45 protein-coding genes (1 of these 45 running past the window's edge) are annotated in these 57,671 nt (G+C 72.7%); 33 read left to right on the plus strand and 12 right to left on the minus strand.

Translation table 11 applies throughout. The annotated features are described in order from the left end of the window. Nucleotides 1–513 precede the first annotated feature (513 nt). Entirely contained in the window at nt 514–1,044 is a 531-nt protein-coding gene (locus O4J56_RS07525; protein WP_270684727.1) for a flavin reductase family protein, read from the minus strand. A 204-nt stretch (nt 1,045–1,248) separates the two neighbouring features. On the opposite strand from O4J56_RS07525, the gene O4J56_RS07530 reads away from it, so the two are divergent. Together O4J56_RS07530 and O4J56_RS07535 are read left to right on the plus strand one after the other, a co-directional pair. Next, complete coding sequence (locus tag O4J56_RS07530) at nt 1,249–2,430, plus strand: thiolase C-terminal domain-containing protein (protein ID WP_270684634.1); 1,182 nt, start codon at nt 1,249–1,251, stop codon at nt 2,428–2,430. A gap of 56 nt (nt 2,431–2,486) precedes the next feature. Continuing rightward, the gene (locus O4J56_RS07535) at nt 2,487–2,999 is read left to right on the plus strand and encodes a Zn-ribbon domain-containing OB-fold protein (protein ID WP_270684636.1); all 513 of its coding nucleotides are present in this window, start codon (nt 2,487–2,489) and stop codon (nt 2,997–2,999) included. A 326-nt stretch (nt 3,000–3,325) separates the two neighbouring features. Here the strand turns inward: O4J56_RS07535 and O4J56_RS07540 are convergent, their stop codons facing one another. From O4J56_RS07540 to O4J56_RS07550, 3 genes are all read right to left on the minus strand, one after another. Beyond that, nucleotides 3,326–4,936, minus strand: a complete 1,611-nt coding sequence (locus tag O4J56_RS07540; RefSeq protein WP_270684638.1) for an AMP-binding protein — start codon at nt 4,934–4,936, stop codon at nt 3,326–3,328. A 151-nt stretch (nt 4,937–5,087) separates the two neighbouring features. Continuing rightward, nucleotides 5,088–6,194: a phenylacetate--CoA ligase family protein gene (locus tag O4J56_RS07545; RefSeq protein ID WP_270684640.1), complete on the minus strand. Its 1,107-nt coding sequence runs from the start codon at nt 6,192–6,194 to the stop codon at nt 5,088–5,090. Further along, nucleotides 6,191–7,261, minus strand: a complete 1,071-nt coding sequence (locus tag O4J56_RS07550; RefSeq protein WP_270684729.1) for an LLM class flavin-dependent oxidoreductase — start codon at nt 7,259–7,261, stop codon at nt 6,191–6,193. The genes O4J56_RS07545 and O4J56_RS07550 overlap by 4 nt, the downstream gene beginning before the upstream one ends. 273 nt (nt 7,262–7,534) lie before the next feature. Here O4J56_RS07550 and O4J56_RS07555 point away from each other — a divergent pair, with 273 nt between their 5' ends. Continuing rightward, a complete protein-coding gene (locus O4J56_RS07555) occupies nt 7,535–9,052 on the plus strand; it encodes an endonuclease/exonuclease/phosphatase family protein (RefSeq protein WP_270684642.1) in 1,518 nt (505 codons plus the stop codon). A gap of 443 nt (nt 9,053–9,495) precedes the next feature. Next, a complete protein-coding gene (locus tag O4J56_RS07560; protein WP_270684644.1) occupies nt 9,496–11,247 on the plus strand; it encodes a proline--tRNA ligase in 1,752 nt (583 codons plus the stop codon). Between the two features lie 92 nt (nt 11,248–11,339). Here O4J56_RS07560 and O4J56_RS07565 read toward each other — a convergent pair whose 3' ends face one another. Next, nucleotides 11,340–11,810 carry a ferritin-like domain-containing protein gene (locus tag O4J56_RS07565; protein ID WP_270684645.1) on the minus strand — a complete coding sequence of 157 codons (471 nt, stop codon included), beginning with the start codon at nt 11,808–11,810 and terminating at the stop codon, nt 11,340–11,342. Next, entirely contained in the window at nt 11,807–12,322 is a 516-nt protein-coding gene (locus tag O4J56_RS07570; RefSeq protein WP_270684647.1) for a hypothetical protein, read from the minus strand. Before O4J56_RS07570 ends, O4J56_RS07565 begins: the two co-directional genes overlap by 4 nt. Before the next feature lie 299 nt (nt 12,323–12,621). Here O4J56_RS07570 and rimP point away from each other — a divergent pair, with 299 nt between their 5' ends. The 11 genes from rimP (at nt 12,622) to O4J56_RS07625 (ending at nt 25,102) form a co-directional block, all read left to right on the plus strand. Next, the gene (gene rimP, locus O4J56_RS07575) at nt 12,622–13,107 is read left to right on the plus strand and encodes a ribosome maturation factor RimP (RefSeq protein WP_270684649.1); all 486 of its coding nucleotides are present in this window, start codon (nt 12,622–12,624) and stop codon (nt 13,105–13,107) included. A 24-nt stretch (nt 13,108–13,131) separates the two neighbouring features. Next, nucleotides 13,132–14,175 carry a transcription termination factor NusA gene (nusA, locus tag O4J56_RS07580; protein ID WP_270684731.1) on the plus strand — a complete coding sequence of 348 codons (1,044 nt, stop codon included), beginning with the start codon at nt 13,132–13,134 and terminating at the stop codon, nt 14,173–14,175. Continuing rightward, entirely contained in the window at nt 14,159–14,473 is a 315-nt protein-coding gene (locus O4J56_RS07585; protein WP_270684651.1) for a YlxR family protein, read from the plus strand. Before nusA ends, O4J56_RS07585 begins: the two co-directional genes overlap by 17 nt. 213 nt (nt 14,474–14,686) lie before the next feature. Further along, entirely contained in the window at nt 14,687–17,656 is a 2,970-nt protein-coding gene (infB, locus tag O4J56_RS07590) for a translation initiation factor IF-2 (protein WP_270684652.1), read from the plus strand. A gap of 89 nt (nt 17,657–17,745) precedes the next feature. Further along, a complete protein-coding gene (locus O4J56_RS07595) occupies nt 17,746–18,087 on the plus strand; it encodes a DUF503 domain-containing protein (RefSeq protein ID WP_270684654.1) in 342 nt (113 codons plus the stop codon). A gap of 5 nt (nt 18,088–18,092) precedes the next feature. Continuing rightward, nucleotides 18,093–18,536 (plus strand): 30S ribosome-binding factor RbfA, encoded by a 444-nt coding sequence (gene rbfA, locus O4J56_RS07600; RefSeq protein WP_270684733.1) that lies wholly within the window; start codon nt 18,093–18,095, stop codon nt 18,534–18,536. 68 nt (nt 18,537–18,604) lie between these two features. Further along, nucleotides 18,605–19,480, plus strand: coding sequence for a tRNA pseudouridine(55) synthase TruB (gene truB / locus O4J56_RS07605; RefSeq protein ID WP_270684655.1), 876 nt, complete (start codon nt 18,605–18,607; stop codon nt 19,478–19,480). A 52-nt stretch (nt 19,481–19,532) separates the two neighbouring features. Further along, the gene (locus tag O4J56_RS07610; protein WP_270684656.1) at nt 19,533–20,027 is read left to right on the plus strand and encodes a riboflavin kinase; all 495 of its coding nucleotides are present in this window, start codon (nt 19,533–19,535) and stop codon (nt 20,025–20,027) included. Between the two features lie 679 nt (nt 20,028–20,706). Continuing rightward, nucleotides 20,707–20,976 (plus strand): 30S ribosomal protein S15, encoded by a 270-nt coding sequence (gene rpsO / locus O4J56_RS07615; RefSeq protein ID WP_270684657.1) that lies wholly within the window; start codon nt 20,707–20,709, stop codon nt 20,974–20,976. 384 nt (nt 20,977–21,360) lie between these two features. Then, a complete protein-coding gene (locus tag O4J56_RS07620) occupies nt 21,361–23,664 on the plus strand; it encodes a polyribonucleotide nucleotidyltransferase (RefSeq protein WP_270684659.1) in 2,304 nt (767 codons plus the stop codon). A gap of 103 nt (nt 23,665–23,767) precedes the next feature. Next, a complete protein-coding gene (locus O4J56_RS07625; protein ID WP_270684661.1) occupies nt 23,768–25,102 on the plus strand; it encodes a M16 family metallopeptidase in 1,335 nt (444 codons plus the stop codon). Between the two features lie 109 nt (nt 25,103–25,211). On the opposite strand, the gene O4J56_RS07630 is transcribed toward O4J56_RS07625, so the two are convergent. The 3 genes from O4J56_RS07630 to O4J56_RS07640 all read right to left on the minus strand — a co-directional run bounded on the left by O4J56_RS07630 (nt 25,212) and on the right by O4J56_RS07640 (nt 28,714). Next, nucleotides 25,212–25,679, minus strand: a complete 468-nt coding sequence (locus tag O4J56_RS07630; RefSeq protein ID WP_270684662.1) for an Hsp20/alpha crystallin family protein — start codon at nt 25,677–25,679, stop codon at nt 25,212–25,214. Between the two features lie 13 nt (nt 25,680–25,692). Then, nucleotides 25,693–27,345: a BCCT family transporter gene (locus O4J56_RS07635; RefSeq protein ID WP_270684663.1), complete on the minus strand. Its 1,653-nt coding sequence runs from the start codon at nt 27,343–27,345 to the stop codon at nt 25,693–25,695. A 529-nt stretch (nt 27,346–27,874) separates the two neighbouring features. Continuing rightward, nucleotides 27,875–28,714, minus strand: coding sequence for a FadR/GntR family transcriptional regulator (locus O4J56_RS07640; protein WP_270684664.1), 840 nt, complete (start codon nt 28,712–28,714; stop codon nt 27,875–27,877). 216 nt (nt 28,715–28,930) lie between these two features. Between O4J56_RS07640 and O4J56_RS07645 the strand changes: the two genes are divergently transcribed. The 7 genes from O4J56_RS07645 to O4J56_RS07675 all read left to right on the plus strand — a co-directional run bounded on the left by O4J56_RS07645 (nt 28,931) and on the right by O4J56_RS07675 (nt 40,387). Continuing rightward, a complete protein-coding gene (locus O4J56_RS07645) occupies nt 28,931–30,103 on the plus strand; it encodes a trans-sulfuration enzyme family protein (RefSeq protein ID WP_270684666.1) in 1,173 nt (390 codons plus the stop codon). Between the two features lie 48 nt (nt 30,104–30,151). Further along, nucleotides 30,152–31,732, plus strand: coding sequence for a Na+/H+ antiporter NhaC (gene nhaC, locus O4J56_RS07650; RefSeq protein WP_270684667.1), 1,581 nt, complete (start codon nt 30,152–30,154; stop codon nt 31,730–31,732). 294 nt (nt 31,733–32,026) lie between these two features. Next, nucleotides 32,027–33,616, plus strand: a complete 1,590-nt coding sequence (locus O4J56_RS07655; RefSeq protein ID WP_270684669.1) for an OmpA family protein — start codon at nt 32,027–32,029, stop codon at nt 33,614–33,616. Nucleotides 33,617–33,708: 92 nt separating this feature from the next. Continuing rightward, nucleotides 33,709–35,037 carry an MFS transporter gene (locus tag O4J56_RS07660; RefSeq protein WP_270684670.1) on the plus strand — a complete coding sequence of 443 codons (1,329 nt, stop codon included), beginning with the start codon at nt 33,709–33,711 and terminating at the stop codon, nt 35,035–35,037. Nucleotides 35,038–35,618: 581 nt separating this feature from the next. Then, the gene (locus tag O4J56_RS07665) at nt 35,619–36,179 is read left to right on the plus strand and encodes an Imm21 family immunity protein (RefSeq protein ID WP_270684671.1); all 561 of its coding nucleotides are present in this window, start codon (nt 35,619–35,621) and stop codon (nt 36,177–36,179) included. Between the two features lie 222 nt (nt 36,180–36,401). Then, the gene (gene rph, locus O4J56_RS07670) at nt 36,402–39,044 is read left to right on the plus strand and encodes a rifamycin-inactivating phosphotransferase (protein WP_270684672.1); all 2,643 of its coding nucleotides are present in this window, start codon (nt 36,402–36,404) and stop codon (nt 39,042–39,044) included. Nucleotides 39,045–39,436: 392 nt separating this feature from the next. Beyond that, a complete protein-coding gene (locus O4J56_RS07675; RefSeq protein WP_270684673.1) occupies nt 39,437–40,387 on the plus strand; it encodes an NmrA/HSCARG family protein in 951 nt (316 codons plus the stop codon). A 72-nt stretch (nt 40,388–40,459) separates the two neighbouring features. Here the strand turns inward: O4J56_RS07675 and O4J56_RS07680 are convergent, their stop codons facing one another. The 3 genes from O4J56_RS07680 to O4J56_RS07690 form a co-directional block, all read right to left on the minus strand. Further along, nucleotides 40,460–40,948, minus strand: a complete 489-nt coding sequence (locus O4J56_RS07680; protein WP_270684674.1) for a MarR family winged helix-turn-helix transcriptional regulator — start codon at nt 40,946–40,948, stop codon at nt 40,460–40,462. Between the two features lie 191 nt (nt 40,949–41,139). After that, a complete protein-coding gene (locus O4J56_RS07685) occupies nt 41,140–42,633 on the minus strand; it encodes a carboxylesterase/lipase family protein (protein WP_270684676.1) in 1,494 nt (497 codons plus the stop codon). Nucleotides 42,634–42,674: 41 nt separating this feature from the next. Then, nucleotides 42,675–43,589 carry an MBL fold metallo-hydrolase gene (locus O4J56_RS07690; protein ID WP_270684677.1) on the minus strand — a complete coding sequence of 305 codons (915 nt, stop codon included), beginning with the start codon at nt 43,587–43,589 and terminating at the stop codon, nt 42,675–42,677. 331 nt (nt 43,590–43,920) lie between these two features. On the opposite strand from O4J56_RS07690, the gene O4J56_RS07695 reads away from it, so the two are divergent. The 11 genes from O4J56_RS07695 to O4J56_RS07745 all read left to right on the plus strand — a co-directional run. Then, nucleotides 43,921–46,641 carry a helix-turn-helix transcriptional regulator gene (locus tag O4J56_RS07695; protein WP_408639095.1) on the plus strand — a complete coding sequence of 907 codons (2,721 nt, stop codon included), beginning with the start codon at nt 43,921–43,923 and terminating at the stop codon, nt 46,639–46,641. Nucleotides 46,642–46,866: 225 nt separating this feature from the next. Further along, on the plus strand, nt 46,867–47,259 hold the full coding sequence (locus O4J56_RS07700) for a hypothetical protein (protein WP_270684680.1): 393 nt from the start codon (nt 46,867–46,869) through the stop codon (nt 47,257–47,259). A 275-nt stretch (nt 47,260–47,534) separates the two neighbouring features. Further along, nucleotides 47,535–48,197 (plus strand): hypothetical protein, encoded by a 663-nt coding sequence (locus O4J56_RS07705; protein WP_270684681.1) that lies wholly within the window; start codon nt 47,535–47,537, stop codon nt 48,195–48,197. Nucleotides 48,198–49,110: 913 nt separating this feature from the next. Beyond that, nucleotides 49,111–49,734 carry a CRISPR system precrRNA processing endoribonuclease RAMP protein Cas6 gene (gene cas6 / locus O4J56_RS07710; RefSeq protein ID WP_270684683.1) on the plus strand — a complete coding sequence of 208 codons (624 nt, stop codon included), beginning with the start codon at nt 49,111–49,113 and terminating at the stop codon, nt 49,732–49,734. Next, complete coding sequence (locus O4J56_RS07715) at nt 49,731–51,623, plus strand: Cas10/Cmr2 second palm domain-containing protein (protein WP_270684684.1); 1,893 nt, start codon at nt 49,731–49,733, stop codon at nt 51,621–51,623. Before cas6 ends, O4J56_RS07715 begins: the two co-directional genes overlap by 4 nt. Then, nucleotides 51,620–52,804 (plus strand): type III-B CRISPR module-associated Cmr3 family protein, encoded by a 1,185-nt coding sequence (locus O4J56_RS07720; protein ID WP_270684685.1) that lies wholly within the window; start codon nt 51,620–51,622, stop codon nt 52,802–52,804. The genes O4J56_RS07715 and O4J56_RS07720 overlap by 4 nt, the downstream gene beginning before the upstream one ends. Next, on the plus strand, nt 52,801–53,766 hold the full coding sequence (gene cmr4, locus O4J56_RS07725; RefSeq protein WP_270684687.1) for a type III-B CRISPR module RAMP protein Cmr4: 966 nt from the start codon (nt 52,801–52,803) through the stop codon (nt 53,764–53,766). Before O4J56_RS07720 ends, cmr4 begins: the two co-directional genes overlap by 4 nt. Then, nucleotides 53,759–54,259, plus strand: a complete 501-nt coding sequence (cmr5, locus tag O4J56_RS07730; protein ID WP_270684689.1) for a type III-B CRISPR module-associated protein Cmr5 — start codon at nt 53,759–53,761, stop codon at nt 54,257–54,259. Before cmr4 ends, cmr5 begins: the two co-directional genes overlap by 8 nt. Next, nucleotides 54,256–55,299 (plus strand): type III-B CRISPR module RAMP protein Cmr6, encoded by a 1,044-nt coding sequence (cmr6, locus tag O4J56_RS07735; RefSeq protein ID WP_270684691.1) that lies wholly within the window; start codon nt 54,256–54,258, stop codon nt 55,297–55,299. The genes cmr5 and cmr6 overlap by 4 nt, the downstream gene beginning before the upstream one ends. Then, nucleotides 55,296–56,354, plus strand: coding sequence for a hypothetical protein (locus O4J56_RS07740; RefSeq protein WP_270684692.1), 1,059 nt, complete (start codon nt 55,296–55,298; stop codon nt 56,352–56,354). The genes cmr6 and O4J56_RS07740 overlap by 4 nt, the downstream gene beginning before the upstream one ends. Further along, on the plus strand, nt 56,351–57,671 hold the 5' portion of the coding sequence (locus O4J56_RS07745; RefSeq protein WP_270684694.1) for a hypothetical protein. Its footprint extends 266 nt past the window's final position; only the first 1,321 of its 1,587 coding nucleotides appear in the window; it begins with the start codon at nt 56,351–56,353; its stop codon lies off the right edge, out of view. The genes O4J56_RS07740 and O4J56_RS07745 overlap by 4 nt, the downstream gene beginning before the upstream one ends.

The following is a 57,671-nucleotide window of genomic DNA, read 5'->3' on the forward strand; positions in this document are numbered from 1 at the left end:
TCGGCCTGTCGCCCGGCCGGGACCCTCAAGTGGGGTACCTGCTCAGCCGCCTGCTGGCCCGGACCGAGAGGGGCCTCGCGCCCGGCAGTCAGGGTCGGGGAATCGCCCCGTTTTGGCCGTCGCTGCCATCACGGTGGCCACGCACGCGCGCGGCGTCCGACAGCGCTGCCGCAAGGGCCGCTGACCTTTCCTCGTTGCTGCATTCCACCCCACGCCCCGTCGGCCTGTCGCCCGGCCGGGACCCTCAAGTGGGGTACCTGCTCAGCCGCCTGCTCACCCGGACCGAGAGGGGCCTCGCGCCCGGCAGGCAGGGCCGGGGAACCGCCCCGTGCTGGCCGTCGCCGCCATCACGGTGACCATGCACGCGCGCGGCGCCCGACAGCGCTGCCGAAAGGGCCGCGGACCTCTGTCGTCGTCGCCCTCTACACCACACCCCGCAGCCCAGGCGCCCGGCCGGGGCGTGAGCGGGGTGATCGTCGACGGTGGTCCGGTCTCGGCGTCCGCGCCTCGTACCTACTGCTCCAGTGCCCGGTACTCGCCCCTGTAGTACAGCAAAGGCGCCGTTCCGCCCCGGTCGGTCAGGTGGTGCACTCTCGCCACCACGATGAGGTGGTCTCCTGCGGGGTGTTCGGCCTCGACCTCGCATTCCAGCCACGCCTGCGACCCTTCGACCACCGGGGCCCCGGACGGGGACTCGTGCCAGGCGATGCCGGAGAACTTGTCACCGCCCTTGGCGGCCAGGCGCCGGGACGCCTCCTGCTGGTCCGCGCCCAGGATGCTCACCGCCAGGCGGGGCGCCGACCGCAGCGCCGGCCAGCTGGTGCTCGTCCGTCCCACGCAGAACCCCACCAGCGGCGGGTCCAGGGACACCGAGGTGAAGGAGTTGGCCGCCAGACCCGCCGGCCGTCCCGTGCGCGGGTCGCGGGCCGCCACCGCCACCACCCCGGTGGGGAAGCGGCCCAGGGCGTCCCGGAACTCCCGGGAGCCGAAGGGGGCCGGTGCGGGGTGGGCCCCGTTCCCACGGGTGCGGGGCGCCTCGGCCACGGCGCGGTGCGCGCCCCCTCGGTCTCCTGACACGGGCCTGCCCTCCTGTGCTCGGCCGGGGTCGCCCCCTGCTTTTCTCCCAAGCGCTTGCTTGGTTTCCATCGTACCCGCCGGCGTCCGCCCCGTCACCCGTCGCCGCCGACCACTTGACACCAAGCGTTTGCTCGGTTTTGACTCGAAGGCGACCGGACCGGGGAGGCGGCCGTGGCGGTGACGGGACTGAGCGGAGCGGCGGCGCTGGCCGGGGTGGGCGCCACCCCCTACAGCCGCGACTCCGGCGTCAGCACCACCGCCCTCGCCTGCCGCGCGATCCTCGCCGCCCTCGACGACGCCGGGCTGGGCACCGGCGACGTCGACGGTATCGCCACCCACCGGGTCGGCGACTCCTGCCCCCCGTGGGTCGTGGGCCCCGCCCTCGGGATCACCGACCCCGCCTGGCACCTCGACCAGTTCGGCGGGGGCGGGGTCTCGCACGCCGTCATCGGCCAGGCCGCCCTGGCCGTCGCCGCGGGCATCGCCGACGTCGTCGTCTGCTACCGCGCCATCAACGCGCGCTCCGAGTTCCGCATGGGCGGGCAGGGGCGCGCCCCCGCAGGCGCGTTCGACCTGCAGTACCAGGCCCCCTACGGGCTCCTCGCCCCCGTCCAGCACTACGCCGTCCCCGCGCGCGCCCACATGCAGGCCTACGGCACCACCCACGAACAGCTCGGGGCGGTCGCCGTCCGCCAGCGCGCGAACGCCGCCGCCAACCCGCGCGCGCTCAAGCGCGACCCCATCACCCTCGACGACTACCTCGCCTCGCCCTGGATCTCCGAGCCCTTCCGCCTGCTCGACTGCTGCCTGGAGACCGACGGCGCCTGCGCCCTGGTCGTCACCTCCGCCGAGCGCGCCCGCGACCTGCGCAGGCCGCCCGTGGACATCGCCGCCGCGGCCTGGGCCGGAGGCCACTCGACCTACTCCCCGCCCGCCCCCGGCGGACTGGGAGACGACCTGACCACCTCGTCCGCCGCGCGCCTGGCTCCGCGCCTGTACGCCATGGCGGGCCTGGGCCCCGACGACGTCGACGTCGCGGAGCTCTACGACTGCTTCACCTGGACGGTGGTCGTGCAACTGGAGGACTACGGCTTCTGCCGGAAAGGCGAGGGCGGCCCCTTCGCCGCCTCGGAGGCCCTGGGAATCGGGGGACGGCTGCCGGTGAACACGCACGGGGGATTCCTGTCCGAGGGGTACGTGCACGGTATCAACCACGTCGCCGAGGCCGTCGGGCAGCTCCGCGGCGACGCGGGTCCGCGCCAGGTCGGCGGCGCGGAGGTGGCCCTGTCCACCGGCCAGCCGGGCTACGTCCTGGCGGGCACGTCCGCCCTTCTGCTGACCGCCGGGCGGTGACCGCCGCCGGGCGGCGCCCCCTCCGACCCCTACGACCCACACCGCGGAGGTGACCGATGAGCCGAACGCAGAGCCTTCGGCAGGACGTCCGGGAACAGGGCGGCCGGCGCCGGGACGGGGGCGGGGCCGCCGCGCCGCGCCCCCGACCCGGCGCGGACCGGGACTCCGCCTACTGGTGGGAGGCGGTCGCCGAGGGGCGCTTCCTCGTCCAGTACTGCGCCGACTGCCGGACCCCGCGCTTCCCGGCGAGGGAGGTGTGCGCCGTCTGCCTGTCACTGGAATGGGAGTGGCGCGACGGCACCGGCACCGGGACGGTCGACGGCTGGACCGTCACCCGCCGCACCTTCCACCCCGCGTTCGAGGCCCCCTACACCGTGCTGCGGGTGGCCCTGGACGACGGCCCGGCGCTGTACTGCTGGGGGTGCCTGGTCGACGCCGACCCGGACGACCTGTACCGGGGGCGGCCGGTCGAAGCGGTCTTCACCGACGTGGGCCCAGCCCCCGACGACGGAGCGACGACCGGCGGAGCCGCGTTCGCCAAGGTCGTCGACTGGCGCCCGCGCGAGTGACGGTGCGTGCGGCCGGGGCTCCCCCGGAGAGCACGTTCCTCTCCGCCCGTCGCCGGTCCTGACCGGCGCGCCACCGTCGACGAGCGGCATCCAGTCGCCACTACACGGCGGGCATCAGCACACGGCGGTCGCGGCCGACGAGAATCACACGACTCCGGCACTCTCCAGCCCACTCCAATGGACACCATGCTCCTGAGGTGGGGGCGTATCAGGACGGATCGCGTCCCGCTCACGTCCGCCGGCCACGGCCCTCGGCTCGGCCCGGGGCGGTGCACGACCTCCGGTACCCGCCGCTCGCGGACGGGCCGGACGACGCCCCGCCCCTCTCACCCCTCCCGCTCCTCGGCCAGGCGCCGCGCCAGGGCCGCCCTGTCCGTCTTGCCGTTCGCGTTGACCGGCAGCGACTCCACGGCCACCACCCTCCGCGGCACCTTGTAGTTCGCCATGTTCTCCCTGGACCAGGCGATCACCCCGGACGCCAGTCCCGGGGCCAAGGCGCCCGGCCCGCCCTCCGCGGGCACCACGAACGCGCACCCCACCTCGCCCAGCCGGGCATCGGGCACCGGCACCACCGCCGCCACCGCCACCAGCGGGCACCGCGCCAGCAGCGCCTCGATCTCCGCCGGGTACACGCTGAACCCGCCCACGGTGAACACGTCCTTCTTCCTGTCCACCACCGACAGGTCGCCCCGCTCGCTCAGCACCCCCACGTCCCCGGTCCGCAGCCGTCCCCGCGCGTCGACCGCCTCGGCCGTGCGCTCGGGGTCCCCCCAGTAGCCGTCCATCACCCCGAACCCGCCGACCAGGATCTCCCCGCGCGCGCCCGGCGGCAGCGCCCCGCCGTCCTCGTCCACCACCTCGACCCGCACCCCCGGCATCGGACGCCCGGCGGACCCGGCCACCACCTCCACCGGGTCGCCCTCCCGGGTCATGGAGACCACCGTCCCCTCGATCAGCCCGTAGGCGTTGACCATCCGCCGCACCACGCCCTCGTCCAACAGCCGCCGGACCAGCTCCGGCGGCACCGACGCGGCCCCGCAGATCCCCACCCGCAGCGCCGGGAACCGCTCCCCGGCGGCCCGCCGCTCCAGCAGCCCCTGGAACAGGTTCGGCGGCCCGGCCAGCACCGTCGCCCCCTCGTCGGCGATGAGCCCGGCCAGCCCGCCGGGGTCGAACACGGCCTGCGGCAGCAGCCGCGCCCCGCGCATCACCCCCGCCAGCAGCCCCGCGTTCACCCCGAACCCGTGCGAGAACGGCGCGATCACCGGGTACCGGTCCTCCCCGCCCAGCCCCACCACCGAGGCCCAGTCCCAGTACCCCCGCAACAGCTGCCCGTGCGGGATCATCACCCCCTTGGGCGCGCCCGTGGTCCCCGACGTCGCCAGCACCTCGGCCAGGTCGCCGCCGCCCACCCCCAGCGCGCGCTCCTCCGCCGCCCCCTCGGGGACCGACCCGGCCCGGTCCAGGAACGACGCGAAGGCCACGCCGCCCTCGCGCCGCGCCTCCGGCCCGCCGGCCTCCACGTCCAGCAGCACGGCCTCCTCCAGCTCGGGCAGGCCGGCGAACGGGCGCCCGCCCTCCGGCCCCCCTTCGGCCCGGCCGATGAGCCCGGTCGACGGCGTGCCCCGGAACCGCTCGGTGCACATCAGCACCCGCGCCCCCGTACGGCGCAGCAGCCCGCCCGCCTCCAGCCCCTTGTAGCGGGTCGACAGCGGCACCAGCACCGCCCCCGCCTCCCACACCCCGAACGCGGCCGCGCCCCAGGCCGGGGAGTTGGGCGCCATCAGCGCCACCCGGTCGCCCGGCCGCACGCCGGAGGCGATCAGCGCCCGGCCGATCCGCCGCGCCCGCGCCGCCAGGTCCTCGGCCGTCACCTGCTCCCCGTCGGCGGCCAGCAGCACCGACCCGGGTGTGCGGCGCGCCCGGTCGCGCAGCATGCGCGGCAGGGTCGTCCACCCCTCGGGCAGGGGCGGGAAGGCGGTGGGGTCGGGGACGGGAGCCGGTGCGGGGGACGCGGGGGAGAGGGGAGGGACGGGGGGTTCGGGGGACTGGGCCAGGGGGGTCCTCCTCGCATGCCGCGGGGCGGTGTCAGCCGGCGCGGGCCCGCGCGCCGCCCCTTTCGCGCGCCAGGTGGTGCCCGCGCTCGTCGGTGAGCCGGCCCGCGCCGCCCTCGTCCCGCGCCTCGTCCTCCACCGCCACCGCGATCCGCACGGGGGAGAACGACGCCAGCGCCTGCTCGATGCGCGCCGTCCACATGCGGTCGCCGATGAGGGAGGCCCGGGCGAAGGCCACGCGCAGCTCGGCCATGTCGAGCGTCCCGGGGCGGGACACCCGCAGCTCCCAGGCGCCGATCCCGTCGACCCGCGCCAGCTCGCGCTCCAGGCGCGGCAGCGGCAGCCACCGCCCCCGCACCAGCACCCGGTCGCCGACGGTCCCGGACGGAACGGGGACCGCGTCCGCGCCCGCCTCGGGCTCGGCCGTGAACCCGGTGCGCACCACCGTTCCGCGGAGCGCCGGGTGCCAGTCGGGCACCGTCACGATCTCCGCCGTCCCGGCCGGGTAGGGCGGCTCGTAGATGGTGTCGGCGTCCAGCGGTGCCAGACCGACCGTCCCGGGCGAGGCGGGCGCGAAGCCCTCGGCCCCCAACGGCCGGTGGGCCACGGGCACCTGCAGCAGCGGGTCGATGAACAGGTCGCCGACCTCGGCCCCGAACTCGGAGGCCAGCCGCCGCCGCACCGTGTCCGGCGCGACCTCCCCCGCCAGCAGGATCCGCCGCAGCCCCAGGTCGAGCGGGTCGGACTGGAACTCCAGGTGCAGCCGGGCCAGCAGGTCGGCCGCCCCGCACGGGGTGGCCACCAGGACCGTCGCGCCCATCGCCTCCAGCGCCGCGTGCAGCCGCATCCGCCCGCGCGGACCGACCACCGCCGTCTGGGCCCCGGCGGCGGTGGCGGCCTCGGCCACCAGGGCACCGGTCTGGTCCCCCTCCGCGCTGAGCGCCACCGCCACCCGGTCGCCCCGGACGACCCCGGCCTCGCGCAGCAGGTGGCGGCCCAGTTCGGCGGCGAGCACCCGGTCCTCCCGCCCCAGGGCGCCGCCGGGCGCGCCCTCGGGCCCGAGCAGCAGCAGTCCGCCCTCCGGGTCGGGGGCCGGCCCCGCTCCGGGCCGGTCGGCCCGGATCCACTCCCGCCCGCTCACGACGGCGCCACCTCCTGGCGGAACAGCTTCAGGCAGTTGCACACGTGCTCGTGGGCCAGCCCGCCGACCTGCGCCTGCAGCAGCAGGTCGGTGGCGCCCGCCTCGGCGATGCGCCGCACCGCCTCGCGCGACCCGGCGACGTCGTCGATCACCACCATGTGGTGCTCGCGCAGCACCTCCAGCGCCTCCTCGGGCGGCATGCCCGCGGCGAGCTGCCCGAGCACGCGGTGGGTGGCGTGCCGGGCGTCGTAGTAGCCCGGCGGGGTCACCAGGTTGACCTGGCGGCGGATGTACCAGAGCACCGCGTCGGCGGCGGTCTCCAGCGCCTCGTCCCGGGAGGGCGCCACGTGCCAGGGCACCATCAGCGCCACCCGGCGGCTGTCCGGGTCGAACCCGTTCCCGGCCAGCTCCCGCCGGTAGGCGGCGATGTCCTCGGCCACGTCGTCCAGGCCCTTGAGCATGGTCATGCCGAGCAGGTTGTGCCCGCGCCGGGCCGCGGCGAGGTAGCCCTCCAGGCTGGTGGAGGCGACCCACACCGGCGGGTGCGGGTCCTGCACCGGCCGGGGCAGCACCGAGACTCCGGGCACCTGGAAGTAGGGGCTGTCCAGGGTGACGGGGTCGCCGTCGGCCCGCCAGATCTCCAGCACGGCGTCCAGGGACTCCTCCCAGATCCGCCGCGACTGCTCGAACGGCCGCTGGAAGGCCTGGTACTCCAGCGGGGACGCCCCGCGCCCGGTCCCGAACTCCACCCGGCCGCCGGAGAGCACGTCCAGGGTGGCGACGCGTTCGGCGGTGCGCACCGGCGGCTGGAAGGGCAGCAGCACCACCCCCAGGCCCAGCCGCAGGTTCCGGGTGCGCTGGGAGATGGCGGCCAGCACCAGGTCGGGGGCCGAGGAGTGGGAGAAGCCGCGGGTGAAGTGGTGCTCGACCAGCCAGGCGGCCTCATAGCCCAGCTCGTCGGCGAGTTCGGCCTGGGCCAGGGTGTTCTCGAAGGCGCGCCGCTCCACCTCGCGGGTGCGGCCGCGGACCTCCACCTCGTATCCCAGGCTGATGCGCAGGGACGCCATGGCGCCTCCGGGGTCGATACCAACCAAGCGAACGCTTGGTAGTGTATCAGCGGGGTGACGAGCCCACAACGAATCGCCCGGCCGCCGCAGGGCGGGAGCGGCGGCGATGTTTGGCCGGTGCCGTGCGCTCCGCAGGCGCGTCGCCGGGTTCCGGACAGGAGCACCGAGGGCTTCTCCGAACCGTTACCCGCGGTTCGGGCGCCGTGCGCTGTGCCATCGTCATCCGCCGTCAGCGTGTGCGAAGCGCGCACGCGCGCTGAGAACGGAGGACAGATGCGAGGCTGGTGGAGACGCGCGATCGCGTCCGCCGCGGCGGCCGCCGCCGTCCTGGCCGGGGCCGCCGCCCCGGCGCAGGCCGAGGCGGGAACCCTGGCCCTGGCCGGACCGGTGGCCGTCGGCGATCAGGCCCGGTTCGCCTACGGCACCGACGCCCCCGACGGCACCAACTGGATCGGGGTCTACCGGAGCGGCGAGGGGCCGGTCGACGAGGAGTACACCGAGCCGTCCCTGGCCTGGGCCTACGCGCCGGAGGCCGAGGGGGAGGCCTCCGTCGACACCTCCGGCCTGCCCGCGGGCGACTACACCGCCTACTTCCTGGCGAAGGACGGGTACGCCTGGCTGGCCGACCCGGTCGGCTTCACCGTGGCCGACGACCGCCCCGTCTCCTTCCCCGCCGACGGGATCACCCTGCGCAACGCCCGCGAGGGCGACGCCTACGAGGCCTCGGTCGGCGGCCTGGCCTCCGGCGGGGGCGGGGACGTCTCCTTCCGCAAGACCGGCGGCCCCGACTGGGTGCGGGTCGGCGGGGACGGCACCGTCACCGGCACGCCCGAGGGGAGCGGGGACGCCGAGGTCGTGATCGAGGCCGCCGGCGCCGACGGCTCGACGGCCGTCCTCACCGCCACCGTCCCGGTCCGCGGGCGGGGCCAGGACCTCGTGGGCGGGCTCAACGTGATGAGCTTCAACACCTGGCACGCGGGCACACGGGTCAACGGCTACCACGAGAAGCAGCTGCGCTACCTCATCGAGTCCGACGCCGACATCGTCGGCATGCAGGAGACCGAGGGCGAGGCCGCCGAGCGGCTGGCGGAGGCCCTGGGGTGGGACCACTGGCAGACCTCGGGCAGCCTCGGCGTGATCAGCCGCTACCCGATCACCGAGGAGCGCGGCACCGTCAACGCCTCCGGAAGCGTCAAGATCGCCCTGGACGGCACCGACTCCGAGGTCGCCGTCTGGGACGTGCACCTGGGCTACACCCCCTACGGCCCCTATGACGCCTGCGACTCGGGCATGAGCGTCGAGCGCATCCTCGAACGCGAGGCCGAGTCCGGCCGCACCCCGCAGATCACCGACACCGTCGAGGCCATGCAGGAGGACCTGGCCGCCGCCGACGAGGACCCGGTCCTGCTCATGGGCGACTTCAACTCCCCGTCGCACCTGGACTGGACCGAGGAGCTGCGCGAGAAGAACTGCGGCTACGCGGACGTGCCCTGGCCCGCCTCCACCGTGCCCACCGAGGCCGGGCTGACCGACTCCTTCCGCGAGGCCCACCCCGACCCGGCGGACGTCCCCGGCACCACCTGGTCGCCGCTGTTCCCCAAGCGCGACGGCGCCACCGGGGTCGACGAGCCCCAGGACCGCATCGACTTCATCTACTACGCGGGCCCGCTCGCGGTGGAGGAGTCGCGGACCCTGGTGGCCGGGGAGCCGAAGGTCTACCCGGACCACGCCGACAACGAGTGGACCTCCGACCACGCCTCGGTCATGACGACCTTCTCCCTGGGAGGCTGACACCTCGCCTCCCCCAGGCGCCGCCCGCCCACCCTCTCCCCCGAGGGGCGGGCGGCGCCCCATTCTCCGCAGAGGACGCGGATCCGTATTCGCGCGGGATCCATAGGGGACGGCGAGGCGCGGACCCGAGGCGGACCGATCCCACCCCGGTAGGCGCCGACAGGGCCCCGGTCGGCCCATCCCGCGCCGTGGCCGTCGTCGTCTTGGCGGTCGCCGTCTCGGCGGCCGCGGTCTCGGCGGTCGTCGGCAGAGGCCGACGTCTACCGAAGAGGCCCCTTCCGCCTCCCCGGAGCAGTGCGCCGCCCGCCCTCCACGGGCGCGCGGCGCCCCCTTTTCCGGCTGCACCCGCTCACGGGGGCCGCTAGCCTGGAACCCCTCCACACCGATGACCGACCCGTTCTCCGTGCACCGGCGTGTGCACCGTCAACCACCGAGGAGTGGCCGTGCTGCTGCGGATGTCGACCCTGTTCCTGCGCACCCTGCGTGAGGACCCGGCGGACGCCGAGGTGCCGAGCCACAAGCTCCTGGTGCGCGGCGGGTTCGTCCGCCGGACCGGCCCGGGCATCTACTCCTGGATGCCCCTGGGCAAGATCGTCCTGGAGAACGTCGCCCGGGTCGTGCGCGAGGAGATGAACGCGATCGGCGGCCAGGAGCTGCTGCTGCCCGCCCTGCTGCCCCGCGAGTACTACGAGGCCACCGGGCGCGCCGTCGAGTACGGGGACACCCTCTTCGCGCTCAAGGACCGCAAGGGCGCCGACTACGTCCTCGGCCCCACGCACGAGGAGGTCTTCGCCCACCTGGTCAAGGGCGAGTTCTCCTCCTACAAGGACTTCCCGGTCACGCTGTACCAGATCCAGGAGAAGTTCCGGGACGAGGCGCGCCCCCGCGCCGGGGTGCTGCGCGGACGCGAGTTCCACATGAAGGACTCCTACTCCTTCGACATCGACGACGCGGGCCTGCAGGAGTCCTACGAGCGCCACCGCGCCGCCTACGTCCGCATCTTCGACCGCCTCGGCCTGGACTACGTCGTCGTCCAGGCCACCTCCGGCGCCATGGGCGGCTCGGCCTCCGAGGAGTTCCTGGCCGAGACCCCCGTCGGCGAGGACACCTTCGTCCGCAGCACCGAGTCCGGATACGCGGCCAACGTCGAGGCGGTGCGCATCCCCGCCCCCGCCGCCCTGCCGCTGGAGGGGCTGCCCGAGGCGGCGGTCCACCACACGCCCGGCACCCCGACCATCGAGACCCTGGTCGACCACCTCAACGGCGCCGGGCTCGGCCGCACCTTCACCGCCGCCGACACCCTCAAGAACGTCCTGGTCAAGGTCCGCGAGCCCGGGGCGGCCGAGTGGGAGGTCATCGGCATCGGCGTGCCCGGCGACCGCGAGGTCGACGTCAAGCGCCTGGAGGCGGCCCTGGAGCCCGCCGAGGTCGCCCTGCTCGAAGAGGAGGACTTCGCCGCCCGCCCCTTCCTGGTCAAGGGCTACGTCGGGCCGAACGCCCTGCTCGACAACAAGCTGCGCTTCTACGCCGACCCCCGCGTGGTCGAGGGCACCCGCTGGGTCACCGGGGCCGACCGCCCCGACCACCACGTCGTCGACCTGGTCTGCGGCCGCGACTTCACCCCCGACGGGGTGCTCGACGTGGCCGAGGTCCGCGACGGCGACCCCTCGCCCGACGGCCGCGGCACCCTCTACACCGCCCGCGGGATCGAGATCGGCCACGTGTTCCAGCTCGGCCGCAAGTACACCGACGCCATCGAGCTGGACGCGCTGGGCCCCGACGGCAAGCCGAAGCGGGTCACCATGGGCTCCTACGGCATCGGCGTCTCCCGCGTCGTGGCCGCCATCGTCGAGCAGTCCCACGACGACAAGGGCATCGTGTGGCCGCGCGCCGCCGCCCCCGCCGACGTGCACGTCGTCGGCACCGGCAAGGGCGAGCAGATCGAGGTCGCCCTGCGCCTGGCCGCCGAGCTGGAGGAGCGCGGCCTGCGGGTGCTCGTCGACGACCGCAAGGGCGTCTCCCCGGGCGTGAAGTTCACCGACGCCGAGCTGCTGGGCGCGCCCACCTCGCTCATCGTCGGCAAGGGCCTGGCCGACGGGGTGCTGGAGCTGCGCGACCGCCGCACCGGCGACCGCCGGGAGATCCCCCTGGACGGCGCGGCCGACACGGTCGCCGCCGCCATCGCCGCCGAGTAGGCATACCACCCCCGCGTTGATCTCGGGAGAAACGACGCTTCCGGCGCGGTTTTAGGGGCGTTTTCCCCGAGATCAACGCGGGTGGGTGAGGGTCAGTTCGGTGCGTCCGGATCGCCCGTGGCGTAGGCCGGGAACGTCTCCAGCCCGCCGCCCCACTCCAGCGCGCGCACCGTCGCCCCCTGCAGCGACTCCGCCGCGAACCCGCGCAGCGGCCCCGACTCGGCGGCTCCCGCCACCTCCAGGTACGCCTGGCCCGAGGTGCCCTCCATCCGGCGGGCGAACTCCGCCAGCTCCTCGCGGCCGTCGGAGTCGGGCAGGGTGTAGGCCGCCTCCGCCGGCGCGGGCACCGCGTCCAGCTCGACCAGCTCCGCGCGCACGGTGTCCCGCTGCGCCCGGTGCGCGTCCAGGTGCCGCGCGGCCCGGTCGCGCTCGCCGTCCTCGCTGCGCGCCCCGATGAACCCGTACCCGTACACCGCCGCGTGCTCGGCGCGCAGCGCCTTCTGCAGCGCCTCCACCTCCGCGGTGGCCTCCTGCGAGGGCGACGCCCCGCCCGTCCCGCTCATCCGACCTCCTCACCGAGCATGTGCGCGTGTCCGATCTCGCAGGCCCCGATCGACGCGAGCAGCTGCACCAGCGCCGGGTCCTGCACGTCGCCGCACTGGCGCGCCCGGGAGTCGGCCGCCGCCTCCTCCGCCGTGCGCAGCCCGGCGGCGTCCACCGGCCCGCCGTCCACCGGCGACGGGGACGGCGAGGGGGAGGCGTCCGGGTCCTCGCGGGTGTGCCGCCCGGTGTCCGGGAGCCGCCCGCGCAGCGTCGCCAGGTGGTCCTCGTGGTGGGCCAGGAACGTCTCCAGCAGGTCCGCCGGCCCCTCGTCGGCGCCCAGCGCCGCGCGGTAGCGCGCGATGAGCCGCTCCTTGTCGGCGATGGCCCCGCGCAGAACGCGCTCGTCGGGCCCCACCTCGCTCGGATACCAGCGTGCCCCCTGGCAGCCGCTCGCGGCGGCGGCCACGAGCGCCGCAGCGAGCACGGTGCGGCGGGTGACGGAAGTACCGGCGGTGCCGCCCCTCGCGCCCAAATCCGATCTCCTTCGCCGTCGTCGCGGTGCCCCGCCAATCCTTCCATGAGCCGGGGGCGCGGCCGCGCGAAGCGGGGGTGTGGCGGCGCACCGGCGTGCGCTCCGCTGCCGCGGGGGCGCGCCCGCCCGCGGACCCGAGGGGTCCGCACCCCGCGCGGATTGCCTGGAGAGGCCGCGGTTGTGGATACCCTTATAGGCCAAACCGCACTCGTAGCGACGTGCGGCCGACTTTCGTGTATAGCTGGACCGCCCCGGCGCCCGCCCGCGGGACCGGGCGGAATTCCCGAGGAGGAACGCAGATGGGGGCGCAGGCTCGCCAGGACCGCTTGGCCGCCCTGCTCGAACCGGTGCTGGCCGAGGCCGGGCTGGAGCTGGAGGCCGTCGAGGTCACCCCGGCCGGCAAGCGGCGCCTGCTGCGTGTGGTGGTCGACTCCGACGAGGGCGTCGACCTGGACGCGGTCGGCACGGTCAGCCAGGACATCTCGGCCGCGCTGGACGCGTCCGAGGAGATGGGCGGCGCCCCCTACGTGCTGGAAGTGACCTCCCCCGGTGTGGACCGGCCGCTGACCCTGCCCCGGCACTGGCGCCGCTCCCGCGGCCGCCTCGTGCAGGCCCGCCTCGCCGACGGCGGCGAGGTCACCGGGCGCGTCGAGGAGGCCGGCGACGAGGGCGTGGTGCTCGACGTCGGCGGCGAGCGGGCCGAGTACCGCTACGCCGACCTCGACCGGGGCAAGGTCCAGGTGGAATTCCGCCGCCCGGCCGACGGCGAAGCCGCGGCGGACTAGAGGGGGAGCCCCGTGGATATCGACATGAGCGTCCTGCGCAGCTTGGAGCGCGAGAAGGACATCTCGGTGGACCTGGTCGTCAAGGCGATCGAGGACGCACTGCTGATCGCCTACCACCGGCAGGAGGGGACCGAGGCCTCCGCGCGGGTCGAGCTGGACCGCTCCACCGGGCACGTCACCGTGTGGGCCTCCGAGACCGACGAGGAGACCGGGCAGGCCCGCGAGTACGACGCCACGCCCACCGGCTTCGGGCGCATCGCGACCTCCACCGCCAAGCAGGTCATCCTGCAGCGGCTGCGCGACGCCGAGGACGAGCTGACGCTCGGCGAGTACGCCGGGCGCGAGTACGAGGTGGTCTCCGGCATCATCCAGCAGGGCAAGGACCCGCGGAACGTGCTGGTGGACCTGGGCCGGGTGGAGGCGATCCTGCCCCCGCAGGAGCAGGTCCCCGGCGAGGACTACGGGCACGGCGAGCGGCTGCGCGCCTACGTGGTGCAGGTCCGCAAGGGCCACCGCGGCCCCTCGGTGACCCTCTCGCGCACCCACCCCAACCTGGTGCGCAAGCTCTTCGAGCTGGAGGTCCCCGAGATCGCCGACGGCACCGTGGAGATCGCCGCCATCGCCCGCGAGGCCGGGCACCGCACCAAGATGGCGGTGCGCTCCAACAAGCCCGGGGTCAACGCCAAGGGCGCCTGCATCGGCCCGCTGGGCAGCCGGGTCCGCAACGTCATGGCCGAGCTCAACGGCGAGAAGATCGACATCGTCGACCACTCCGAGGACCCGGCCGTGTTCGTGGGCAACGCCCTGTCCCCGGCCCGGGTGGACCGGGTCGAGGTCGTCGACGCCGCCGCCAAGGTGGCCCGGGTGACCGTGCCCGACTACCAGCAGTCGCTGGCCATCGGCAAGGAGGGGCAGAACGCCCGCCTGGCCGCCCGGCTCACCGGCTGGCGGATCGACATCCGCTCCGACGCCCAGGGCGACGAGCCCGAGCCGGGGGACGCCGGGGCGGACGGGGCCGGTGTGCCGCAGGGCCCACAGGACGGCCTGGACGATGCCGGAGCGCGCTAGAATCGGGGGAAGCGGCCGGCGTCCCCCCGTACGCACCTGCGTGGGGTGCCGGTCTCGGGCGGCTCAGTCCGACCTGGTACGTCTGGTGGCCGACGGTGCCCTGGTGACCCCCGATCCCGAGCGGCGGTCGCCGGGACGGGGCGCCTACCTCCACCCCGACCCCGCATGCTGGGCGTCGGCGGAGCGGCGCGGAGCGTTCCAGCGGGCCTTCCGGGCCCGCGGGCGGCTCGACACCTCGCGTGCGGCCGCCTTCTTCTCCGGGGGTCCGCGCGTTGGAGACGGCGGTCGTTCCGGATAGGGTTGGAATGATCACGTCGGCACCGCGGTTGTACCGAACAGGCGTCGGCGGGTCTTGCCATGCCGGGACACCGGCGCACAGACCCATTGTTGTGTAACGACGAGGAAGCGGGTCGAGATTGCGATGAGCGCTCGATGAGTACGCAGCGATGAGTACGTCAAGCTAGCGACGGTCCGGCACAGCGCATGTCCCGGACCGAAGTAGAGGAGAGTAGTGGCGAAGGTCCGGGTGTACGAGCTCGCCAAGGAGCTCGGAGTCGAGAGCAAGGTCGTCATGGCCAAGCTCCGGGAGTTGGGAGAGTTCGTCCGTTCGGCGTCCTCGACGATCGAGGCGCCGGTCGTGCGCAAGCTCACCGACGAGCTGAAGCCGGGCTCCGCAGGTTCCAAGGGCGGCGGAAGGCCGTCCTCGTCGGAGTCCAAGCCGCGTCCGCGCGGCGAATCCGCGCCGGGGGAGGCCGCCAGGCCCGCGGCCCCCAAGCCCGGCCCGAAGCCGGGTCCCAAGCCCGGCCCCAAGCCCGGCGCGCCCAGCGCCGAGGCACCCAAGCCGGGCCCCAAGCCCGCCCCGAAGCCCGCCGCCGCGCAGAGCGGCCAGGGCGGTCAGGGCGTCCAGGGTGCCCAGAGCACTCAGGGCGGCCAGGCAGCCCCCAAGCCCGGTCCCAAGCCGGGCCCCAAGAGCGAGCGCGGCGGTGGCGCGCCCAAGCCCGGCCCCAAGCCGGGTCCGCGCCCGTCCGGTCCGCGCCCCGGCAACAACCCGTTCTCGACCCAGGCCACCGGCATGGGCGCCAAGCCCGGCCCGCGCCAGGGCGGCGGGGGCCAGGGCGCCAAGCCCGGCCCGCGTCCGGGCGGCGGCCAGGGCGGCGGCGCGCGTCCGCAGGCCCCGCGGCCCGGCGGCCAGGGCGGTCCCCGTCCCGGCGGCGGGCAGGGCGCTCCGCGTCCGGGCGGCGGCCAGGGCGGCGCTCCGCGTCCGCAGGCCCCGCGCCCCGGCGGCGGCCAGGGCGCCAAGCCCGGCCCCAGGCCGGGTCCGCCTCCGGGCGGTCCGCGCCCCAGCCCGATGAACATGCCGTCCTCCCGGCCCACCCCGCCCGCGGGTGCGGGCCGCGGCGGTGGCGGCGGCCGCGGGCGTCCCGGCGGCGGTGGCGGCGGTGCCCCGCGCCCCGGTGGCGGCGGCGGTCCGCGTCCGGGCGGTGGCGGCGGCTTCGGCGGCCCGCGCCCCGGCGGCTTCGGAGGCCGTCCGGGCGGCGGTCGCGGCCGTGGCGGCACGGCGGGCGCCTTCGGGCGCCCCGGCGGCCCGCGCGGGCGCTCCCGCAAGTCGAAGAAGGCGCGCCGTCAGGAGTTCAACGACCTGGGCGCCCCGTCCTTCGGCGGGGTGAAGATCCCCAGCGGCAACGGCCGGAGCATCCGGCTGTCCCGCGGCGCCTCGCTCGCCGACTTCGGCGACAAGATCGAGGTGAACCCCGCGTCGCTGGTCCAGGTCATGATGCACCTGGGCGAGATGGTCACGGCCACCCAGTCGCTGCCGGACGAGACCCTGCAGCTCCTCGGCGAGGAGCTGAAGTACAAGGTCGAGGTCGTCAGCCCGGAGGACGAGGACCGCGAGCTGCTGGAGTCCTTCTCCATCGAGTTCGGCGAGGACGCCGGCACCGACGAGGACCTGCGTCCGCGTCCGCCGGTGGTCACCGTCATGGGCCACGTCGACCACGGTAAGACCAAGCTGCTGGACACGGTGCGCAACAGCAACGTGATCGGCGGCGAGGCCGGCGGCATCACCCAGCACATCGGTGCCTACCAGGTCTCCACCGAGGTGGACGGCGAGGACCGCAAGATCACGTTCATCGACACCCCGGGCCACGAGGCGTTCACCGCCATGCGTGCCCGCGGTGCCCAGGCCACCGACATCGCGGTGCTGGTGGTCGCGGCCGACGACGGCGTCAAGCCGCAGACGGCCGAGGCGATCGACCACGCCAAGGCGGCCGACGTGCCGATCGTGGTCGCGGTGAACAAGATCGACGTGGAGGGCGCCGACCCGCAGCGGGTCCGGGCCCAGCTCACCGAGTACGGCCTGGTCGCCGAGGAGTACGGCGGCGACGTGCAGTTCGTCGACATCTCCGCGCTGCGCGGGGAGAACATCGACGCCCTGCTGGAGTCGATCGTGCTCACCTCGGACGCGGCGCTGGACCTGCGGGCCAACCCGGGCATGGAGGCCCAGGGCCTGGCGATCGAGGCCTACCTCGACCGCGGGCGGGGCTCCACCGCCACCGTGCTCGTGCAGCGCGGCACGCTGAACGTGGGCGACTCGATCGTCTGCGGCGACGCCTACGGGCGCGTGCGGGCCATGCTGGACGAGAACGGCGCCAACGTCGACAGCGCCGAGCCGTCCCGGCCGGTGCAGGTGCTGGGCCTGACCAACGTGCCCAGCGCCGGCGACAACTTCCTGGTCGTCAAGGACGACCGGGTGGCGCGGCAGATCGCCCAGCAGCGCGAGGCGCGCGAGCGCTTCGCCCAGCAGGCCAAGGCCACCCGCAGGGTCACCCTGGACAACTGGCAGAAGACCCTGGAGGAGGGGGAGCGCACCGAGCTGCCCCTGCTCATCAAGGGCGACATGTCCGGTTCCGTGGAGGCCCTGGAGGAGGCGCTGCTCAAGATCGACGCGGGCGGCGACGAGGTCGGCATCCGCATCGTCGGCCGCGGTGTCGGTGCGATCACGCAGAACGACATCAACCTGGCCGCGACGTCGGACGCGATCATCATCGGCTTCAACGTGCGGCCGGAGGGCAAGAACAGCCAGCTCGCCGACCGCATGGGCGTCGACATCCGCTACTACTCGGTCATCTACTCGGCGATCGAGGAAGTGGAGGCCGCCGTCAAGGGCCTGCTCAAGCCGATCTACGAGGAGGCGACCCTGGGTACCGCGGAGATCCGCGAGATCTTCAAGGTCCCCAAGATCGGCAACGTGGCCGGCTCGATCGTCCGCAGCGGCATCGTGCGGCGCAACGCCAAGGCCCGGCTCGTCCGCGACGGGGTGGTCGTCTCCGACAACCTCACCGTGGAGTCCCTGCGCCGGTTCAAGGACGACGCCACCGAGGTCCGCGAGGGCTACGAGTGCGGTATCGGCCTCGGCCACAACGACCTCCGCCTGGAGGACGTGATCGAGGTCTACGAGATGCGCGAGAAGCCGCGCGACTGACAGGGCGGTCCGGGGCCCCGCTTCGGCGGGGCCCCGGCCCCCGTTCCCACCACCCCTCGACGGCCCGCCACTCCGTCATGTGGCACGTGATGACATCCAGATCGCGCAATGCGAGCAACCGCGTCCGGAACGGCGCCTTCGTCGGGTCCCTGACCCTGGACATCCTGCTGGGCGACGTCCGCTCGCTGAAGCAGAAGCGGTCGGTGGTCCGGCCCATCGTGGCCGAGATCCAGCGGCGCTTCTCCGTATCGGTCGCCGAGACCGGGGACCAGGACCTGTACCGCCGCTCCGAGATCGGGATCGCCGTCGTGGCCTCCACGGCCGCGCACTGCACCGAGGTGCTCGACACCTGCGAGCGCCTGGTGGCCGGACGGCCAGAGATCGAGCTGCTCTCCGCGAGGCGGCGGCTCTTCGGTCCAGAGGAGGAATGACGACCATGGTGGACGCCGCACGCGCCCGCAAGCTCGCCGACCGCATCCAGCGGATCGTCGCGGAGATGCTGGAGCGCCGCATCAAGGACCCGCGCCTGGGGTTCGTGACCGTCACCGACGCGCGGCTCACCAACGACCTGCGCGACGCGACGGTGTTCTACACCGTCTTCGGCACCGACGAGGAGAAGGCGGGGACCGCCGCCGCGCTGGAGAGCGCCAAGGGCGTGATCCGCTCGGAGGTGGGCCGCCAGACCGGCCTGCGGCACACCCCCAGCCTCACCTTCGAGGCCGACGAGGTGCAGGCCAACGCCCAGCACATCGAGGACCTGCTGGCCCAGGCCCGGCAGAGCGACGCCGAAGTGGCGCGCGCCGCGGCGGGGGCCAGCCCCGCCGGGGACGCCGACCCCTACAAGGCGCCGCGCGAGGACGAGGCCGAATCGGCCGAATAGCCGCCGCGCCGGTGCCCTCCGGGGCACCGGCGCCCGGACGTACGGACAGACGAGGAACCACCCGACCCATGACCGACAGCGGCGTCGCGATCGTCGACAAGCCCGCCGACTGGACCTCCCACGACGTGGTCGCCAGGGTCCGGCGGCTGGCCGGCACCCGCAAGGTGGGGCACGCCGGGACCCTGGACCCGATGGCCACCGGGGTGCTGGTGCTCGGCATCGGCAAGGGCACCAAGCTGCTGGGCCACCTGGCGCTCACCGAGAAGGAGTACGCGGGCACGGTCCGGCTCGGCGCCACCACCAACACCGATGACGCCGAGGGCGAGGAGACCTCCCGCACCGGCGCGGGCGGGGTCGCCGAGGAGGACGCGCGCCGTGCCGCCGCCGCCCTGACCGGGGAGATCATGCAGATCCCGCCGCAGGTCAGCGCGATCAAGGTGAACGGCCGCCGGGCCTACAAGTCCGCACGGGCCGGGGAGTCGGTGGAGCTGAAGGCGCGCCCGGCCACGGTGTCGGAGTTCGCCGTCGACGCGGTGCGCCGGGATGGGCCCTTCATGGACCTGGACGTGCGCGTCACCTGCTCCAGCGGCACCTACATCCGCGCGCTCGCCCGGGACATGGGCGAGGCCCTGGGGGTGGGCGGCCACCTCACCCGGCTGCGCCGCACCCGGGTGGGGCCCTACGCCCTGGACCAGGCGCGCACCCTGGAGCAGCTCGCCGAGGAGTTCACCGCGGTGCCGCTGTCCCAGGCGGTGGCCGCGGCGTTCCCGGTGCGGGTGCTCAGCGAGGACGAGGCGCGCAAGGTCGCCCACGGCAACCGGATCGCGCCCAGTACCCTGGGGGCCGGGCCGATCGGCCTGTTCGCCCCGGACGGGGAGGTCGTGGCCCTGGCCGAGGACCGGCCGGGGTACAGCAAACCCATCGTGGTGTTCGCGGGCGCCTGACCCGCGCGCCCGAGCCGCAGAGGCCGTCGCAGAGCCCGTAGAGGAGGGGCACGTGCCGCAGGAGGGGCAGTCCGCAGGGGTGCGGGAGCTCATCGCCCAGGGGAGGGTCGAGGAGGCCGCCGCCGCGCTCGGCCGCCCGCACCGGGTGGAGGGCGTGGTCGTGCACGGCGCCGCCCGCGGTCGGGAGCTGCTCGGGTTCCCCACCGCCAACCTGGACGCCGCCCAGGGCGGCGAGGTCCCCGCCGACGGGGTCTACGCCGGGTGGCTGCTGCGCACCGACCCGGACCAGGGCGCCGAGGCGCGCTGGCCCGCGGCGATCTCGGTCGGCACCAACCCGACGTTCGAGGGCACCGAGCGCACGGTTGAGGCCTACGCGCTGGACCGCGACGACCTGGAGCTGTACGGGGAGAAGATGGCGGTGGACTTCACGCACCGCATCCGCGGCCAGCGCCGGTTCGCGGACGTGGACGAGCTCATCGAGGCGATGAACGCCGACGTCGAGCGGGCCCGCGTGCTGATGCGGGACGAGGCCGCACCGGAGGTCTGAGGGGCGGCGCGACCTCGATTGGTGTCGTGAGCCGTCGCTTCGGGTGGGGCCGGGCGCGTAAAGTTGCCGGAAACAGTACTCCGGCATGAGAGAAACCCAGGTCATCGAGGATCCGCCCCGCACGCGCGGGGATGGACCCCTCCTGGAGCAGCCCTTCACGGGCGAGCGGCGCATCCGCCCCGCACGCGCGGGGATGGACCCCACACTCAGCCGATGATCTGCCAGCTGCGGCGATCCGCCCCGCACGTGCGGGGATGGGACCACCTGATGGTCCATGAAGACGGCGATGAGACAGCGCCCCGCACGCGCGGGGATGGGCCTGCCTTGCGGTTCACGAACTCGGCCATCTTGCGACGCCCCGCACGTGCGGGGATGGCCCCTCTCCGCTCACCGGCGGAATGCCCCGGGAACCATTCCTCCCCGCACATGCGGGGACGGCCTCCTCACACTCCGGTCCTGGGCAGGCCGGATGTGCGTTAGACTCGCTAGAGGCTGTTCAGCCCTGCCCGTTCCGCGCCGAGCGCGGAACGCGGCCGCCCGCCCGGGGCGCGGCGCCGGAGCGCCGCCCTGAAAGGTGGGCCCATCTGGGACGGTGACTGCTCGTACGCGCGGTCACCGCGGCCGCCGCCCCGAACGCGGAGGCGGCACACGCGTACCGGAACATCGAGAAGGAGCACTTTTGGCGATCGACGCCGAGACCAAGAAGAAGCTCGTCGCCGAGTACGGCACCGCCGACGGCGACACCGGCTCGCCCGACGTCCAGGTGGCGCTGCTCACGCACCGCATCACCGAGCTGACCGAGCACCTGAAGACGCACAAGCACGACCACCACAGCCGCCGCGGGCTGCTGCTGATGGTCGGCCGCCGCCGCCGCCTTCTCAAGTACATCCAGAAGAAGGACATCAACCGCTACCGCGAGCTGATCCAGCGCCTGGGTCTGCGCCGCTGAGCGGAGCCAAGAGAGGGAGCGGCCCCGGCCGCTCCCTCTCTTAGTAGTGTGGATCTACCACATTCGACCGTGGCCAGGCAGTATGGTCCATGGTGGGCCCAGACGCCGTGCGCCCGGGCCGACAACCGAACACAGTGAAGGAAAGCGCTCCCGCGCCCGCACCTCGGCCGCCGCGTCGAGGCCGGTCCTCGGTAGTGGTCCGCGGCCCGCCCCAGCAGGGCGTTGCCGCGGGCTTCGATCGAAGGCCGGCCGTCACGGGCCGGGCGCGCCGGTCCGACATCCGGCGCGCCCCGAGGCCCGAGCATGACCCTCGGCGACGTAAGAGGACCCTCCGGGGCTCGGACGCGGGCGAGCGCACCCGAATCCCGAACGAGGAGGACGCCCATGGAGGGCGCGTATTCCGCCGAGGCCGTGATCGACAACGGCCGCTTCGGCACCCGGACCATCCGGTTCGAGACGGGCCGTCTGGCCCAGCAGGCCGCCGGCTCGGCCGTGGCCTACCTTGACGACGAGACGATGGTGCTCTCCGCCACCAGCGCCTCCAAGCGGCCCAAGGACAACCTCGACTTCTTCCCGCTGACGGTCGACGTCGAGGAGCGCATGTACGCCGCCGGGCGCATCCCCGGCTCGTTCTTCCGCCGCGAGGGGCGCCCGTCCGAGGACGCCATCCTCACCTGCCGCCTGATCGACCGGCCGCTGCGCCCGTCGTTCAAGAGCGGGCTGCGCAACGAGATCCAGATCGTCGAGACGATCATGGCGCTGCACCCCGACCACCTCTACGACGTGGTCGCCATCAACGCCGCCTCGATGTCCACCCAGCTCGCCGGGCTGCCCTTCTCCGGGCCCATCGGCGGCGTGCGGGTGGCCCTGATCGAGGGCCAGTGGGTGGCCTTCCCGACCCACACCGAGCTGGAGAACGCCACCTTCGACATGGTGGTGGCCGGCCGGGTGCTCGACGACGGCGACGTCGCGATCATGATGGTCGAGGCCGAGTCCACCACCCGCACCCTCAAGCTGGTCGCCGACGGCGCGGTCGGCCCCACCGAGCAGACGGTGGCCGAGGGCCTGGAGGCGGCCAAGCCGTTCATCAAGGTCCTGTGCAAGGCCCAGCAGGCGCTGGCCGACCAGGCCGCCAAGCCGGTCGCCGAGTTCCCGGTCTTCCTCGACTACGAGGACGACGTGTTCGCCGCCGTCGACGGGGCCGTGCGCGAGCCGCTCGCCGAGGCGCTGACCATCGGCGACAAGCAGGACCGCGAGGCCCGGCTGGACGAGGTCAAGGCCGAGGCCGCCGAGAAGCTCGCCGAGGACTTCGAGGGCCGGGACAAGGAGGTCTCCGCCGCCTTCCGGTCGCTGACCAAGCAGCTCATGCGCGAGCGCGTGCTGCGCGACCAGGTCCGCATCGACGGGCGCGGCCCCAAGGACATCCGCCCGCTCAGCGCCGAGGTCGGCGTGGTCCCGCGGGTGCACGGCTCGGCGCTGTTCGAGCGCGGTGAGACCCAGATCCTGGGCGTCACCACGCTGAACATGCTGCGCATGGAGCAGATGGTCGACACGCTCAACCCCGAGCGGACCAAGCGCTACATGCACAACTACAACTTCCCGCCGTACTCCACCGGTGAGACCGGCCGGGTGGGCTCGCCCAAGCGCCGCGAGATCGGCCACGGCGCGCTCGCCGAGCGGGCGCTGCTGCCGGTGCTGCCCTCGCGCGAGGAGTTCCCCTACGCCATCCGCCAGGTGTCCGAGGCGATCGGCTCCAACGGGTCGACCTCCATGGGGTCGGTCTGCGCCTCCACCATGTCCCTGATGCAGGCCGGCGTGCCGCTCAAGGAGATGGTCTCGGGCATCGCGATGGGCCTGATCAGCGACGGGGACCGGTTCGTCACGCTGACCGACATCCTCGGCGCCGAGGACGCCTTCGGCGACATGGACTTCAAGGTCGCCGGCACCCGCGACCTCATCACCGCCCTGCAGCTCGACACCAAGCTCGACGGCATCCCCGCCGAGCAGCTGGCCGCCGCGCTGCAGCAGGCCCGGGGGGCCCGCCTGGCCATCCTGGACGTGATGCAGGAGGCCATCACCCGCCCGGCGGAGATGAGCCCGCACGCGCCGCGCATCCTCACGGTGAAGATCCCGGTGGAGAAGATCGGCGAGGTCATCGGCCCCAAGGGCAAGATGATCAACTCCATCCAGGAGGACACCGGCGCCGACATCACCATCGAGGACGACGGCACGATCTACATCGGCGCCACCGACGGCCCCTCGGCCGAGGCGGCCCGGGACACGATCAACAGCATCGCCAACCCGACCATGCCCGAGGTCGGCGACCGCTACCTGGGCACCGTCGTCAAGACGACCGCCTTCGGCGCGTTCGTGTCGCTGCTGCCCGGCAAGGACGGGCTGCTGCACATCTCGCAGATCCGCAAGCTGCACGGCGGCAAGCGGATCGAGAACGTCGAGGACGTGCTCGGCATCGGCGAGAAGATCCAGGTCGAGATCCGCGAGATCGACGACCGCGGCAAGCTCTCGCTGGTCCCGGTCGAGGTCGTGGAGGCCGAGGCCGCCCCGGCCGCCGAGGACGGCGACGCCGCCGAGGACGGCGGCCAGGACGAGGCCAAGGGCGAGGGCGACGGCGGGGCTCCGCGCCGCCGGCGCCGCAGCCGCGGCGCGCGCAGCAGCGAGAACACCTGATCCCCGGTGACCGGAGCCGGGGCGGCCGCCCCCACCGCGGGTGCGGCCGCCCCGGCCGTTCGCGTCCGGGCACCGGAACCGACGACCATCGAGAAGGATCCGATTGAGCACTCCTCCCATCGCGGCCGAGCAGGACCCGGGCACCGCGCTGACCCTGCTGGAGCCCTCCGAGGGCTCCGGCCTGGTGCGGCGCACGGTGCTCCCCGGCGGGTTGCGGGTGGTGACCGAGGCGGTCCCCGGCATGCGGTCGGCGGCCTTCGGGATCTCGGCCACCACCGGCTCCCGGGACGAGGACGACGCCCACGCGGGCGCCGCGCACTTCCTCGAGCACCTGCTGTTCAAGGGCACCGCGCGGCGCAGCGCGCTGCAGATCTCGGCGCTGCTGGACGGCGTGGGCGCCGACCACAACGCCTACACCACCAAGGAGCACACCAGCTACTACGCCAAGGTGCTCGACCGCGACCTGCCGCTGGCGGTGGACGTGGTCGGGGACATGGTGGCGCACTCGGTGCTGGACCCCGGCGAGGTGGAGACCGAGCGCGGGGTGATCCTCGAAGAGATCGCCATGTACGAGGACGAGCCGGGCGACCTGGTCGACGACGTCTTCGCCGAGCACTTCTACGCGGGCAGCGGGCTGGGCCGGCCCATCCTCGGGACCAACGACACCATCGGGCGCATCCCGCGCGACCGCATCGCCGAGCAGTACGCCCGCGCCTACCGGCCGCCGGAGCTGGTGGTGGCCGCGGCCGGGGGGCTGGAGCACGAGGCCGTGGTGGACCTGGTGCGGGAGGCCTTCGCCGGGGTGCTGGCCGAGGCCCCGGACGCCGCCCCGGCGGCGCCGCGCATCGGCGGCGCGCCGGTCACCGTCCACGGCGGGACGGTGCTGCTCTCCCGCGACACCGAGCAGGCCCACCTCATCCTGGGCTGCGAAGGGGTGAGCCGCACGGACCCGCGCTGGTACGCGGTCCGGGTGCTCGCCTCGGCGCTGGGCGGCGGCATGTCCTCGCGGCTCTTCCAGGAGGTGCGCGAGAAGCGCGGCCTGGCCTACTCCGTCCAGGCCTTCCACAGCGCCTACGCCGAGACCGGGGCGTTCCAGGTCTACGCCGGGTGCCTTCCGGAGAAGGTCGACGAGGTGCTGTCGGTGTGCCGGGACGAGCTGGCCGCGGCTGCCGGGGGAGCGCTCACCCCCGAGGAGGTCGAGCGCGCCAAGGGCCAGATCAAGGGGTCCTGGGTGCTCGGCAGTGAGGGCTCCAGCGCCCGCATGGGGCGGCTGACCGCCCACGAGCTGGGCTATGCCAAGCACTACTCGCTCGACGAGGACCTGGCGCTGTTCGACGCGGTGACGACCGAGGAGGTCGCCCAGGTGGCCGGGGAGCTGCTCGGCGGGGACCGGACGCTGGCGGTGATCGGCCCCTACGAGGAGGGCCGCGCGTTCTGAGGGCTCAGAGGCGCCCGGCGGCGCCCGCGGTGCGCCCGTGCCGTCTCGTGGCATGAGGAAGGGCCGGCCCCGGGGACTCCCCGGGACCGGCCCTTCCTCATGGCGTCCGCTAGGAGCGGCGCTTCTTGCTCTGGACGTCGATGCGGGAGGGGCCTTCGGCGTCGGCCGCCCCCGTCACCGTGATCTCCAGGAGGCCGTCGTCGAACTTCGCCTCGATGTCGGAGTCCTCGACGCCCTCGGGGAGGGTGATGTCCCGTCGGAAGGCGCCGCGGAACCGCTCCTCGGCGTAGTAGATGACCCCGTCGTCCTCCTTGCGGCGCTCACCGGAGATGGTGAGGTAGCCGTGCGAGAAGGTGACCTCGACGTTCTCGGGGGCGACCCCCGGGAGCTCGCTCCTGATCACCAGGTCGGTCCCACGGGCGAAGATGTCCGTGGTGGGGCTCCACGCATCGGAGAAGCCGCGGTTGGTGGCGGTCCCCGTCTCCAGGTTGGCCATGGTGTCGGAGATGCGGTTCATCTCGGACATCATGTCCATCACGCCGCGGAACGGGTTCCGGGTCCTCTTCTTGGGCGGCATCGTCGACCTCCTCTCACTTCTCGCCGGTGTCGCGGGGTGCGGTGTCCTTGGGCGCGGTGTCGTTGGGCGCCGTGTCCCGGACGGGCTCGTCGATCGGGATGCGGTCGCCGTCGACCTGGATGGTCGGCGGGCCGCTGCCGTCCCTGGGCACCACGAGGCCGCTGGGCAGCATGGACGCCGGGCTCTCCCTGCGCAGGGCCATCAGCAGGCTGAACGCGATGACGATCAGCACGATGGCGAACGGCAGGCCGGTGGAGACCGCCGCCGCCTGCAGCGCGTCGATCGCCTCCGTACCGCCCACCACCAGCAGCACGATGGTGACCAGGCCCTCCATGCTGGCCCAGAAGATGCGCTGGGCGCGCACCGGGTGCGGGTCGCCGCCGTTGGTGAGCATGTCGACCACCAGCGAACCGGAGTCCGAGGAGGTGACGAAGAAGATCGTCACCACCGCGACGGTCAGCAGCGCCAGCAGGGACAGGATCGCCGCCGGCAGCGGGAAGGCGTCGATCAGGTTGAAGGTCGCCGCCCCCTCGTCCGCCGAGTTGGAGATCATGTTGTCGCCCTCGAGGCGGAACAGGTCGTAGAACATGCCGGTGCCGCCGAAGACGCCGAACCAGATGACGCTGACCCCGACCGGGGCGAACAGCGTGCCCAGGATGAACTGGCGGATCGTGCGGCCGTAGGAGATCCGGGCCAGGAACATGCCGACGAACGGCGACCAGGAGATCCACCAGCCCCAGTAGAAGATGGACCAGTCCTGGGCGAAGGAGCTGGCCGCCTCGTCGCCCTCGGGCGAGATGTAGCTCAGGCTCATCTGCACGAGGTTCTGCAGGTAGTCGCCCAGGCCGGTGAACATCATGCTGAGCTGGAACAGCTTGGGGCCGACCAGGAACATGACGACCAGCAGGGCGAAGGCCATCCACAGGTTGATCACCGACAGGCGCCGGATGCCCTTGTCGATGCCGGCCACGACGCTGACCACGGCGATCGAGGTGATCAGGCAGATGATGACCACCTGGACGAGCAGGTTGTTCGGGATGCCGAACACGTGGCTCAGGCCGGCGCTGACCTGCTGGGTGCCCAGGCCGAGCGAGGTCGCCAGGCCGAACAGGGTGCCGAACACCGCCAGGATGTCGATCAGGTTGCCGATCCACCCGTAGATGCGGTCGCCGATCAGCGGGTACAGCGCCGAGGCGGGCCGCATGGGCAGGCCCTTGCGGAAGCAGAAGTAGCCCAGGGACAGCCCCAGGACGATGTACACGGCCCACGGGTGGAAGCCCCAGTGGAACAGCGTGTACTGCATCGCCTGGGAGGCCGGGTCGTCGCCGACGCTCTGCACGAACTCGTTCTGCATGTGCAGGGTCGGCTCGTAGACGCCGTAGAAGACCAGGCCGATGCCCATGCCCGCGGTGAACAGCATCGCGAACCAGGCGAGCGTGCTGAACTCCGGGCGCGAGGAGTCCGGGCCCAGGCGGATGTTCCCGTAGCGGCTCACCATCAGGAAGATGGACAGCAGCAGGAAGAAGGTGGTGGCCAGCACGTACAGCCAGCCGAAGTAGGTCCCGATGCCCGTCCGGATGGCGGAGGTGATCTCACCGAAGCGCTCCGGAATCGCCACACCGACGATGAGGAACGCCAGGACGACCGCGCCTGAGATGAAGAACACCGGCGGGTTCGTGTGCTCCCGGATGTATGCGTTTAAGCGAGAGATGGCGATTACCTCCTCGGGGCCGCCCGGGCCTCAGCGGGGTCCCGGGGACGCGCCCACCACCCCATCATCCCGCTGTCGTCGCAGGTGGGGTGGTTTGCTCGCGGTGCCGCGCCGCCCGATGCCTCATGCCCGGTGCCTGATATCCAATTACGTTCCGCCATTAGCGGCAAGCTTTCGGATAAATCATAGACCGGGGCGGCGGCGGGGCAGTATATGCGACGCGATTGGTTATCGTAAATTAATCCGAATGTGTGGTTTCCTGTAGTGGACGGTGCACTCGGGGACGCTCGGTGTCGGCGGCGTCGCCCCGGGTCGCGCCGGGCCCTGGTCATATACCCCGCGGGCGGGCCGGTAAAAGGGGTGGCGGGGGTCGAGTGTCCGGGGCGAACATCAGGGACGAAAGGGGCAAAAAGGGTGAACGGGGTCGATGTGCATCGCGATGCGCAACGGCGCCCGGCCTTCGGCAAATGCGCGGTAAAGCAGGTCAGAAGGGTTCCGCGTCGCCATTCCCCTGTGCGGCGGGGCGCGTCTCGATCTCCTGCAGCGTGACCTGGAGGTGCTCCTCCATCGCCGCCACGGCGCGCGCGGGGTCGCCGGACAGGACGGCGGCGAGCACCTCCTCGTGCTCGTCGGCCGATGAGGCGGGGTCCGCGCACACGGCCAGGAAGCGGCGGTGGCTCTGCTCGCGGCTGCCGGCCAGGGACTGCTCGAGGGCGTCCAGGATCTGGGTGAGGCTCCGGTTGCCCGACGCGGCCGCGATGGCCCGGTGGAACGCGACGTCGGTGCCGAGCCGGTTGGCCATGTCCAGCGGCGCCGCGCGCATCCGCGCGATCGCCTCACGTGCGCGGGCGATGTGCTCGCGCGTCTCCTCCTGCTCGGGGCCGGCGATGCGCTGAGCGGCCAGCCGGGCCCCGTGCACCTCCAGGGCCTTGCGGATCTCGGTGAACTCCATCAGCGCGCGGCGGTCGCGCAGCACCGACAGGGCGATGAAGTTCTCCACCGGCAGGGCGTTGGGCGAGGCGATCACCGCGGGCTTGCCCTGGCGGCGGTGGACGAGCCCCTTGGCCTCCAGCGTCTTCATCGCCTCGCGCAGCACCACCCGGCTCACCCCGAAGCGCTCGGCCAGCTCCTTCTCCGAGGGCAGCTGCGTGCCGGGTTCGGCGCCCGGTGCCAGGCACAGCTCCTCGATGAAGGAGACGACCTGGGCGGTGAGCGAGTTCGGGCGGGCGCGCCTGGAGGCGGGCGGCGCCCCGGGCCCGGCGGGGGCGCCGGGGTCCGCGGGCCCGGACCCGGACCCGGACCGCCCTGCGGGCGCTGATCCCATGCTGTCCGCCCTGCCCTTCCCTCGGCCGCCGGTGTCCTGACGCCCTCAGCCTACAGAGCCCCGGCACCGCGGGCGGTGTGGACCGTGCGCCGCGGTCGGCCCCCTGCACCCCTATTGACCGCTTATCAGCTTGTCATACAAGATGACCGCTGTGGCGCGGCCCACGCGGCAGGGCGGACCGGGCCGGGACCGAACGGGGAAGCGGGGGAGACACGGGTGGACAGCCGGGACGAGGTCCGGGACCGAGAGATCTGCATGGCGGCCTGGGACGGGCCGGACAACCCGTCCGGAGCCGTCGCGCCGCCCGTCTACCAGACCAGCCTGTTCGCCAAGCCGACCTTCGGGCGGTTCGTCGCCGAACAGGCCGCCGAGCACGAGAACCCCGTCTACAGCCGCGGGACCAACCCCACCGTCGCCTTCCTGGAGGAGCGGCTGGCGCTGCTGGAGCGCGGGGAGGCCGCCAAGTGCTTCGCCTCCGGGATGGGCGCGATCGCCGCCGTCCTGGCGGGGACGCTGAAGAGCGGCGACCACGTGCTGTTCGTCAACACCGTCTACGGCCCCACCCTGGAGCTGGCCGAGCACCTGCGCCGGTTCGGCGTCGAGCACACCGTGCTGCCCGACCCGCCCGCCGACATCGGCCCCTACATCAGGGACGACACCGCGCTGATCTACCTGGAGAGCCCGGGCACCATGCTCATGCGGGTGCTGGACCTCCCGGCGCTGGCCGCCCAGGCGCGGCGGCGGGGGATCCGCACCGTCATCGACAACACCTGGGCCACCCCGCTCTTCCAGAAGCCGCTCACCCTCGGCGTGGACCTGGCCGTGCACTCGTGCACCAAGTACATCGGCGGGCACAGCGACGTCGTCGGCGGGGTCCTGGTCGGGTCCCGCGAGGCGGTGCGCGAGGTCTTCTACCGGGGGCACCAGCTGTTCGGGGCGGCCATGTCGGCGATGGAGGCCGCCCTGGTGCTGCGGGGGCTGCGCACGCTCCCGGTGCGCATGGCCGAGCACCGGCGCAACGCCGCGGAGGTGGTCCAGGCGCTGTCCGCGCACCCGCGGGTGGCGGCGGTGCACCACCCGGCCGCCGCCCACGGGCCGGACGAGGCCCTGGTCCGGCGGCAGTTCCGCGGGTACTCCGGGCTGCTCTCCTTCGAGCTCAAGGACGGCTCCTTCGACCGCATCGCCCGGTTCATGGACGCGCTGTCGCTGTTCCGCATCGGGGTGAGCTGGGGCGGCTACGAGAGCCTCGCGACCTCGCCGCAGCGCCCCGGCAACGGCGACGAGCTGCGGGCCCGGGGGCTCCCGCCCGGGCTGGTGCGCCTGTCCGTGGGGCTCGAAGGCGCCGCGCCCCAGATCGCCGACCTCGAAAGAGCCCTCGCCGAGGTGTGAGGCCGCCCGACCGGGTCCCTCCCCTCCCGACCCGAGAGGAATGAGGCAATGGACGCCCCCCAGGACAAGGACCGCGGCCCGCAGGCCGGACCCCCGCCGGACGACGCGCCCGCACCGGGCACCGCGGACGAGCGGCCCGACGCCGCCGCCGGGACCCCCTCCGGAACGGAGCCGGAGGGCGCGGCGGACGGTTCCGGCGCGCCCGCCCCCGGCCTCGCCGCGTCGCTGGTGCCCATGGCGGCCGTGGTGGCGATCCTCGTCGGCGGGATCGGGGTGCTCCAGTACCCGGCCGAGCTCATGCTCATCTTCGCGGCGGTCGTGCTCGCCCTATTCGCCGCCCGCCAGGGCAGGGGGCTGAGCACCGTCCTCGCCGACATGGGGGAGAAGGTCAAGCGCGCGCTTCCGGCGATCCTGATCCTGCTGAGCATCGGCATGCTCATCGGCACGTGGATGATCGCCGGGACCATCCCCCTGATGGTGGCCTACGGGCTGGAGCTGATCGACCCGTCGTACCTGTACGTCCTGGCGTTCGTCGTGACGGCCATCGTGGCGACGTTCACGGGGACGTCGTGGGGAGCGGGGGGAACGGTCGGGGTCGCACTGATCGGCGTGGCCCAGACCATGGACGTCTCGGTCGCGGTCACCGCGGGGGCGGTGGTGTCGGGCGCGTACTTCGGGGACAAGCTCTCGCCGCTGTCCGACACCACCAACATGAGCTCGCTGGCGGCCGGCGCGGACCTGTATGAGCACATCCGGCACATGCTCTACACCTCGGTGCCCTCTTCGCTGGTGGCGGCCGCGGTGTTCCTGGCGGCGGGCACGGCCATCGGCGGCGCGCCGAGCGACCTCGGCGCGGTGGACGCGACGGTCGACGAGCTGCACGGGCTGTTCCACCTGAGCCCGGTGCTGCTCATCCCGCCGGCGGTGGTGCTGGTGGGGTCGCTCATGCGCAAGCCGCCGCTGCTGGTGCTGTTCGCGTCGTCGCTGTCGGCCCTGCTTCTGGCGGTGGCGGTGCAGGGGTTCGGGCCGAGCGCGCTGTTCGACGCGGCGGTGTCCGGGTTCACCGCCGACATGCTCGGCGCCGGGGCCGTCTCCGACACCCTCACCGAGCTGCTGGAGCGCGGCGGGCTGCAGTCGATGTACAACTCGGCGTTCTTCGTGTTCTGCGCGTTCTTCTTCGCGGCGGCCCTGGAGAACTCGGGCGTGCTGCGGGTGCTGCTGTCGCGGATGATCGCGCGGCTGAGGACGGCGGGCGGGCTGGTCTCGGCCACGCTGCTGTCCGGCTTCGCCATCATCAACGGCACGTCGAACGCGCTGGTGACGTACTTCCTCGTCAACGACCTGTACGGCAAGGCGTACCGGAGGAGGGGACTGCACCCGGTGAACCTCTCCCGGAGCATGGAGGACTCGGTGACCATCACCGAGGTGCTGATGCCGTGGACCGTCTCCGGGGTGTTCTTCGCGACCACGCTGGGGGTGGCCAACTTCGACTTCCTGCCGTGGGCGGTGTTCAACTGGAGCGGCGCCGTGTTCTCCGCGCTCATCGCCTTCCTCGCCCCGCTGACGGGCTGGTTCGGCGTGCGCCGCCTCGGCCGCGCGGCGGAGGGGCGGCCGCAGGGCGCCGATTGAGACCCCCTCTCCCTCCCCGCCCGCCCGCACGGCCGGGGAGGGGGAGGGCCGGCCCCGGCGCGGCCGGGGCCTCCGTCCCGTCGCCCGGATGCCGGATCCGGCCACCCGCCGACGGCCCAGACGGGGCCGTCCCGCCCAACTGGCGCCATTCTGACCTGGAGCGATGACGGGAACGCCGGAGGCCGGGGCGACCGGTTCCCCTCCCCTCCGCCGCCGGTGCCGGATATCCCCGCTGTTAAGCTTTCGCGCCGGACTGTGACCGCCTCGGCGATTCCTGGAGAAACCGGAGGAGAAATGGCGCGCAAGGTGAAGCGGGCCCGGGCCCTGCCCTGGCTGGCGTCGGTCGGTGCCGTTCTGCTCGGGCTCTCCGGGTGCAGCCTGCTGGGCGGCGACGGCGGCGGTGGCGGCGGGGGCGAGGACCCCGGGAAGGACGGCGGAGGCGGCGCCGGGAGCGTCGAGCCGATCACCTCCCGGGCGACCAATGTGTGGGAGATGCCGGGCGGGCGTGCCGAGATCAGCCTGCACCGGGTCGACGACGAGCACATGATCGCCCGGATGAAGGTCGTGAACGAGGAGGACACCCGGATCCACATGGGGTCGCATCTCGCCGAGGGGTTCGGCGAGAGCGAGGACTACCCCTGGGACTACTTCTCCGGTGTCGCGTGGCTGGACCCCGGCGGGCGGAAGCTGCACCGGCCTTACTACGTGGACGACGAGGGGCAGTGCCTGTGCAGTCCCAGCTCCGGCTCCGTCCTCGACGAGGGGGAGGAGTGGGAGGGCTATGCCGTCCTCGCGGCGCCTCCCGCCGACGTCGAGGCGCTCACCGTCGTCACCCACGTCGCCCTGCCGTTCGTGGACGTCCCGGTCGAGGACGGCGCGCCCGAGGGGCTGGACTACACGCCCCCGAGCGAGGAGCCGGACGCCGAGCCGGAGACCGTCGAACTGGAGTCGGTGCTCGAGTCCGACCAGGAGACGGTGATCGAGGACTCCGAGGCCACCGATTTCAACCTGTCCACCGACGTGCTGTTCGAGGTCGAGGAGTCCGAGCTCACGTCCGAGGCGGACGAGCTGCTCGACACGACCGCGGCGGACATCGAGGAGCTGGGGCCCACACAGGTCCGGATCGAGGGGCACGCGGACTCCTCCGGCAACGACGAGATCAACGACCCCCTGTCCCAGGACCGGGCCGAGGCCGTGCGGGACGCGCTGGAAGAGCGCATCGGCGGCGACATCGAGTACGAGACCGAGGGGTTCGGCTCCCGGGAGCCGATCGCGAGCAACGAGACCGAGGACGGCAGGGAGCGCAACCGGCGGGTGACGATCAGCGTGCCCAAGGGGACCCCCGTCGAGGACGGGTCCAAGGAGGACGGGGCGGGCGGGGGCGCCTCTCCCGACGAGGACGGCGCCGCCGACCAGGGCGAGGGGACCCCCGCGGCGGAGGCCGCCGTCTCCGGGCCGGCGGACGACGACGAGGACGCGCCCGAGGTCGACGTCGCGCTCACCGGTCTGCAGGCCGTCACCCCGAACACGGCGCTGCTCACCTACGAGCTGCACAACCCCAACGACGACGACGCGAGCGTCGACCTGTACATGTCCTCGGAGGACTGGATGGAGTTCCGGTACCACGCCACCCACGCCGTGGCCCTGGAGAGCCCCGGCGGAGGGAGGGCGGCGCGCCCCCTGCGGGTCGACGTCCCCGACGACCGGGAGGACCCGTACTGCTTCTGCTCGTCGGCGGCGGGGATCAACCTCGGGTCGACCATCCTGCCCCCCGGGGGGACGGCCGAGTACTACGCGATGCTCCCGATCACCGCGAAGGCGGCGGTCACCGACGTGACGGTCGGCACCATGGGCACCATGGAGGGCGTCGCGATCACCCGCTGAGCGGCGGGGGCCGAGGGGGCCTGGCGCGGCCGGAGCGCGGCGGGCATCGTGGGACGGGTGCTGCCGCCGCGACGCCCTGATCGGAGCCCACCGTGACGAACGCATCGCCCCGTCCCCCCTCCGCCTCCCGCGAGGACCGCAGGGTCCTCGCGGGAGCGCTCGCCGGGACCACGATCGAGTGGTACGACTTCTTCATCTACGCCCAGGCCGCCGGCCTGGTGTTCGCTCCGCACTTCTTCGGCCCGGTGAATGAGCGGGCGCCCGGCCTGGCGACGCTCATCTCGCTGGCCACGATCGGCATCAGCTTCCTGTTCCGGCCGCTGGGCGCGGTCGTCGCGGGGCGGTTCGGCGACCGGATCGGCCGCAAGCGCATGCTGGTGCTGACCCTGCTCCTGATGGGCGCGGCCACCACGCTCATCGGCCTGCTGCCCACTTACGGGCGGATCGGCCTGGCCGCGCCCGTCGCCCTGATCCTCCTGCGCATCCTGCAGGGGTTCTCCGCCGGAGGGGAGTGGGGCGGCGCCGCCCTGCTCTCGGTGGAGCACGCGCCGCGCGGGCGCCGCGGGTGGTACGGCGCGTTTCCGCAGATCGGCGTTCCGATCGGGCTCATCCTGGCGACGGGCGTGCTGTGGGCCGTGGACGCGGCGACGACCGAGGGGCAGTTCCTGGCGTGGGGGTGGCGGGTGCCGTTCCTGCTGTCGGTGGCGCTGATCGCGGTCGGCTACCTGATCCGGCGGGCCGTGGAGGAGAGCCCGGTGTTCCGGGAGCTGGAGGAGCGCACCAGGACCTCGTCGGCGCCGCTGCGCGACCTGTTCCGCGGCGAGAGCAGGAACGTCGTGCTCTCCGCGCTGATCTTCATCGCGAACAACGCGGCCGGGTACCTGCTCATCGCCTACTTCATCGGCTACGGCACCGGGGTGCTGGGGCTGCCGAGGTCGTCCGTCCTCCCGGCGACGGTCGTGGGCGCGGCGGGATGGCTGGTGTTCACACTCCTGGCGGGGGCGCTCTCCGACCGGATCGGCAGAGTGCGCACCTTCCAGATCGGCTATGCGGCGCTGTTCGCGTGGATGGTGCCGCTGTTCCTGCTGATGGACACGCGGGACATCGGGCTGTTCACGGTGGCGGTGCTGGTGATGAGCGTCGGGCTGGGGCTGTCGTACGGCCCGATGTCGGCGCTGTACGCCGAGATGTTCCCGGCGTCCGTGCGGTACTCGGGGGCGGCCATCGGCTACGCCCTCGGCGCGGTGCTGGGCGGGGCGTTCGCGCCGATGATCGCCGAGGCGCTGATGCAGTCCACGGGGAGCGGACTCTCGGTGGGGGCGTACATCATGGTGCTCTGCGCGGTCTCCGGGGCGGCGGTGTCCATGGTGAAGGAGCCCAAGGACACCGACCTGGGCGACACCCGCCGAACGCCGGTGTGACCCGTGCCGCCGGACCACCGGCGGCACCGGCGCGCCGAAGGTGCCCCGTTCGCCCTTGATGATTCGGCGAGCGCCCATTGAACCGGCGCGCATGGAGGACACGACGCGCCGTCCGCGACCTGCTCGCTGGGCCGTTCCGCCGCTGGCAGGAGGAGGCGGCGGTGCGCGCCGGCCTCGAACCGCGCCGACTGGTGTGGGAGCTGTTCGCGGCGACCGTTGCCGCAGCGCTGTCGGGCGGCGGGCGTGTGCGTGGTCGCCGGAGGGGGCGGCGACGGCAGAAGCCGGGCGGTTCCCGGGCCCTGCCTGCCGTCCGTCCGGTCACTCGCAGCCCAGCCGCCCACCCGCACCGCGAACGGCCGAGACTCGAGTCGCGCCGGTAGCGTCGTTCCTCGCGAGATCAACGACGTGGGCCCCTCGCGGTCCGTCCGTCTATCCGCGCGCCTTCTTGCCGTCGCCTGTCCTAGGGGCCGCGTTCACCCCCTCAGGCGCGGACCCTCATCACGATCGGCCGGGCGGGGAGACCGCCCGGCCGATCGACACTGGTACGGTCGCCGCCTTCATTCTGCGAACGGGGCGGTGGCATGAGCGTTCCTCTTGAGTGGGTGGAATCGATGGGCGGCCCGTTGGTCGTCGTCCCTGTGTCGGCGCTGCCCGCGTGGAGCGGGGGGACGATGAGCGGGATCCTCATGGGAGGAGACGTCCTCGACGACTACGACAGGGCCATGGCGGTGGACGACCTCGCCGGGATCGTCTCCGTGGGCGGCGGCGCGGGGCGGGCGCTGGTCCTGGGCGATGGGCCCGACCCCGGCTGCTATCTGCCCGAGCACCGGGCCTTCCTGCGCTGGTGCGGGGCAGAGTCCGAATCCCGTTTGAGGAGCGCGGCCGAGGAGGTGCTCGCCGACCCGGCCACGAGCTGGGACGAGTGCGGCACCTGGGTGACGGACGGCCCGGCCGTGCTCATGGACGCCGCCGTTCCGGGGACGGAACTGGACACCGCGTACCCGGACGAGGGGATGCCCGAGCAGGCGCCGGTGCCCCTGCCGCCCGGCCGGTGGCGGGTGCGGGCGACACAGACGGAGGCCGATCCGGAGACCTGGGTCGGGCTGGTGCAGCTCCTCCCTGCCGACTCCGCAGATGCCTGAGGCGCTCTCGACCGGAGCCGACCAGCCCGGAACGCTCACCTCATTCGCGGCGGGCGCCCTCGGGTCGCGGCGGGGAGGCCCTAGAAAAGACGAATGGCAGGGAGAAAAATTCCTCCCTGCCATTTTCAACGTATAGCAGGACCGGGGGCTTGTGGCAAGACCTGGGGAATGCTGCAGAATGCATCGGCCGAAGCGGGAGAACGATGCACGGGGGAGTGGCACATGCCGGATATCGAAGGCGGCGCGGCGGGAGACGTCGCAGTCGGCCGTTACGTGGTGGACCTGCGGGCGACCGACCGGCGGAAGGGCGCTCTCGTCGGGGGCAAGGGCGCGAACCTGGGGGAGCTGTCAGGGATCGAGGGCATCGACGTGCCCGACGGGTTCTGCGTGACGACGGAGGCCTTCCGGAGGGCCATGGCGGAGGTGCCCTCGCTCGACGACGGGCTCGCACGGCTGTCGCGCCTGGACACGGGCGATACGGCGGGGATCCGCGCGCTGAGCGCGGAGGTCCGTGCGGCCGTCGAGGAGGCCGCCGTCCCCAATGACCTGGCGGCGGAGATCCTCCGCGCTCTCGCCCGGCACGGCGAGGACGCCGCCTACGCCGTCCGGTCCAGCGCGACGGCGGAGGACCTGCCGGGGGCGTCCTTCGCGGGCCAGCAGGACACCTACCTGAACATCGTGGGGCCGACGGCGGTCGTCGACGCCGTGCGCCGGTGCTGGGCCTCGCTCTTCACCGAGCGGGCGGTCGCCTACCGCCAGCGGAACGGCTTCGGCCACCGCGGGGTGCTCATGGCCGTGGTGGTGCAGCGGATGGTCCCCTCCGAGGCGGCCGGGGTCCTCTTCACCGCGGACCCCGTCACCTCGAACCGGACGGTGGCCACCGTGGAGGCGGCCTTCGGCCTCGGCGAGGCCCTCGTCTCCGGGGCGGTGAACGCCGACGTCTACAGGGTGCGCGGCGGCCGGGTCGTCGAGAAGGCGGTCGGCGACAAGAGGTCGGCCGTCCATTCCGCACCGGAGGGCGGCACGCGGGAGCGGGCGGTCGGACACGAGCAGCGCGAGCGGCCGGTGCTGACCGATGAGCAGGCGGTGCGGCTCGTGGAGCTGGGGCGGCGCATCGAGCGGCACTTCGGCGCCCCGCAGGACATCGAGTGGTGCCTGGCCGACGGCGGCTTCAGGATCGTCCAGAGCCGGGCGATCACCACGCTCTTCCCCGTCCCCCGGACGCGGGAGCCGGGCGACCGCGTGTACGTCTCCGTCGGACACCAGCAGATGATGACCGATGCGATGAAGCCCCTGGGGATCTCCTTCTGGCAGGCGACGACTCCGCGGCCGATGGCCGAGGCGGGCGGACGGCTGTTCGTGGACGTCACCGGGCGCCTGGCCTCGCGGGCGGGGCGCGAGGAGGTCCTGGGGGCCCTCGGAGGGTCCGACCCGCTGATCGGGGACGCGCTGCGGACGCTCCTCGACCGCGGATTCGTCCCGCCCACCCCGGAGGAGGACCAGGGGGAGGCGGCCGGACCGCCCGCCGGCGGCGCGCCGCCGGCGATGGACGCCGACCCGGACGCCGTCGCCGCGATGGTCGAGCGCGGCCGCGCGTCCCTCGCCGCCGCCGAACGCGAGATCCGGACCGTGTCGGGCCCGGAGCTGTTCGACTTCATCCTGAAGGACCTGGACGACCTCAAGGGCTTCATGTTCGACCCGCAGGGCCTGCGAATGATCATGGCGGGGATCGATGCCGCCGGGTGGCTGAACGAGAGGCTGCACGCGTGGCTGGGCGAGACGAACCCCGCGGACACGCTGACGCGGTCCGCCCCCGGGAACGTGGCCTCGGAGATGGGGCTCGCGCTGCTGGACGTCGCGGACGCGGTCCGCCCGCATCCGGAGGTGGTGGCCTTCCTGCGGGAGGTCGGTGAGGACCAGGACTTTCTGGAGGAGATGGACGGGCTCGCCGGAGGGGCGGAGGCGCGGTCCGCGATCCGGGGCTACCTCGACACCTACGGCATGCGCTGCGTCGGCGAGATCGACATCACCCGGCCCCGCTGGAGCGAGCGCCCCGCCGCGCTCGTGCCCGCGATCCTCGGGAACATCGACAACTTCGCTGCGGGGGAGGGCTCGCGGCGCTACGAAGAGGGGCGGCAGGCGGCCTTGAAGAAGAAGCACGAGGTCCTGGAGCGCCTGCGCGCCCTGCCCGAAGGTGAGCGGAGGGCCGAGGAGGCCGAGCGGATGATCGACCGCGTGCGCACCTTCGCCGGGTACCGGGAGTATCCGAAGTACGCCATGGTCAGCCGCTACTTCATGTACAAGAAGGCGCTGCTGGGCGAGGCCGACCGCCTCGTGCGGGACGGCGCGCTCGGTGACCGGGAGGACGTGTACTTCCTCAGGTTCGAGGAGTTCCGGGAGGCCGTGCGCACGGGACGGGCGGACGAGGGGCTCATCCGCCGCCGCAGGGAGGAGTACGGGGTGCACCGGTCGCTGACGCCGCCCCGGGTGCTGACCTCGGAGGGGGAGGCCCTCTCCGGGGAGTACCGGCGCGGGGGAGCGCCCGCCGGAGCGCTGAGCGGCCTGCCGGTCTCCAGCGGCACCGTCGAGGGCAGGGCCCGCGTGGTCCTGGACATGGCCGAGGCGGACCTGGAGGAGGGCGACATCCTCGTCACCGCGTTCACCGACCCGAGCTGGTCCCCGCTGTTCGTGACCGCCGGGGCCCTGGTGACGGAGGTCGGGGGGCTGATGACCCACGGCGCGGTGGTCGCCCGCGAGTACGGCCTGCCCGCGGTCGTAGGGGTGGAGGACGCCACCCGGCTGATCCAGGACGGTCAGCGCATCCGAGTCGACGGCACGGCCGGGTACGTGGAGGTCCTGCCGTAGGGAGCTCCGGCCCGGACGCCTGACCGTCCGACGACGCCGGGGCCGCACCCCGGACGGGGTGCGGCCCCGGCGTCTTCCCCCCCGGTCGGCGCGCAGGGGGCATCGGTGGTCCCGGTTGATGTGTCATCGGCCATCGTCGTGGGTCGACGAGTAGTCCAGGGGGCCTCCTCCGTGCGCACCGCCGCCGTCGCCCGCGTTCCGGCCATGTGAGTCGGCCCACGCCTCGCCCTCTTCCTGAGGGGATCCCGCTCTGCGTCGCCTGTGTCACGAGGGCCGCCGCCGTGCCCGTCGGCGGCTCATCCCCCCGAGGAAAGATGTTGACGTGTCATCATCATGGGGTTAGGTTCAGTTGACGCATCAACATTAATTCTTCCCGGACAGGGGTTACAGCCATGAACGAGCAGAAGGTCATCGCGGTCACCGGAGCCACGGGCGCACAGGGCGGTGGTGCCGCGCGGGCGATCCTCGCCCACCCGGCCTCGGGCTTCACGGTGCGCGCGCTCACCCGGAACCCCGACTCGCCCGCCGCCCGGGAACTCGCCCGGCTCGGCGCCGAGGTCGTGCGGGCGGACTTCGAGGACGAGGCGAGCGTGCACAAGGCGTTCGAAGGCGCCTACGGTGCCTTCCTGGTCACCAACTTCTGGGCGCACGCCTCGGCGGCCAGGGAGATCGAGGAGGCCGAGGTGCTGGTGCGGGCCGCCAAGGCCGCGGGGCTCCGGCACGTGGTGTGGTCGACCCTGGAGGACACCCGCGAGCTGCTGCCGCTGGAGGACGAGCGGATGCCCGTCCTGCAGGGCAGGTACAACGTGCCGCACTTCGACGCCAAGGGCGAGGCGAACGACCTGTTCCGGAAGGCCGGGGTGCCGACGACCTTCCTGAACTCCACGTTCTTCTTCCAGAACTTCCTGACCACGATGGCCCCCAAGCGCGGTGAGGACGGCGTGCTGACCCTGACCCTGCCGCTGGAGGAGGGCAGGCTCCTCTCGGGCGTGGACGTCGACGACATCGGCCGGACCGCCCGCGCCATCCTCGAGGGCGGCGAGCGGTTCATCGGCCGGACCGTCAGCCTGGCCGGGGACCACCTGACCGGTGCGCAGTACGCGGCGAAGCTGGAGGCCGTGCTCGGCGAGCCGGTGCGCTTCCAGTCGGTGCCCTACGACGTCTTCCGCTCCTTCGGCTTCCCGGGCGCCGAGGAGGTCGGCAACATGTTCCAGTTCTACGGCGACTTCGACCGGGAGTTCACCGGTGCCCGCGACCTGGACGGGCTCCGGGAGCTGAACCCGGAGCTCAAGAGCTTCGATGACTGGCTGGCCGCCAACGCCGCGGCGTTCAAGGAGATCTGAGAGGACGGCGGCCGAGCGGCGGCGGAGGAGCGGCGGCGGCCCGGGCATGGGGGCACGGGCCGCCGCCACGGCTCACCCGCCGTCCGCGCCGCTCGCGCCGTCGGACTCCCGCTCCATCCGCTCGAGGACGCGCTCGGAGACATGGGTGAGCACCACGAGCTCCGCCGGGGTCAGCAGGTCGATGAACAGGCGGCGGACGGTTGCGACGTGGCTGGGGGCGGCGCGCTCGATGGCCTCGCGCCCCGCGGGGGTGATGGCGATGACGGCCCCGCGCCCGTCCTCGGCGCACGTCTCCCGCACCACCAGGCCGCGCTTGGCCATCCGGGCGATGTGGTGGGACATCCGGCTCTTCTCCCACTCCACCGCCCTGGCCAGCTCCTGGAAGCGGACCCGGCCCTCGGGCCGGTCGGTGAGCTCGACCAGGACGACGTAGTCCGCGCCGGAGAGCCCTGCCGCGGCCTGCACCTGGGCCAGCCGGTCGAGGAGGATCGCGTTCATCCGGACGAAGCCGCGCCAGGCGCGCTGCTCCTCCGGGGTGAGCCAGTGCGGTGTCTCAGTCACGAACGCCAGTGTACGTGTTAGTTGACGCATCATGTACATGGTCCCCGTGCGGCCGCCGCCCCGGCGCGCCGAACCCGCGACCCGGCTCGACCCGGGAGGACCGATCCTGCACCGCGAGGATCACGTCCCGTCCGGGGATGAGCAGTACGGTCGCGAGCGGTCTTCGGAGGGGAGCAGGCGAACCCCGTGCGTCAGCTCCAGGCCTGTCGTTCCTCGCTGCGGGGGTCGTCGACCTGGGACCACTCGGCGTCGATGCGCATCGTGGCCCGGCGCTCGGTGTCGTAGCGGTCCCAGCCGGGGTCGCCGGTGGCGGCGAACCGGATCCAGGTCGCGTGCATGCGGGCCGCGAGATCCGCGGGGGGCTCGCCGGGGCCGAGCAGACCGGCGGGGCCCTGCAGCTGCGGCAGGTGCGTGAGATCGAAGACGAAGGGCAGCTCGACCGCGTGCGCGGCGCCGAGTTGTCCGTCCAGGGCGTGCGAGCGCCAGGCGAACTCGTAGGCGAAGGTCGCGGCCCCGGGGTGGGCGGCATGGGAGCCGGCCAGAGCCCGGCTGCCCGCGCCGAACAGCGCGTCGGTCATGATGGCGGAGCGCAGTTCGCCGTAGGGCGCCTCAGGACGTGCCTTGCGGTACGCCTCCACGAGCCGTGCCGGGTCCGGGTGCGAGCGCGCCGCCGTGTCGTCCACGTCCTCGGCGGTCGAGGAGGCGTACCTGTCCACGGGGACCAGGTAGAGGTGGCCCTCCTCCGTGTTGGTCCCGACGAGCAGGTCGACGGCGGAGCCGTGCCCGGCCGCGACGGATACGGCGGGCTGCGTGTCCAGGACCAGGCTGAACGGGCTGAGGCCGATGAGCGGGTCGCGGTGGGTGGCGGTCTGCAGGTCGATGCCCGCGAGCTCGGCGGCGGCCTCCACAAGACGCTCATCGGAGATCTCCGCGAAGGCGTCCACGTGCGGTTCGACCCCCAACACCCCGGTGGCCGCGGCGGTGACGCGGGCGGCCTGCTCGGTGGTGAACGCGCCCAGGCCGCTGCCGCTCTGCACGATCGCCCTGCGGAACAGTCCCGCGGCCTCCGCGGTGGCGAGGACGCCGCCGACGACGGTGGCCCCGGCAGACTGGCCGAAGAGCGTGACGTTGTCCGGGTCACCGCCGAACGCGTCGATGTTCTCCCGCACCCAGCGCAGTGCGGTGACGACGTCGAGCAGGCCGCGGTTGGCGGGGGCCCCGGGGAGGTCGAGGAACCCGGCGATGCCGAGCCGGTAGTTGAGGGTGACGAGGACGACGCCGTCGCGGGCGAAGGCGGAGCCGTCGTACAACGCGGACCGTGTCGAGCCGGCGACGAATCCGCCGCCGTGGACGAACACCATCACGGGCAGGCCGCCCTGCGCGGCGGCGGGCGTCCACACGTTGACGGTGAGGTAGTCCTCGCCTCGGCTCCATCCGGTGCCGAAGTAGGGGGACATGTCGATGCTGCCGAGCTTGCGCTCGGACTGCGGCGCGTTGGGGCCGGGCACGGTGGCGTCCCGTACACCGTCCCAGGGCTCGTGCGGCCGCGGCGGCGCGAACCGGCCTGCGCCCACGGGAGGGGCGGCGTAGGGGATGTTCAGGTAGGCGGCGGTGCCGCCGTCACGGCGCAGGCCGCGGACGGCTCCCTGCGCGGTGGTCACGACGGGTTCGGGGTGGTGGCTCATTTCTGGCGCCTCTCCGCGGGCTTCAGTCCTGCTCGGTGTACTCAGTCCTGCTCGGTGTACGGGGTGAAGGGCGCCCAGTCCTTGATGGCGAAGGCGCTGCCCTCGCGGACGACTTCGGCGGCGCCGTGGCCGCCCAGGTGGGCCGGGATCACGAGGGCGTTGTTGTCGGCGGCCCAGCCCAGCGTCCTGCGGCGGGTGGCGCGGGATTCGGCGGGGTCCTCGCAGAAGCAGCTGTTGGCGTCCGGTTCGAGGATCTGTACCGGGCTGTGCAGCATGTCGCCGACGAACACCGCGCGGTCCGTGCCGGAGGTGAGGGTCAGGACGGAGGAGCCCGGCGTGTGCCCGGGGGCGGAGTCCAGGCGCAGGTTCGCGTCGATCCGGTGGCCGTGCTCCCACAGCCGCGTCTGTCCCGCCTGGTGCACCGGCAGGACGCTGTCCTCGAAGACGTTCTGGTTGCCGCGGCCGAGCAGCGGCCGGTGGCCGTTCTCCGGGTTCCAGAAGTCGAAGTCGTCCTTGGGCATCAGGTAGGTGGCGTTCGGGAAGGTGGGGACCCACCGCCGCCCGTCCAGGCGGGTGTTCCAGCCGACGTGGTCGATGTGGAGATGCGTGTTGACCACGATGTCCACATCCTCGGGCCGGACACCGGCCCGGGCGAGGTTGTCCAGGAAGTCCGTTTCGAGGCGGCTCCAGACCGGGGCGTAGGGGCGCTCCTTGTGGTTGCCCACTCCGGTGTCGACCAGGATCGTCCTGCCCTCACTGCGCAGCAGCCAGGTCTGGATCGCGGAATTGACGATGTTGGTCTCGGAATCCAGGAAGTGCGGGGCCAGCCAGTCGGCGCCGGCCTCCCAGGCTTCCTTCGAACTTCCCGGGAAGAAGGTGTCTGGCGTCATTTCAACGGGACCGAAGTATTCCCACACCCGGGTGATGGAGACATCGCCGAGGACGATCTGATTCATGGATTCCCTTGGAATTCGGAGGTGTTGCTCGACCGTGGTTTTGCTCAACCGTACGAGCGGCCCCGGCGGGCGCGGTATCCGTCACGTGACTGCCCCTGTGTGTACAGCGGAGGTCGGCGGCCGCATCGCCGCGATGTCCGTGCGGCGCGCGGCCCCACCTCGTCCACTGCGCCCCGATGCGCTCTGAGTGGCTTCGGGGCCCTCCGGCGGGAGCCGACGCGGCTCTCCCGCGCTAATATCAGCGGTATCCTGATTCCCTGGAGCGTCCGTGGAGAACAATGGAAATGCTCGTGGGGGCCAGCACTCGACGCGGGGTAATCGTCTGACGCTCGTGGGCAGAGAAGCCGAGACGGAGGAGATGATCCGGCGTTCCTGCGCTGACCGATCCCACGGCGACGTGCTGATCGTCACGGGTGAACCGGGCGCCGGAAAGAGCGCGCTACTCGACATTGCGGCCGATCACGCACGGAGCGCGGGCGGCTGTGTACTGCGAGCGGTGGGGAGCGAATCCGAAACATATCTCGGATTCGCCGGCCTCCATCAGATGCTCCGCCCGGTACTCGGTGCGGCGGAGGGCCTGCCGTCGCGGCAGCGCGCCGCGCTCCGCGCCGTCTTGGGGATCGACGAGTGCGCCGAAGCCCCCGACGCGATGGTCGTCGGTCTGGCGGTTCTGACCCTGTTGTCGGACCTGGCGGAAACCGCCCCGCTGTTGGTGGTGGTCGACGACGCACAGTGGATCGATCGCGGGTCACTGGACGTCCTCTCCTTCGTGGCGCGGCGCGTGGACGGCGAGCCCGTCACGCTCCTGGTCGGAGTCCGCACCGCGGCCGCACTGCCCGGCTTCGACAAGGGGTACGACCGCCTCGAACTCGGCCCGCTGGACGGCGAGGCGGCCAACCGGCTGCTCGACCAGCAGCCCGCACCACCCACCGGCCGAACCCGCGTGCGGATCCTCGAGGAGGCGGCCGGCAACCCGCTGGCCCTGGTGGAACTCGCCCACGCCGCTGCGGACCGGCCCTCCGAGGGCAGCGCTGTGGAGGGCCCACTGCCGGTCACAGACCGGCTGGAGCGGATCTTCGCGGGGCACGCGGCGGACCTGCCGGAACCGACCCGCCGTGTCCTGGTGCTCCTCGCGGCGGCCGACGCGGTGGACGCACACGCGGCCGCCGCGGGTCTCCCCGAAGCGGACGACAAGGCATGGGAGCCTGCGGACCGGGCCGGCCTCGTACGCCGGGACGGAGCCGGGATCTCCTTCCGCCACCCGCTCGCCCGCTCAGCCGTCTACCATTCGGCGTCGTTCGAAGAACGCCGCGGGGCGCACCTCGCTCTCGCGGAGCTGCTGCGCGAGGAGCCCGACCGCCGCGCCTGGCACCTCGCCGCCGCGACGGTGCGCCCCGACCGGGAGGTGTCGGCCGCCTTGCAGCGGACGGCCGACCGGGCCCGGCGCCGAGGCGGATTCGCGGCCGCCGCCGCGGCCCAGGAACGCGCCGCGGAGCTCAGCCCCCGCCGCGAGGACCGGGCGCGCCTGCTGGCCGAGGCCGCCGACACCGCCGTCTTCACCGGTCAGCTCGGCTGGGTGGAACACCTGGCCGCCGCGGTCCGCGAGAGCACCGACGACCCGGCGCTGCTGGGCAGAGCCGCGCTGGCCACCGGTCGGCTCATGTCTCTGGGCCCCCACCACACGGCAGCGTTCGCCCTGCTCATGCGCGTCGCCGACGAGGAGGCGGACGCCCGGTCGCCACTCGTGCTCGACGCGCTGGCCGCAGCGGCGGTGGTCCGCTACTACTCGGGCGAGGAGTCCCAGCAGCGGCGGATCCAGAGCCTGGTCTCCCGTATGCCCGACGACCCCTCCGGAGCGGCACTGCGCGCATGGGTACTGGCCGTCTCCGACCCCGGCGGCGCGGGAGCGTCCCTCGTACCGGAGCTGCCCGGGCTCATCGCCGAGGCCGAGGGGGACGCGCGGCGCCTGACCGCGCTGGCCATCGTCGCCTGGCTGCTCGACCAGACCACCCTCGCCGCCAGGACCTTCGACGAGGCGTTCGACCGGTGGCGGGCGCACGGCCCGCTCCCGGACGGACTGGGATGCGCGGTCGGCTGGACCCGCCTGGAACAGGGCCGATGGGGCGAGGCCCGCTCGGTGGCGGCCGACATCGCGGCCACGGCATCGGCCGCCGGACTCGACCACGCGGAGGCGTGCGCCCAGGTGCTCGACGCCACGGTGGTCGGCCTGCAGGGCGACCCGGCCGCCGCACGCCGACTCGCCGGGCGGGCCCTGTCCCTCGTGGATCCGCTGGAGAGCCGCTCCATCGCGGTCTTCGCGGGCCGGGCCCTGGGGATGGCGGCCGTGGCCGAGGGCGACTACGACACCGCGTACACACACTTCCGCTCCGCGTTCACCGACGACGGCGATCCCGTCCACTACCACGTCTCCTACACGGTCCTGGCCGAGCTGGCAGCGGCGGCCGTCCGCCGCGGGCAGCGGGAACACGCCGCAGTGCTGATGGAACGGTCGGCGCGGCGCCTCGGTGCGGGCATGTCGGTCCGGGTGGCCGCGCTGATCGACCGGGGCCGCGCCCTGCTGGCGGATCCCGAGCACGCGGAGCCGTTCTTCCAGGCGGCGCTCGCGCGGCCCGCGGGTGAGCAGTGGCCGTTCGAACGGGCACAGACCCGGCTCGACTACGGGGAATGGCTCCGGCGCCGACGCCGTATCGCCGAGGCCCGTCCACTGCTGAGCACCGCCCTGGAAACCTTCCAGCGCCTGGGCGCGCGGCCGTGGATCGAGCGGGCACAGGCAGAACTGCGCGCCGCCGGCATCGAGGTGACCGACGCCGTGCCCAGCGCCTTCACCGAACTCAGCCCCCAACAACAGCAGATCGTCCAGTTGGCGGCCCGCGGCCTGACGAATCGCGAGATCGGGGAGAAACTGTTCCTGTCACCGCGCACGGTCGGCTCCCACCTCTACCGGGTCTTCCCCAAGCTGGGCATCACCGCCCGCACACAACTCCGCGACATGCTCGAGGGCTCCCTGTCGAATACCGGAGCCCAGGGCTGAACGGCGAATTATGGGGGCGGTCATTATTGTTACCCCGGATGGTAAATTATAAATGAATACTTATAATGCAGGAAATATGGGGTGAATTGGATGGGGGATGGTGAAAGTAGAGCGGTAGAGTTGGTTGATCGGACTATATGGTTATTGAGTAAGGGGGCATCCTCCGGGGTCTCATCACTCAACTGGCGCTATAGCCCTTTGGGAGAGACCTTGCAGATTCGGGAGTTGGAAGGACTGGCGGGAGAGCAATACGAAGAGTTTCGGCAACAGGTTAATTCGCTAGTGGTGAAAGGGCAAAACCCGACCCTGTTGAGAAGGTATATACTGGAATGTTCGAATCGCTTTGAAGAAGCGCCGTCTTCCGGGGCTTGGCAGGCGTGTTGGAAAAGAAGTGCAATTCAATTCTTCAATGATGAGTATATTTCTCTTGAGAGTGTACTTCCCGGGCTCGCTGAAGGTGACCTGGCCGACATTGATGATGTGATTGAGGACATCAAGGATCTGTCTCCGCTGCTCGACTCTGCGGATATACCAGGATGGGCGCCGGCGTCGCATACCTGGTGGTGGTGTCTGTCTGAAGGCGGAGCTTACATTCCGGACATAATCGCGGAAGATTAGATATCGGGCTCCTGGCCCTCCGATCATCTTCCTCATGTAGAAGACTGTAATCGAAATTCCCGAGGCTCTCCCGCCTCTGGTACGGGCGGTCGGCACTGAGAGAAACCATGTCCCTGCTGGTGAGCGCGCCGCAGGTGACTGTCACGTGGACGTGGGTGGTCGGGCACGCTGATGGGGCGGACAAGGTGGAGGTCCCTCGCGGTGGTTCGCCCAGTCGAGGCCTCGACATGACTGACCGCCTCTAACGTGGGGGCGTAGCTGGTTCGGAGGAACCGATGGGGGGACTTCTCAGAGCTCCCGAGCCTGCTGGCTCATGGGAGTGGTTCTTCGATACAGGGAAGGTAGAGGCAGGTTTTGCCGATTCACTATCCATGCTGGCGGTGGTTGCCGGGGTCATTCGCCGCCATGGGCTTCTAACGGTCGATGCCGTCGAGATCTGTTGGGAGTATCCTCGGGGTCGGCGTAGGCCCCGTGATTGGCGGACCGTTCCTGTCTGCGGGGCTGTAGACTCATCCGAGTGCGCTGAGAGCCTCCTTGCCACCCGCCCGGATAGTGACCCCGCCTACGCAGAGCTGCTACTGCTGCAGGCGCACGGTAGTGGTACGTGGATTGATGCCCAGGGTGGTGCTCACACGGAGTCCGATCTCCTCCTTGTGGAGACGATGCCATTGGACGAAAAAGTCGCCGTGGACGTATCTGTTTACCATGACATCTGGGCGCCGCACGCATTCAACGGCGCTCCCCATCCGGAGCTGCACGCCGCCAACGCTCCGCGACTTGCAGCGGCGCTTAAGGAGATTGAATCCACGCTGCAGACACCTATAAACCCTGGAGAGGTTACTTATTTCGGTGCTGTGGAGGGGTACGGCATAGTTGAGCCCGAGCCGGATGACCTGGATGATGGCTGGGATATCGATAGGACGGACCAGATCGTCTGAGGTTGACCCGTTCTCCGATTTGCCTCCTCCTGGCTACCGGCCATGGTGTGCAGGCACCTCGCGGAGGTTTGTCCAGTCGTGACCTGTGAAGGGGTACGGGATCAGTGATCCTGACCCATTCGAGATCGTCCCTGGTGGAGGAGCTGTGCCCTTCGGGCTTTGACTCCCTTCGGGCCGCGACGCCTCGCTGCCGAACAGAAGCACTAACGTTATTATGCCCTTCGGGCTTTGACGTCCTTCGGACCCAGCACGGGATTCCCCAGTTTGTGCTGGGAGAGACCGTTCTTATGCCCTTCGGGCTTTGACGTCCTTCGGACCTCTTGCGGAATTTCGCGGCACCTGGCCTGCGGCGATCGTGTCCGATTGCATGCGACCATCTCACGGATGCTTCGGTGTCGGGTGATGTACGTCACAAGTCCTGCCTCTGGGGGCTTGAACTGCGAAAATGCCGTGCACGCGATTATGGATTCTCGACCCCTGGCCGCACCCGCTGTACATGGCGGCGCCGGACATGCCTCCGGCCGCCGAATTATCGCATCGACGAGCGCGTGTGTCCATGTGCCCGCCGATTCTGGCCATGTTTCCGTGCATTCGCCCCGCACGCGGAGTCGAGCTTGCTAGCGTTCCCCTTCCCCGCGCCCGCAGGGGCTGCGGGCGCGGTTTGGTGTTCTTGACAGCGGTAAGACTGTGGCGACCCGATACGGGAGGATGGCGAGTGCCGAGTCGGCTACAGGTCCACTTGCACGGTGCGGCCGTAGGGGCGGAATGCGTCTCGGCTGCGCAGGCGCACGGGCTGGCATGCGCACTGGTGGAAGAGGACGACCGGAACCATCACGCGCCGGTGAAGCCGTTCGCGCTACAGGGGATCGGTACACCGTCTCCCTCCCGCTCCCGCGGCGAATCGGCCGCCTCGATGGTGATCGGCTGGCTCGACGACGAGCGCGTCCCGGCCTGGGAGTCCTGGCACCAAAAGGAGACACGGTTGGGGGCGCGCCAGGTGCAGGTGCGCGCCGTGGAGCAGGAAACGGCCTCCTACGCCGATCTGGCCACGTCCGCGGCGGTGTCCCGGGTCGGGGTGGTGTTCGAGGCGCCGACGCTGGTGCGCCGCGGCGGGCGCAACCTCCCACTGCCCGAGCCCGAACTACTCGTGTCCGGTCTGGTGCGGCGGTGGAACGCCTTCAGCCCGCTGGCCGTTCCCGAGCCCCAGGCGGCGGAACTGCTCGCCTCGGTGTACGTGGCGCGCCACGCGGTGCGCACCGTCCCCCTGGAGCTGCGCGGCCGGGGCCGGGCCGGGTTCGTGGGAACGGCCACCTTCGGGATTGCGGGGCAGGCGCCGCTGGCGCTGCGGCGGTGGCTGGCCGCGCTGTGGCGCTTCGCCTCCTTCAGTGGGGTCGGAGCCCACACCACCCACGGGCTCGGCCAGGTCACCGTCTACCCGGGCGAGGATCCCCCCTCGGCCGGAGCCTCCCGCTCCCGCCGCCGCAGTGCCGACCACGGTGCCCATGGCCCGCTGCCCCAGCAGGGGGCGGCCCGGTGACGGGGCAGGAGAACGAACCAGACGCGAAGATGGACCAGCAGGCGGCGCCCGAGACCGGGCCCGGAGAAGACCTGATCATCGTCGCCCTGTCAGGGGTGCAGCGCTTCATCACCGAGTCGCGCTCGACCGCCGACCTGCGCGCGGCCAGCCGGATCATGTCGGAGCTGGCCGAGACCGCTGCGCACACCTGCGCCGCCCACCGCGCCCGCCTGGTGCTGCCCTCGGCCACGCCCTCCACTGGCGCCCCCAACCGCATCGTTGCCCTGGCCCGGGCCGGTGAAGGAGCCGACATCGCCGCGCTCGCTGCCGCCGCCGTGCACAAGCAGTGGTCCGATTCCGTCGAAGACGTCTACAAAGGCGCAGGCGGGGCACCTGCAACGCCGGGGATGCCGCGGGTGGTGTGGGTGTGCGCGCCCGCCTCCGACGACGGCTACCAAGGCCAGTGGCAGCGGGCCCAGCAGATGCTGGCCGCGCGCAAGCGCGTTCAGGACTTCCAGGCCCAGGCCTGGCCCCGCACCCGGGTGTGCACGCTGAGCCCGCGCTGGCCCGTGGACCCGCGCCCCGAGAAGCGCATGCCCAAGCACGAGGACGACGCGCTGGCCGCGGCGAACTGGGTCAAGCGCCAGCGCGGCCGCAGCACCGCACGCGATTCGCGTCACCGCAGCCAGGGCATCGCCTCGACCAGCGGCTTCGCCTCGGCCTTCTACCGGCGCGCCGTCCTGGAGCATGCCGCCGACGACCCGGAAGTGGCTGGGGTCGTGTCCGACCTGCACGACATGGTCACGCACCGCCCGAGCGGCCTCTCCACCGGCACACCGGTCCTGGACACCCCCGAGACACCGGTGCCCGGACTGGAGCGCCCGGAAGCGGGACCGCTGCGCTGGCTGTGGGGGCGCGGCGGGCGCTGGGTCTACCCGCAGACATGGGAGGCGGCGACGCTGGCCCGAGAATTCGGGCTTGCCACCTCCGGTCCGGACTTCGCCGCGTTCGCCGAGCACTGCGCCTTGGGGCGCCTGGCCGCGAGCGAGCTGGAAAGGCTGATGGGCGAGCGAGGGGTGGCCCCGCCGGTTCCGCACCTGGCCGTGCTCGCCCAGGACCTCGACGACATGGGCGCGCACCTGGGCCGGATCACCACGCCTGAGGACCACCAGCGGGTTTCGGCCCAGCTCGATGCTGTGGCCCGCGCACAGACCGACCTGCTGCGCGCCCCCGACGTCCTGGGCGATGCGGTCTACGCCGGAGGCGACGACCTGCTCGCCTTCACCCCGGCCGCCACCGCCCTGGCGGCCGCGGCCGCCTGCTACAGGGCTCCGGCCACGGCGCAGGCGCAACTGCCTTCCGCCTCCAGCGCCGTGCTGTTCTTCCACCACCGCTACCCGCTGCACGCGGTGCTGGAGACGGTGCGCGCGGCGCTGGCCGATGCCAAGCGCATGCCCGACAAGCACGCACTGTCGGTGGGCTACATCCGACGCTCCGGTGCCCGTGGGGCCACCGTTCACCCCTGGCGGCATGAGACCTCCACCGAGGCGGCGCTGGCCGCCGACGACATGGCGGTCTTCCTCCCCGAGCCTCCCCCCGAGGGCGCAGGAGAGCGGGGGGAGCAGGTCCGGCCGCGTGTGCTCTCGCCGCGGCTGTTGGCCGATGTGGACCGCGACCGCGATGCCTTGGCCGACCTGCGCGATGCCGACCAGGACGACTACGAGCGCGAGCTGCGGCGCCTGGTGCTGCGCCACACTTCCGGCTCCACCGAGGCGGCACGGGAGGAGTTCGCCTCGCGAACCGCCAAGCGGCTGCGGATCCTGGCCGGGGCGGCCCCGCCCTGGCGGGGCGGCGAGGCGCTGGCCGACACGGTGCGCGTGGGAGCATTCGTTGCCAAGGAGTGCATGTGAGGACCACCCCTGCGACGGCCTCCGGTCCGGAAGACGATCGGGAACCGCAGGCCGGCCCGCCGACGTGGGCGGTGATCGAGCCCCACGACACCGTCCAGGTACGCGACGGGCGCCGCTTCGAGGCCGGTGACGACGGCGCCGGGGTGGCCGAGACCGTCGCCCCGGGGCCCAGCACCGTGGCCGGGGCGCTGGGCTGGGCCCACGACGGAGAACTCGCCTATGTGCGCGGCCCGGTCGTCGCCCGGCGCGACCGGCAGGACGGCCCGTGGCAGCCCCACTTTCCCGTGCCTTTGGACGTGGTGGCCGATGCGGGCGGGCGCTCGGCCTACCGCCTGGAGCCCGGGGCAGACTCCTCCGCGAGTGACCTGCGCACGATGGGTTCCGACGCCCCGGCTCCGCGGAGACTGCTCCAGGAGCCCGCCCGCGCATGGGGCGGTCAGCCCATCGAAGAACTGATACACGCCCATGCGCTGGGCTCCTACCTGCGCGGGGAACTGTTCCCCGCTCCGGGGGAACCCGTGCCGCTGGGCCGCCTGGAGACGGCCGCCGAACCCCCGTGGGCCGCCGAACCCCGCATCGGGCTGGCCAGGCGTGGCCGACAGGTGCGCATCGGCTACCTCTACCAGGCCACCCACCTGCGGCCCCGGCCCGGCTGGGCCCTCCTGGCCCAGACCGCCGCGCCCGGCGGCCGCCCCCTGCACCTGAAGTCCCCGGTCCCCTTCGGCGGGCAGACGCGCATGGCCGACGTGACCACCGAAGCCGCCCCCGCCGGGCCGAACGGGGTCTGGCCGCAGCGGCCCGAGGAGTTCCCCCAGGACCGGCTCTTGCTGTACGTGGCCACTCCGGCCCTGTGGCCCGAGGGGTGGTGCCCGCCGCTTCCGGAGGAGGCGTCCCTGGTGGCCGCAGCAGTGGGAGCGCCGATGCCGGTGGCCACCGCTTCGTCCGGGCGCGGCTTCGGCGCCACCCGGATGCTGCGCTGGGCGGTGCCGCCCGGCTCGGTCTACTGGCTGCAACTGCCTCCCGGCACGGCCGCCGCCTTCGCCGCCCGCTGGCACAACCGCCCCCTCACGCCCGCCGCCGACTGGACCGCCGACCACCCCGGCGGGACGCCCTGCCCACCCGGCAAGGCCGCACTGCACTCGGCCGGGTTCGGCATCGTGCTCACAGGAGTCTGGAAATGACGACCACGTCCCTGCTGCTCTACCTCTACGCCGAATCCCCCGTGCATGCGGGGGCGGTCGCCGCCGACGGGGTCCTCGACCTGCCCATCCAGCGGGAGGCCGCCACCGGCTACCCCCTCGTCTGGGGCCAGAGCCTCAAAGGGGCCCTGCGCCAGGCCGCTGGGGAGGCCGGCTGGGGCCGCGAGGAGGTGGCCGCGGTGTTCGGCTCCGACATCGCCGACAACGAGGACGGCCAGCAGGTCGGAGGCGACAACGGGGAGGACACCGGCGAGGCCACCACTCCGGGGTCGCTGATGGTGGGCGACGCCCAACTGGTCGCGCTTCCGGTACCCACGCTGCGCCGCTCTTTCGCCTGGGCCACCACCCCGTTGGCTCTGGCCCGCCTGGCCCGCAAGCACGCCCTGATGGAGATCGATCCACCCGCCCCGGTCGAGCTGGAAGACGCCGAGGCGGCCGCGGCCGATGCGTTCTGGTGTGGGCCCCGCGGCGAGGTGTTGGGCCCCTGCGTCGTGGACATCCCTCCTGTGGAGGCCGATGCCGCCAACCCGGTCCAGGCCTGGGCCGCCCTCCTGTCCAGGACGGCCCTGGCCGGCGACCACCTGGCCCCGTTCGCGAAGAAGTTCAGCACCGACCTGGTGGCCCTGGACGAGACCGTGATGCGCACCCTGTTGCGCGAGTGCACCGAGTTCGCCGTCCGCGTCCAACTGGGGCGCGAGACCAAGACCGTCCAGCAGATGTTCACCAGCGAATACCTGCCCGCCGAGACACTGCTGGCGGCCCTGATCACCCTGCGCGCCGACACGCTGCCCGCCCGGCCCGACGCCTCCGCCCACCTGCAGCGGCTGCGCACCCTGCTCAACGGCAAGCCCCTGCGCATCGGCGGGCAGGAGAGCATCGGCAAAGGGCTGATGTGGGCCCGCCTCGTCGACGCCGCGACCACGCAGGAGCACCGCAATGGGTGAACCCCCGCAGCCCCACCCCCGCGCGCCGCGCCTGGACCAGGCCATGGCGGCCCAAGCCGCCCGCATCCTCCCCGACACCGGGACCGACGAGGAGGCCGCCAAGACCCTGCGCACCCGCATGCGCCAGCTCCCCCTGCGGCTGCGCTCCACCGGCTTCGTCGCGGCCTTCGCCTTCATCCACTCCAAGTCCGGCGACGCCACCGCAGTGGCCCGCGCCTACCGGGACCTGCGCGACCTGCTCATCCGCCGGATCGCCGAGGAGGAGCTGCTCGAAGGCCTCACGCCCCACACCACGCCCGCGGAGTTCCTGCGCGCGCTCAGCGAGGCCGATGCCACCGCCTACGCCCGCATCACCACCGAGGCCGACATGCTCGCCGGGTGGCTGTCCCGCATCGCCGATGCCCGCTACCAGGCCGCCCGACCTGCCAACGCCACCGGCACCGGCGGCGCCGGTGAAGGCGCCGAGGACGCCCCTTCCCGGGAGCAGGCATGAGCCCTTCCCGGCGCAACCACGGTCAGAACACGCACCCGCGTTTCACCCTCCTGGAGGTCGGCCGCTGGCCGGCCGCCGGTCCCGCCGGGCGCCTCATCGAGGCCCGAGTTCGGCTGGAACACCAGGTCACCGACGATAAGGGCAAGCGCCTCGCCCCGGCCAAGCCGGTCAAGGGGCGGCGCCCGCGGCGCAACGCCGGCTTCGAGCTCGCCGGGGAGCGGCTCCGGGGCGAAGCCAACGCCCTGATCCTTCTACGTCGCCTGGCCCTAGTGGGCGAGGCCACCGACAAGGCCCGCCCCGAGGAGCCCGCCCTCGAATGGGCCCAGGAGTTCCGGCTGGGCTATGACCCCGTCCGGGCCGAGGCGCTGCAGGCCCGCCGCGACCACCTGCTGCGGTGCCTGCGCGAGACCGGCAAGCACGTCCTGCGGCTGCGCCTGGCCACCGAATGGCGGCTGGTCATCGGTCTCGGCGAACCCATGGCCGACCACGAGTTCGGACTGCACCTGCACGGCACCCACGGATGGCCGCTGCTGCGCGGCTCCGGCCTCAAAGGCGCCGCGGCCGCCTGGGCCCGCCACGTCGAAGCCCCGCCGGAGGAGTACCGCGCGGTCTTCGGCGACCCTCCGCCGACCGGCTCCCAGGACGAGACGGCCGAAAGCTCCGACGAGCCCGCCGACAGCGACGACCCAGGTGGGAGCCCGGCCCCGGGCGGGGTGCGCTTCCTCGACGCCCTGCCCGAATGCGCCCCTGCCGACGGCCACGGACTGGTCGTGCACCGCGACGTCATCACCCCGCACCAGCAGCCCTACCGCACCCAGCGGGACGGCCCCCAGACTCCGCCCGGCGAGCACGAGGCACCCAACCCCCAGCCCTTCCTCTCCCTCAGCGGCGCCTTCACCGCTGACCTGGTCGGCGATGAACCGGAGGCCACCCGCAAGGCCGCCGACTGGCTCACCGCCGCCGCCACCGAACAGGGGCTGGGCGCGCGCACCGCAGCGGGCTACGGCTACACCACTGTCGACGAATCGGTCCTGCCATGATCCACATCCTTCCGGTCGGGCTCAGCCTGCGCGAAAACCTCGTCAAGGCCTGCGACGACCCCAGCCGCTGCGAACACCTGCTCCCCAGCAAAGACTTCGGGAGGGCCCGCGAAATCGTCGCCCCGAAGGAGGAAGACCCCAACAGCCTGAGGTCTCGGCTGTATCCGAACAGCGATGACAAGGAGCGGGCCCGCACCGAGGTCACCGCCGCTCTGAACGATCCTGCGGGCTCGGGGCTTGAAGACCAGATCAAACGCTTCTGTCCCGGTAAGTGGACCCAGCCCATCAGCGCCGAGATGAACGCCATCACCCGCTTCGCTGCCGGTGGGCCCCGACGCCGCATCGGGTTCCGCATCAAACGCGTCACGAAACTGCAGCGCGGCGACACAGCGGTCCTGGCCGGCACCGACACCGCGGCCGGACTGCTCTCAGCCCTGTGGAACGCACTCGCCCTGGTCGACGGCGATGCGCGGCGGGTGGGACTGCTCGACGTGAGGAGCGGTGTCCTGACCGGTGCCCAGGACGCGGCGGCGCTCATCGCCCCCATCCCCGGCCTGGACGCGTCCTCGGCCGACGAATTCACCGCCTCCATGTTCCACCTCGGAGTCCTCGGCAGGCGGCTGATCCGCGAAGTGTGCGGAGCGGGCGGCGACTACGTCTTCCACCTCTCCGGCGGCTACAAGGCCGCCCTGCCCTACTTCATCGGACTGGCTGAAGGCATGCGCGGCCTCATCGACATGCCCGGCGAAGAACACCCACTGGGACTGGTCTCCTCGGTGCAGGCCCACATCCTGCACGAAGAGACCGCCAGACAGATGATCCCCGTACCGCTGCGGCGCCTGGCCTGGCAGACGGTCAGGGACGAACTGGAAAACGTCGACAAGAAGAAGCCGCAAGTGCCCGGGCGTGGCCGTCCTATGCGGCCGGGCAAAGGGCACGGCACGCTGTACGGCTACGCCTACGAGAGCGCCACCGGCCGCCCCCAGGACGACCTGCACCTCACCCCCTTCGGCGAGGGGCTGTACGAACTGATCGATGTGGTATCGAAGCGATGACGCCCCCCGCCCCCGACGGTGCCGCCCCTCTGCCTCCGGTGCTGGAGCCCCTGCTCGAACGCCTGACCGGCGGCATCGGCGACCACCTGCGCACCTACGCCGGCTCTCAGGCCCGGACCGGGGCCTGGGACGGGCTCGAACCCCACCTGTACCGCCTGTGGGGCCTGCCCGTTCCCGCCCCGCCGCGCGCCAGGGGGCGGGCGCAGCTGCCCCGCCTGCGGCGGCCCGCCAAGGACGAAGCGCCAGCGCCACGCTCACCAGAGGAGATGGAGCGGGCCATTGCCGCCTTCACCGCCCACTTGGCCGCGCCGGCCACCGCGGCCACCTCCCAGATCGAGGCCCTGGCCCTTGACCCCGGAACGCTGCTGCACCGCGCCCAAGCGGCGGGCCCCGCCCCCGAACCCTTCACCGTCCACCAGCGGGCCTGCCTGGCGGCCGAGGCCCTCTGGCGCCACCTGACCACCGCCACCGGCGAGCGCGCCCGGCTGCTTCCTGCGGCCGCCCGTACCCGCTTCCTGCTGCTCAGCGAACCCCTGCGCCACCGCGGTGCCGCCCCGGCCTCGGTGTGGACTCCCACCGTCGTCGACAGGGAAGGCGGCGACATCTACGGCCCGGTCGGACACATCTTCGGCGCCGACCAGTGGCACCTGTTCCTCGAACGCGCCCGCCAGTCCCGCCGCGACTGGTTCCGCGTGCTCTCGGCCCGCCAGGACCACCCGATCCTGGCCCAACCCCCGCCCTCGGCCCTGGAGAGCGAACTCGACCTGCTCACCAGGACCTCCCTCCGCTTCCCGGCGGCCCGTCTGGTGATGTCCGATGTTCCGCTCTCCGACGCCGACCTCGGCGACGGCGAAGACGAAGCCCTCATCTGGGACGTCACCCAGCACCACCTCCTGCCCCGCTTCCGCCTGGGGCGCGTGGCCGCCCTGGCCGACCCGTTCTCCACCGCCCTGGGCTTCGTAGGCGCCGGGCTCGTCGTGGCGTGCGCCGCGGCCGCTCTGAGGCTGGTCCTGGACCACGGCTTCGCCCTGGCGGCCGCCTTGGCCGCTGCCACCTACCTGGGGATCGGAGGGGGCACCCTGTTGTGGGGCCGCATCTGGGCCGCCCAGTGGCTGCTGCGCCTTCCCGCGGCTTCCGCGCTCGGACTGACCGTGCTCATCGCACTGCCCGACTGGTGGCAGCGCACCCGCCTGGAGCTCCTGCCCCCGTCGGATGCCGTGCAGGCCGCCGCGCTGCTGCTCGCGATCGCCTACGGCTACCTCGTGGTGGAGGCCCGCACCCACGGACTCGCCCGCGGTGCCGCCCTCGTCCGCGCCC

The organism is Nocardiopsis endophytica, assembly GCF_027706725.1.
Taxonomy (GTDB): Bacteria; Actinomycetota; Actinomycetes; order Streptosporangiales; family Streptosporangiaceae; genus Nocardiopsis_A; species Nocardiopsis_A endophytica.

Excerpts from the sequence above, each read along its gene's own strand:
- O4J56_RS07535 (WP_270684636.1), top strand. The coding sequence starts at position 2,487 with ATGAGCCGAACGCAGAGCCTTCGGCAGGACGTCCGGGAACAGGGCGGC.
- O4J56_RS07540 (WP_270684638.1), bottom strand. The coding sequence starts at position 4,936 with ATGCTGCGCGACCGGGCGCGCCGCACACCCGGGTCGGTGCTGCTGGCC.
- O4J56_RS07550 (WP_270684729.1), bottom strand. The coding sequence starts at position 7,261 with ATGGCGTCCCTGCGCATCAGCCTGGGATACGAGGTGGAGGTCCGCGGC.
- O4J56_RS07555 (WP_270684642.1), top strand. The coding sequence starts at position 7,535 with ATGCGAGGCTGGTGGAGACGCGCGATCGCGTCCGCCGCGGCGGCCGCC.
- O4J56_RS07565 (WP_270684645.1), bottom strand. The coding sequence starts at position 11,810 with ATGAGCGGGACGGGCGGGGCGTCGCCCTCGCAGGAGGCCACCGCGGAG.
- rimP (WP_270684649.1), top strand. The coding sequence starts at position 12,622 with ATGGGGGCGCAGGCTCGCCAGGACCGCTTGGCCGCCCTGCTCGAACCG.
- nusA (WP_270684731.1), top strand. The coding sequence starts at position 13,132 with ATGAGCGTCCTGCGCAGCTTGGAGCGCGAGAAGGACATCTCGGTGGAC.
- O4J56_RS07585 (WP_270684651.1), top strand. The coding sequence starts at position 14,159 with ATGCCGGAGCGCGCTAGAATCGGGGGAAGCGGCCGGCGTCCCCCCGTA.
- O4J56_RS07595 (WP_270684654.1), top strand. The coding sequence starts at position 17,746 with ATGACATCCAGATCGCGCAATGCGAGCAACCGCGTCCGGAACGGCGCC.
- rbfA (WP_270684733.1), top strand. The coding sequence starts at position 18,093 with ATGGTGGACGCCGCACGCGCCCGCAAGCTCGCCGACCGCATCCAGCGG.
- truB (WP_270684655.1), top strand. The coding sequence starts at position 18,605 with ATGACCGACAGCGGCGTCGCGATCGTCGACAAGCCCGCCGACTGGACC.
- O4J56_RS07620 (WP_270684659.1), top strand. The coding sequence starts at position 21,361 with ATGGAGGGCGCGTATTCCGCCGAGGCCGTGATCGACAACGGCCGCTTC.
- O4J56_RS07630 (WP_270684662.1), bottom strand. The coding sequence starts at position 25,679 with ATGCCGCCCAAGAAGAGGACCCGGAACCCGTTCCGCGGCGTGATGGAC.
- O4J56_RS07640 (WP_270684664.1), bottom strand. The coding sequence starts at position 28,714 with ATGGGATCAGCGCCCGCAGGGCGGTCCGGGTCCGGGTCCGGGCCCGCG.
- nhaC (WP_270684667.1), top strand. The coding sequence starts at position 30,152 with ATGGACGCCCCCCAGGACAAGGACCGCGGCCCGCAGGCCGGACCCCCG.
- O4J56_RS07655 (WP_270684669.1), top strand. The coding sequence starts at position 32,027 with ATGGCGCGCAAGGTGAAGCGGGCCCGGGCCCTGCCCTGGCTGGCGTCG.
- O4J56_RS07665 (WP_270684671.1), top strand. The coding sequence starts at position 35,619 with ATGAGCGTTCCTCTTGAGTGGGTGGAATCGATGGGCGGCCCGTTGGTC.
- rph (WP_270684672.1), top strand. The coding sequence starts at position 36,402 with ATGCCGGATATCGAAGGCGGCGCGGCGGGAGACGTCGCAGTCGGCCGT.
- O4J56_RS07675 (WP_270684673.1), top strand. The coding sequence starts at position 39,437 with ATGAACGAGCAGAAGGTCATCGCGGTCACCGGAGCCACGGGCGCACAG.
- O4J56_RS07685 (WP_270684676.1), bottom strand. The coding sequence starts at position 42,633 with ATGAGCCACCACCCCGAACCCGTCGTGACCACCGCGCAGGGAGCCGTC.
- O4J56_RS07690 (WP_270684677.1), bottom strand. The coding sequence starts at position 43,589 with ATGAATCAGATCGTCCTCGGCGATGTCTCCATCACCCGGGTGTGGGAA.
- O4J56_RS07705 (WP_270684681.1), top strand. The coding sequence starts at position 47,535 with ATGGGGGGACTTCTCAGAGCTCCCGAGCCTGCTGGCTCATGGGAGTGG.
- cas6 (WP_270684683.1), top strand. The coding sequence starts at position 49,111 with ATGGTGATCGGCTGGCTCGACGACGAGCGCGTCCCGGCCTGGGAGTCC.
- cmr4 (WP_270684687.1), top strand. The coding sequence starts at position 52,801 with ATGACGACCACGTCCCTGCTGCTCTACCTCTACGCCGAATCCCCCGTG.
- cmr5 (WP_270684689.1), top strand. The coding sequence starts at position 53,759 with ATGGGTGAACCCCCGCAGCCCCACCCCCGCGCGCCGCGCCTGGACCAG.
- cmr6 (WP_270684691.1), top strand. The coding sequence starts at position 54,256 with ATGAGCCCTTCCCGGCGCAACCACGGTCAGAACACGCACCCGCGTTTC.
- O4J56_RS07740 (WP_270684692.1), top strand. The coding sequence starts at position 55,296 with ATGATCCACATCCTTCCGGTCGGGCTCAGCCTGCGCGAAAACCTCGTC.